The sequence below is a fragment of the Massilia hydrophila genome (genome assembly GCF_020208145.1).
In the GTDB taxonomy this organism is placed as follows: domain Bacteria; phylum Pseudomonadota; class Gammaproteobacteria; order Burkholderiales; family Burkholderiaceae_D; genus Telluria; species Telluria hydrophila.
On record NZ_JAHYBX010000004.1, the window covers coordinates 227,998 to 284,262 of the forward strand.

The window sequence follows — 56,265 nt, forward strand, 5'->3', positions numbered from 1 at the left end:
GTCGAAGTTCGACCCGCGCGACTACCTCAAGCCGGCGCGCGAAGCCGCGATGGAAGTGTGCAAGGCGCGCTACCTGTCCTTCGGCTGCGAAGGCATGGCAGCGAAGATCAAGCCGGTGCCGCTGGAAAAGATGGCCGAGCGCTACAAGGCCGGCGAGCTGGCCCAGATCGTGCAGTAAGCCTCGCATCCGCATGGCGCCGCCGCCCCGGCCGCGGTGGCGCCAAGCGAATTGACGTAAAATGTCGCATTCGGCCCAGGCCATCCCCGGCCTGGGCGCCTTCACCGGAGGCCTTCTCCGGCTCTGTTTCCTGATATCCCTTCTATGAACAGCCTCTACAAATCCACCATCCAGTCCCTGCCATTGCTCGGCCACGGCAAGGTGCGCGACAACTATGCCGTCGGCGACGACAAGATCCTGATCGTCACCACCGACCGCCTGTCTGCCTTCGACGTGGTCATGAACGAGCCGATTCCCGGCAAGGGCATGGTGCTGAACCAGATGAGCGACTTCTGGTTCGAGAAGCTCGGCCACATCGTGCCGAACCACCTCACCGGCGTGGCGCCGGAAAGCGTGGTGGCGCCAAGCGAAGTGGAACAGGTGCGCGGCCGCGCCGTCGTGGCCAAGCGCCTCAAGCCGATCCTGGTCGAAGCCGTGGTGCGCGGGTACATCTCTGGTTCGGGCTGGAAGGATTACCAGGAAACCGGCGCCATCTGCGGCATCAAGCTGCCCGCCGGCCTGCGCCAGGCCGACAAGCTGCCGCAACCGCTGTTCACCCCGGCCGCCAAGGCCGACCTCGGTGAACACGACGAGAACATCTCCTTCGAAGAGATGGAAAACCGCATCGGCAAGGAACTGGCCGCCAAGATGCGCGACATCAGCATCCAGCTCTACACCACCGCCGCCGAATACGCGGCGACGAAGGGCATCATCATCGCCGACACCAAGTTCGAGTTCGGCCTGGACGACCATGGCGTGCTGCACCTGATGGACGAAGTGCTGACCGCCGATTCCTCGCGCTTCTGGCCGGCCGACTCGTACGCGCCGGGCATGTCGCCGCCGTCGTTCGACAAGCAGTTCGTGCGCGACTACCTCGAAACCCTGACCGACTGGGGCAAGACCGCCCCGGCCCCGACGCTGCCGCAGGACGTCATCGAGAAAACCCAGGCCAAGTATTTCGAAGCCATCGAGCGCCTCACCGGCGAAAAGCTGAAGGCGTGACGATGACGGATCAAGCAAAACCGGTTGTCGGCGTGATCATGGGTTCCTCGTCCGACTGGGACGTGATGAAGAACGCCGTGGACGTACTGAAGCAGTTCGGCGTGCCCTTCGAGGCGCAGGTGATTTCGGCGCACCGTATGCCGGACGAGATGTTCAGCTACGCGGAAAGCGCGCGCGCGCGCGGCCTGCGCGCCATCATCGCCGGGGCCGGGGGCGCCGCCCACCTGCCGGGCATGGTGGCCGCCAAGACCATCGTGCCGGTGCTGGGCGTGCCGGTGCCCTCGAAATACCTGCGCGGCGAGGATTCGCTGCTGTCGATCGTGCAAATGCCGAAGGGCGTGCCGGTATCGACCTTCGCCATCGGCGAAGCGGGCGCCGCCAACGCGGCCCTGACCGCGGTGGCGATCCTGGCTGCCCTTGATGACGCGCTGGCCGCGAAGCTGGAGGCCTTCCGCCTCGAACAGACCGCGGCCGCCCAGGCCATGACCCTTCCGGTGTGACGCATGACTGAGGCATTTCTCCCGACCGCCACGCCTGCTGCCGTCCTCGGCGTGATGGGCGGCGGCCAGCTCGGCCGCATGTTCGCGCATGCGGCCCAGGCCATGGGCTACCAGGTGGCCGTGCTCGAACCCAGCCGGGTCAGCCCGGCAGGGCAGGTGGCTGAACACCTGATCGCCACACCCTACACCGATCCCGATGGCCTGGCCGAACTGGCGCGCCAGTGCGTGGCCATCACCACCGAATTCGAGAACGTCCCGGCCGACAGCATGGCCTGGCTCGGCGAGCGCAGTTTCGTCGCGCCGAGCGCGTCCTGCGTGTCGATCGCCCAGGACCGCATCGCGGAAAAGCGCTTCTTCGTCGACTGCGCGCCAGCTTCCTCCGTCATGCCGGCGCCGCACAAGACCATCGCCTCGTACGCCGACATCGACGCCATCGATGACGCGCTGCTGCCGGGTATCCTGAAAACCGTGCGCATGGGGTATGACGGCAAGGGCCAGGTGCGGGTGCGTACGCGCGAGGACGTGCGCGCGGCATTCGACAGCATGGGCGGCGTGGCCTGCCTGCTGGAGAAGATGCTGCCGCTGGCCTACGAGGTCTCGGTGCTGACCGCGCGCGGCGCCGATGGCCAGTCGGTGGTCTATCCGATCGCCGAGAACGTGCACCGCGACGGCATCCTGTTCACCACCACCGTGCCGGGACCGAACGTGTCGGCCGCCTGCGCGAAACAGGCCCAGGACGCGGCCACCGCCATCGTCGCCCAGCTGGGCTACGTGGGCGTGCTGTGCATCGAGTTCTTCGTGCTGGAAGATGGCACGCTGGTCGTCAACGAGATGGCGCCGCGTCCGCACAACAGCGGCCACTACACCATCGACGCCTGCGTCACCAGCCAGTTCGCGCAGCAGGTACGGGCGATGGCGCGCCTGCCGCTGGGCGAGGTGCGCCAGCATTCGCCCGCCGTGATGCTCAACATCCTGGGCGATGCCTGGTTCGAAGGCGATGGCGATACCCTGCGCGAGCCGGCCTGGGACCGCATCCTGGCCCTGCCGGGCGCGAACCTGCACCTGTACGGCAAGGACGATCCACGCCGCGGGCGCAAGATGGGCCACGTGACCTTCGTCGCGCCGACCCTGGACCAGGCCAGCGCCAGCCTGCGCGCGGCCTGCGCGATCCTGGGCATCCCGGAGTGACGATGGACCACCAGGACCTCGACCAGGCCGCCATCGCGGCTGCGGCGCGTGCGCTGGAAGCCGGCGCGCTGGTCGCCTTCCCGACCGAGACCGTGTACGGCCTCGGCGCCGACGCCGAGAACCCGGCCGCGGTGGCCGCCATCTACGCCGCCAAGGGCCGTCCGCAGGACCATCCGGTGATCGTGCACCTGGCGCCGGAAGCGCCGCTCGACTACTGGGCGGCCGACATTCCGCAGCAAGCCCGTGCGCTGGCCGACGCCTTCTGGCCCGGGCCGCTGACCCTGATCCTGAAGCGCGCCGCCAACATCCCGGACGCCGTCAGCGGGGGCCAGGACACGGTCGGCCTGCGCTGTCCCGCACACCCGGTGGCGCTGGCGCTGCTGCGCGCCTTCAAGGGCGGCCGCGGCGGCGTGGCCGCTCCTTCCGCCAACAAGTTCGGCGCGGTCAGCCCGACCCTGGCCCAGCACGTGCGCGACGAGTTCGGGCCGGACGGCACGGTGGCCATGGTGCTCGATGGCGGCGCTTCGCAGGTCGGCATCGAATCGACCATCGTCGACCTGTCGCGCCTGGCCACCCATGGCCCGGTGCTGCTGCGCCCCGGCCACGTCAGCGCCGAGGCGATCGCCGCGGTGATCGACCAGCTGCCGAGTGCGCCCGATGCTGCCGCGCCACGCGCTTCCGGCACGCTCGAATCGCACTACGCGCCGCATACGCCGGTGGCGATGCAGGACAGTGCCCAGCTGCGCCTGACGCTGGCCGGGCTGGCGGCGGCCGGCCGCAAGGTCGCGCTGATCCATTATTCGGCGATGCCGCCCGCACATGCGGCCCTGCGCCTGCCGGCCACCCCGGACGGCTTCGCGCATGCCCTGTACGCCGCGCTGCGCGCGATGGATGGCCAGGGCGCCGACCTGATCCTGGTCGAAGCGCCGCCGCAGGAAGGTGCCTGGCTGGGGGTCAACGACCGCCTGCGCCGCGCCGCCCACGGCTCGACCGGCATTGTCCACGGCCTGCTCAACAGCAGCGCGCCAGGCACGCCTGCCTGAACCGCCGATCGGCTGGAACCCCTGTATTCACAGGGGTTCTTCGATACCACACCGTTCACAAACCGTTTCGTGCTGCCTCGGCAGCAGGGCTATAATCGCCTCCCGTTCTGTTTGCTGCCTGTCACGAAAAACCGACGTATCGGCAAGCATTTCGCTATACAAGCATGTTGAACACTGGCATATTATTATCGGTACGAATAGCACGCTCGTTCGTTTCGTGGTAAACCAAAAAACTTAGGAGACACAATGCGTCAAACCAAACTCGCGCTCGCCCTGTTGACGGCGGCAGTGCTGGCGGCATGCGGTGGCACCAGCCCAGGTGGCGGCGACCAAACGCAAAAACTCAGCTTCACCCAGCAGGTCTCGTTTGGCGACAGTCTGTCGGACGTCGGTACCTATGCGGTGGGCGCGGTCAAGCAGGCCGGCGGCGGCAAGTTCACCATCAACGGCGATGGCACCGCCAAGAGCCCTGAACTGAACGGCAAGATCTGGGTCGAATTCCTGGCCGCCGAGCTGAAACTGCCGGCGCCCTGCGCGGCCCAGACCGGCCTCGAGGGCGACCCTGCGCGCGGCTTCTCGGTGCCCGTCACGAACAACCTGAACTGCTTCAACTATGCCCAGGGCGGCTCGCGCGTTACCAACCCGATCGGCCCGGGCAACAAGGCCACCGGCTCGCCGATCGGCGAAATGACGGTGCCGCTGGTGACCCAGGTCGCCAACCACCTGTCCCGTACCGGCAACAAGTTCAGCGGCACCGAGCTGGTCACCATCCTGTCGGGCGGCAACGACGTGCTGATGGCGCTGAGCACCCTGTCGACCCAGGCCACGGCCGCCGGCAATGCCGCCGGCGCGCAAACCTTCGCGACTTCGCTCACAGCCCAGCTGGCCGCCGGCGCCACCAATCCGCAGACCGCCGCGCAGGCAATCGGCGCGGCCATCATGGCCGAGAGCGCACGTCCGGGCAATACCTCGGAAACCATCGTCGCCGCCGCAGTCGGCACCGCCGCGCGCCAGCCGGGCAACGCCGCCGTGGCGCAGCCTGCGGTGTACGGCCCGATGGTCGCCAAGGCCCAGGCCGACGCTACTGCCGCCGGCGCCAAGGCCGGTGCCGACTATGCGGCAGCCAACGGTCCGAAGCTGGTCCAGGACCTGGGCACGGCCGGCGCGCAAATGGCCGCGCTGGTGAAAAACGAGATCCTGGGCAAGGGCGCCAAGTACGTCATCGTGGCCAACCTGCCCGACGTTGCCAGCACCCCGGCCGGCAAGTCGCGCAGCGCCGACATCCAGCAGCTGATCACTGCCATGGTGAACGCCTTCAACACGCAGTTGAAGGGCGGCCTGGGCACCGACGAGCGCATCCTGTACGTCGACCTGTACACCATCAGCAACGACCAGGTGAAGAATCCGGCGCCTTACGGCCTGACCAACACCACCAGCCCGGCCTGCGGCCCGAACGCACTGGGTACCACGTCCCTGATCTGCACCAACGCCAACACGGTGGCCGGTGACGTCAGCCACTACATGTTCGCCGACGACATCCATCCGACGCCGTTCGAGAACAACCTGATCGCACGCCTCGTCCTCAAGGAAATGGCGGTCAAGGGCTGGCTGTAACAGAGCAGCGAGGCCTGCCGCGAGGGCAGGCCTCTACAAAAACATCAGGAGAAAACATGAAAGTTCGTTTCAATAGCCTGTGCAAGGTGCTGGGCGTCGCCGCCGCGCTGGCCTGCGCTTCGACCGCATCGGCCCAGTCGGCCGGCCAGCTCACCGCCAAGATCGGCGCCAACCAGCTGACCCCGAAGGTCGAGAGCGGCGACATCAGCGCGCCGGCCCTGCCGGGTTCCAAGGCCGACGTCGGCAAGGACACCCAGCCGGTGCTGATCTTCGCCTACGGCCTGACCGACAACATCTCGCTCGAGGCCGCGCTCGGCACGCCGTACAAGCACAAGATCTACGGTGCCGGCGCGATTGCCGGCACCGGCGAGCTGGGTACCGTCCAGGCCCTGCCGCCGACCCTGTTCGTGCAGTACCGCTTCGGCGCGCCGAACGCGCTGTTCCGTCCCTTCGTGGGCATCGGCGCCACCTACGCCTACTTCATGAAGGAACGCGGCTCGGCCAAGATGACGGCCATCACCAATCCGGGCAGCGGCGTGCCGACCACCTTCAGCATCGACAACAAGTTCACCTACACCGGCCAGATCGGCCTGGCGATGAACTTCAACGAGAAGTGGTTCGCCGACGTCACCGTCAACAAGAGCAAGTTGCGCACCGACGTGCAGTTCTCGACCGGCCAGACCCAGCACATGAAGCTGGATCCGGTGGCCGTGGTGCTGGCAGTCGGCTACAAGTTCTAAGCGGGCCTCGCCCTGTCGGAAGGCCCGCCGTGTGCGGGCCTTTTTCTTGGGCGCCTGTCTCCTGGCCTGCGCGGCGAGATGCAGGATCGGGTCCCGCGCAGCGCGCGTGGCGCTGACACGGGATGCAAGCTGGCATTGCGCGCTCAGCGCTGCGCCAGGCGCGACGAGATCACGATGCGTTCGGCAAAGCGCCCATCCGGCGCGTAGCTCATCTGCATGTCGTCGCCGGTTTCGCCGAGGTTGAACTGCATGGTCACGTTGCCGTCGCCTGAGACGAAGCGGTAGGGCGCTACCTGGACCAGGCGCAGCGGTGGCTGGTCGTCGATGACCGTCTCGATGAAGCGGCGGGCGATCCATACACGCATGTACCAGCCGTTCGACATGTCATACGCGCCGGAAATCTTGCGCGCTTGCTGGGGCTTGATCGGTGCGGAAAAGGAGGGTGCCGTCACCTGCACGGAGGAGGCGATGGGGGCGGTATCGGCTGGCGGATAGGGCAGGTTCTGGGCACCGGCTCCGGCGGCGAGCAGCAGCGAGGCGGGGATCAGGAAGACAAGAGGACGCATGATGGCTCCTTCACGAAGCGACAATAGGCCTTCGGAACAGGCGTCGCGCCGGCGGCGCGGTGTCGACCGTTGGGATGCCGCGCTGCGCGCAGCAGGCGGATGCTTCAGTCTAGAGCGGTCTCTGCCCGATACAAGGGATTAGCCCCCGGCATCACGAAACAATCTCAGTTCTCGTAAATACAGGGCGCCTTGAAATGATTCATTTTTCGCCACTGGCGCCGCGTTCTGGATCGTCTTTTTCCATGCCAGCGATCGCGCATGCACTCAGGCCTGGCCGCCCTTGCGGGCCTGGTACCACAGGATGCCGATCAGTTCGTAGAGCGCGTACCAGGAGCGCCGCAGTCCCTCTGCGCTGGGCACCCAGGCATGCAGGCTGCGCGCCTGTCCGCTGAAGAACATGGTCGGTGCATCGACCACCTCGAGCCCGGCGCGCTCGAAGGCGGCGCGCGAACGCGCCATGTGCATGGCATCGGTCACCAGCAGGACCCGCCGCACCCCGTCCGCCCGTAGCAGGGCGGCGCTGTAGGCCGCGTTCTCGGCGGTATCGCGCGAACGCGCTTCGGTCCACCTGACCGGCACGCCGAAATCCTCGCGCAGCGCGCTCGCCATCGCATCGGCCAGCGTATACGGCCGGTCGGCGGGCGCCGGCGTGCCGGCGCTGCCGCCGCTCACCAGGATCGGCAAGCCGGTGCGGCGCTGCAAATGGGCCGCATAGCGCAGGCGCGCCAGGGCGATGTAGTCGGGAATGTCGCGTCCGCCGTATTCCGGCGCATCGCGCAGGCGCCCGGCGGCCAGCACCACGATCGCCCCGGCGCCGGCGCGCTCCGGCGCCAGCAAGGGCGCCGTCATGCGCTCCAGCGGCGTCAGGAACAGGTCCGCCACCGCCGTCATCGACAACAGGGCCAGCAGGACCACGCCGGTGCCGGCCAGGATGCGTCCGGTGCGCGGCCGGCGCCGCCACAGCGCCAGTCCCGCCAGGATCAGCAGGAACAGGCTGGCGGGCGGGAGGATCAGGCTGCGCGGGATGGCGTTAAGCAGGTCGAGCACGGGTGGATTCCTGGGTTGGTTGTTGGTAAGTCGCTAATTGGCAACAGGTGATTCTAGGCCATATTTGCTTTGTATGATTTGCATCAACTCTGAGGGCGCCGCGCTGTGTCGGGATTCACGGTCCGCGGTCGAACTCCTCGAGCAGCCTCCGCAGTTCGCGCAGGTCGGCCGGTGACAGCTTGCCGCGGCGCCCGAAATGCGCCACCAGCGGCGCGATGCGTCCACCGAACAGGCGCTGCACCAGCCTGTCGCTTTCCGCCGTGAGCCAGGTCTCGCGCGCCAGGACGGGGCGGTACAGGCAGTGCCGCCCGTCCTGCAGCACGGCGATGGCGCCTTTCCTGTGCAGGCGGTCGAGCAGGGTCCTGACCGTGGCGCTCTGCCAGTGACGGGTTTCGTACAGTGCGACCACGACCTGCTCGGCCAGCACCGCGGCGGGCGCGCGCCACAGCACTTCCATCACCTGCGACTCGGCGTCGCTGATACTGATTTCTTGCTCGTCCGGCATCGGCAGCCCATGTGCGGTTGTCATCGGCGGGCATGATGGCAAGCGGCGGTGGCAGCGTCAAGCGCCGCCCGATTCGACTTTTCACGCGCCGCGCGCTACCCTGTGCGCGCTTATCGTATGGAGTGCTGGACAGTATGCAGGGCAAGGTCAGGGAATCGAAGGGCGGTCTTCCGCCCTTGCCGGTGCCGGCGGCGACGCTGGAAGAGCAGGCGGCCAGGAAGCTGGCGCAGGAAGAGCGCGACGCGGCGGTGCGCGGGGTGGTCTCGATCGCGGCGATGCGCGAGGCGGTCAAGGCGCAGGCCCGCAGCCTGCCGCCGCTGCGCGGGATTGCTCGCCTGAAGCGGCTGGATGCGCGGGATTTCGCCGCGCGCGCCGCGCTCGGCCAGCCCTTCATCATGCGCGGCCTGGTCGAGCGCTGGCCGCTGTATGGCCTCGGTCCGGAGGCGCTGCGCGAGCGCCACGGCGACCTGCCGGTGCGCGCCCGGGTCGGCGACTACATCCGCCAGCCGTTCCGGGCCGACCGCCCGATGCGCGACATGCTGCTGCGCGACTACCTGGACCTGGAACCCGGCCGCATCCACGGCGCCGGCGACCCGCCGCCCTACGTCGGCAACATGGAGCTGCGCGAGCTGAACCGCCTGTGCCACTGGCCCGCCTACTTCCGCAAGATGGGGCCGCCCCGCTTCTGGCTGGGGCCGGTCGGCACGATGACGCCGCTGCACTGCGACTTCGACGACAACATCTTCGCCCAGGTCTGGGGCCGCAAGCGCATCTTCCTGGCGCCGCCGCACCACGACGCCTGCCTGTATGCGCGCGAAGCCAACCCGGTGCTGTTCGGTTCTCCCTTCGACCCCGAAGCGCCCGATTTCGACGCCTATCCGCTGGCGCGCCAGGCGTCCACGGTATCTTGCGTCGTCGAACCGGGCGACATGCTGTACGTGCCGGCCGGCTGGTTCCACCAGGTGCGCGCGCTGGCGTTTTCGCTGTCGTCCAACCGCTGGGCGCGCGGCATGCCGCTGGCGCTGGCGCCGGAGCAGGCTGCCAGGCTGCGCCGGGCCTAGTGCGCGCTGCGCGCGTACTGCGTGAAGTGCTCGGCGCTGAGCGCGTGCTGGTACAGGAATCCCTGGTAGATGAAGCAGCCGGCGTCCGACAGGAACTGGCGCTGGCCCGGCGTCTCGACCCCTTCCGCGATCACCTGCAGGCCAAGGCTGTCGCCCAGGGCGATGATCGAGCGCACGATCGAGGCGTCGTTCTGGTCGGTGAGCACGTCGCGCATGAAGGACTGGTCGATCTTGAGCTGGTCCAGCGGTAGCTTGCGCAGGTAGGCCAGCGACGAATAGCCGGTGCCGAAGTCGTCCAGCGAGAAGCTGATGCCGCGCTGCTTGAGCAGGGCCATGGTGCGCGCGGTCTGGGTGAAGTCGCTCACCACCAGGCTTTCGGTCAGCTCGAGCTTCAGGCTGGCCGGCTGCACGCCGGTCTCTTCGAAGATCCCCTGCAGCATCGGCACGAAATCCGCTTCCGTGAACTGGTTGGCGCTGACATTGACCGACAGCGTCAGCCCGGCCATGTCGGGATGGCGCTGCCAGTGCGCCAGTTCGGCGCAGGCGGTGCGCAGCACCCAGCGCCCGATCTCGATGATCAGGCCGCTCTCTTCGGCAGCCCCGATGAATTCCGCCGGATACAGCAGGCGCCCGTCCGGCAGGCGCCAGCGCAGCAGCGCTTCGGCGCCGATCACGCGGCTGCTGCGGTCCAGCTGCGGCTGGTAATGCAGGACGAATTCGCCGTGACGCAGCGCGCGCCGCATCGCCCCTTCCAGCTCGGCGCGCGCGGTCCACGCGGCCTGCACCGCAGGATCGTGGAAGCGGTAGGTGTTGCGTCCGCAGGCCTTGGCCTGGTACATGGCGGCGTCCGCCTGGCGCAGCGTCGATTCGACCGTATCCACCGTGCCGCACAGCGTGGTCACGCCGACGCTGACCGAGACCGTGTACATCACCTCGGCCAGCTGGAAGGGCGCGGCCATTGCCGCCACCACCTTGGCGGCCACCGTCTCGGCCTGGGCCGCCGCGCCTTCGCGCGTGTCCTCTACCGGCTGGATCAGGATCACGAATTCGTCGCCGCCCAGGCGCGCCACCATGTCCGCTTCGCGCACGCAGTGCTCGAGGCGGCGCGCCACCGCCTGCAGCAGCATGTCGCCGGCGGCATGGCCCTGCGAGTCGTTCAGGTACTTGAAGTTGTCGAGGTCGCAGAACATCAGGGCGCCGCACTTGCGGCTGCGCGCGCTGCCCAGCAGGGCGCGGCGCAGGTGGTCGAGCAGGCTGGCGCGGTTCGGCAGGTCGGTGAGGGCATCGAAGAAGGCGAGGCGGTAGATCTTGGCTTCGTTGTGCTTGCGCTCGCTGATGTCGGTGCCGATCACGAGGATCTTGCGCGGCATGCCCGTTTCGCGGTCGGCGGCCAGCAGGGTCCAGCGGGTGTCGGTCTCGACGCAGACACCGTCGCGGCGCAGGTGCGACAGTTCGCCGCTCCACTCGCCATTGGCCAGCGTGCTTTCCCAGGCGGCCTGGTAGGCTGGCGGATCGCCGCACAGGAGGTCGGAAAACTTCTTGCCGCGCACCTCGGCCGCGCTCCAGCCGTACAAGCGTTCGGCACCATTGTTCCAGTAGCTGATGCGGGAATCCATCTCGATCGCGATGATGGCGTCGCGTGCCTGCTGCAGGTAGGAAGCCTGTTCGCGCACCAGCAGGGTGGCGTCGTGCAGGGGGGTATAGTCGAACAGGAAGCCTTCCAGGATCCGGCCCTTGGCCTGCGGCAGCGCGGCGCCCTGTTCGAAGACCCATTTCAGGCTGCCGTCGGCGCAGCGGATGCGATAGGTCATCTGGAAGGATTTCCCCCTGGCAAGCGCCTGGGCGATGCGGCGCCGGACCCCAGCCCGGTCTTCCGGCAGGATCAGGTCGGCGAAAGGAATGCCATGCTGCGCCATGAACGCGGAGGCGGGATAGCCGGTAAGGCGCTCGATGCCGGCGCTGACGAATTCCAGTACCCACTGGTCGTCATTGCGGCAGCGGTAGGCGGCGCCAGGCAGGTTCTGGAGCAGCAGTTCGAGCGACAGCGTCTGCGCGTCGGCGACATGCGCGTCGGCGACATGCGCGTCGGCGACATGCGCGTACGTGCTGTCATACGGGTGCGTTCCGTCCGGAACGCTCAGCGGACCTCTCGACATGGTATGGAACCGAAGACCTTCGTGCGAAGTTATCACTTATCGTAACGCAAAAACGATGTGTATTGACGTCGCTCGATTGAAATCTGAAAAGATTGTGATATGGGCGGAAACACCGGCCTCAGCTCCAGGTTTCCCGTAGCAGATCGCGGAACAAATCCGACAGCAGCGGTTCGGCATCCGCCTGCGCTGCAGGTTGGAGCTGCAGTGTCTCCAGCCGCGCCAGCTCGGTCACGATGAAGCGCTGGATGGCCGGTACCTGGGGCGCCAGGCCCAGCTCCGGTGACACGCGTTTGGCGGCAAGCAGCGTGTCGATGGCGGCGCGCAGTCCGGTGTCCTGCTCGACCAGGGGCAGCAGTTGTCCGAACGCGATCGGGGCGGGGGTGCGGTATTCCAGCAGCCAGCGTACCGCGAGCAAGGGCCGCAGGACGTAGAAATATTTCTTGAGAGGAACTCGTTCCTGTTGCAGGTAGCCCCGGAAATTGGTCTTCGCCATGCTGCGATAGTGGTGCACGCCGCGTTCGACCGAATAGATGGGTGGGGAGCAGAGCGCGCGCGCGGGCGGCGAAGCTGCCGCTTGTCTCGTACACCAGCGGCGACTGCAGCCATTCGACGAAGCCGGGATTGGAACGCCGGAACAGGCGCAGCGCCTTGCGCAGGTCCCAGCCATTGATATCCATCTCGTCGACGATCGGGTATTCGATCACATCGCGCTGCTCTTCGAGGCCGACCGAAAGATACCATTCGGGCCGGTTCACGTAGATGAAGCGCGCATCGTAGTCGCTGTCGGGCGAAGCAAAGCCCCACGCGCGGCTGCCGGACTCCACCGCGAGCAAGACCTTGACCTGATGCCCGGACTCGGCCCGGCGCAGGCGGCGCCGGATCTCGTCCTGCTTGTCGGCCGCGATCATGTCGCTCTCCAGGCAGGAAGCCCGTACCGCGACCGGTACGGGCACCGCATCAGAACGCCGCGATGCCGGTCTGGGCACGGCCCAGGATCAGCGCGTGGATGTCGTGCGTGCCTTCGTAGGTGTTGACCACCTCGAGGTTGACCATGTGGCGCACGATGCCGAACTCGTCCGAAATACCGTTACCGCCCAGCATGTCGCGTGCGGTACGGGCGATGTCCAGCGACTTGCCGCAGGAATTGCGCTTCATGATCGAGGTGATCTCGACCGCGGCCGTGCCTTCGTCCTTCATCCGGCCCAGGCGCAGGCAGCCCTGCAGGCCGAGGGTGATCTCGGTCTGCATGTCGGCCAGCTTCTTCTGCACCAGCTGGTTGGCCGCGAGCGGCTTGCCGAACTGCTTGCGGTCCAGCACGTACTGGCGCGCGGTGTGCCAGCAATCCTCGGCCGCGCCCAGCGCGCCCCAGGCGATGCCGTAGCGCGCCGAGTTCAGGCAGGTGAACGGACCCTTCAGGCCGCGCACGTCCGGGAAGGCATTCTCTTCCGGGCAGAACACCTCGTCCATGACGATCTCGCCGGTGACCGAGGCGCGCAGGCCGAACTTGCCGTGGATCGCCGGGGCGGACAGGCCCTTCCAGCCCTTTTCCAGCACGAAGCCGCGGATCGCGCCTTCGTCGTCCTTGGCCCAGACCACGAACACGTCGGCGACCGGCGAATTGGTGATCCACATCTTGCTGCCGGTGAGCGAATAGCCGCCCTCGACCTTGCGCGCGCGGGTGACCATCGAGCCCGGGTCGGAACCGTGGTTCGGCTCGGTCAGGCCGAAGCAGCCGATCCATTCGCCGGTGGCCAGTTTCGGCAGGTATTTCTGCTTGGTCTCTTCATTGCCGAATTCATGGATCGGCACCATCACCAGCGAGGACTGCACGCTCATCATCGAGCGGTAGCCGGAATCGACGCGCTCGACTTCGCGCGCGATCAGGCCATAGGCGACGTAGTTCAGGCCCGGGCCGCCGTACTGTTCCGGAATGGTCGGGCCGAGCAGGCCGAGTTCGCCCATCTCGCGGAAGATCGACGTGTCCATGCGCTCGTGGCGGAAGGCTTCGAGGATGCGCGGCTTGAGCTTGTCCTGGCAGTAGCTGGCGGCGGCGTCGCGCACCATGCGTTCTTCGTCGGTGAGCTGCTGGTCCAGCAGCAGCGGGTCGTCCCAGTGGAAGGCGGCTTTACGGGGCGAAGCGGAATGGCTCATGGATCTTCCTGTCTCGATGGTTTTTCTCACAAGAGGCGCGCACCCGTCCCTGGGCGACGCCATAGCCTGACCATTATAGGAATGCGGCGGCGCGGCATCTTTTGAATCTGCGACAGGCATTTTCATTTTTGGCCGGATAACGGCAGGCGGCAAGTCCTAGCCCGCGCAGGCTTATCCGGTCTGGCCGAACCGTCCGCCATGGAACAGCAGCGCCGGTTGCGGATGCACCGCGCACTGCTCGACCTCGCCCACGAAGATGACGTGGTCGCCCTCCGGATAGCGGCTGCGGTTGTGGCATTCGAACCAGGCCGCAACGCCTTTCAGGATCGGCTGGCCGGTGCGCGACAGTGCGTAGTCGACGCCTTCGAAGGGATTGTCGTTGCGGCGCGAGAAGCGCAGCGCGAGCTCTTCCTGGCCGGCGCCCAGCACATTGATCACATAGTGGGAATTGCCGCTGAAGATGGGCAGGCTGTTGGCCCCGGCGCCCAGGCTCCACAGGACGAGCGGAGGCTCGAGCGAGACCGAGTTGAAGGAGCTGGCGGTCAGCCCGCGAAAGGAACCGTCGGCAAGGCGCGTGGTGATGACGGTGACACCGGTGGCGAACTGCGACAGCGCGTGGCGGAAATGCGCCGAATCGAAACCGCGCGTCGTGGCGCGGGGAGCACGTGTATTCATTGGACCGCCATTATGCCATTGTCGGGGCCTTGACCGGTTTCGCTCCTGCGCGCCTGCATGAAAGCCTGCTTTGCGTTACATTAAGAACTATCAAAACTGACGATAGCAAGGTGTGCGATGAGCGAGCAATCAGCAACCGAGATCGCGATCCTGGGTGGCGGGTGTTTCTGGTGCCTGGAGGCGGTCTACCTGGAGGCGCGCGGCGTGACGCGGGTCGAATCGGGCTACATGGGTGGACACGTGGCCGATCCAAGCTATGAACAGGTGTGTTCCGGCACCACCGGCCACGCCGAAGTGGTGCGGGTGGAGTTCGATCCGGCCGTGATCAGCTACCGCGACATCCTCGAGGTCTTCTTCACCATCCACGACCCGACCACGCTCGATCGCCAGGGCAACGACGTCGGTCCGCAGTACCGCTCGGTCATCTTCACCACCTCGCCGGAGCAGGAAGAGACCGCGCGCAAGGTGATCGCCGAGATGGCCTCGGTATGGGACGCGCCCATCGTTACCCAGCTGCTGCCGCAGGAAACCTGGTACAAGGCCGAGGACTACCACCAGAATTATTTCGCGCAGCATCCCCTGCAGGGCTACTGCGCCTTCGTGGTGGCGCCCAAGGTGGCCAAGTTCCGCAAGACCTTCAGCGAGCGCCTGAAGTAGCGTGTTGCGCAAGCGCGCGTCTCACGGGTACATGTAGCTGCGCGACCACGGCAGCTGCTCCACGTCTTCGTCGGCCTTCCCGCACACGATCTGGTACAGGCTGATCCGCCCGTGTGCGAACGCATAGGCGCAGCCGGCCAGGTACACGTGCCAGATGCGGAAGCGCTTCTCGTCGGTGAGCGTGCGGATGTGCGCGGCCTGGCTTTCGAAATTCTCGGTCCAGATCGCACAGGTCCTGGCGTAATGGCGGCGCAGGTTTTCCACGTCGCGCACTTCCAGCCCCCCTTCCTGCATGGCGCGCACCACGGTGGACAGGTGGGCCAGCTCGCCGTGCGGGAACACGTAGCGGTCGATGAACTCGCCGCCGCCGTAGGGCGTAGCGCGGTTGTCCACGTTGGTGGTCGTGATGCCGTGGTTCATCACGATGCCGCCCGGTGCCAGCAGCCGGTTAACGCGTGAAAAATACTCAGGCAGATGCTGCACGCCGACGTGCTCGAACATGCCGACGCTGGTAATGCGCTCGAACTGCCCTTCGAGGTCGCGGTAGTCCTGCAGGCGGATCTCGATCTGCTCCTGCAGGCCGGCGCGCGCGACCCGTTCGCGCGCCAGCGCGGCCTGGTTTTCCGACAGGGTGATGCCGACGCAGCGCGCGCCGAAGTGCCGGGCCGCGCGCAGCACCAGCGCGCCCCAGCCGCAACCGATGTCGAGCAGGGTCTGGCCTGGCCGCAGGTCGATCTTGCGCAGGATGTGGTCGATCTTCTTCTGCTGGGCCGTGGCCAGGTCCTCGGTGCCGTCCTCGAAGTAGGCGCAGGAATACACCATGCCCGGGTCGAGCCAGGCGGCATAGAAGTCGTTGGAGACGTCGTAGTGGTAGCGGATCGCCTCCGCGTCGCTCTCGCGCGTGTGCGGGGTGGCGCGGCGCAGCATCTCCCCCAGGCGGCTGGAGCCCTTGTCCAGGCTCGCCGCCAGGGTGTTGCCAATGCTGATGATGTCGGCGGCCCGGCCCTTGATGTCGATGTCGCCTTCGACGTAGGCGCGCCCCAGGTTGTACAAGGAAGGAGAGCGTAGGTAGCGCAGGGCCGAGCGCCCCGGGACGCGGATGGTGACCCGCGGCGGCTCCGCCGAGAATTCCAGCTTGCGGCCATCCCACAGCTCCACCCGCAAGGGCAGGGATGGCATCCCGCGCAATCCTGCGCTCCAGGCCGACAGCAGCATCTGCTCGAACACGTTCACCTCCGGCGTCAAGGGCCGGCTTGCCGCGCGCCTGGTGGGCTATGCGGCGCCGGCGTCAGGGTTGCAGGCGCAGGCGCGTCCAGCTGCCGTCTTCCTGCCGCTCGTAGACGATGCGGTCGTGGAAGCGGGAGCGGCGCCCCTGCCAGAACTCCAGGCGGTCGGGCACGAGACGGAAGCCGCCCCAGTTGTCCGGCCGCGCTGGATCTTCTCCGGCCTGCCGCGCGACGTCCTCGTAATGCTGTTCCAGTTCGGCGCGGCTGCCGATCGGAGCGCTTTGCTGCGAGGCGATGGCCGACAGCCGGCTCTTGAGCGGCCGGCTGCGGAAATAGCGGTCGCTTTCCTCGCTCGACGTGCGCTCCACACGTCCTTCGATGCGAACTTGCCGTTCAAGTTCGCTCCAGAAAAACAACAGGGCGGCATACGGCCTGTCGTCCAGCTCATGGCCCTTGCGGCTGTCGTAGTTGGTGTACCAGGTGAAGCCGCGCTCGTCGAACTGCTTGACCAGCACGATGCGCGAGCTGGGGCGGCCATTGGCGCCCACGGTGGCCACCGACATCGCATTCGGTTCGTTCACCTCGGCCTTCAGGGCCTGCTCGAACCATTGCGTGAACTGGAGCATCGGGTCGTCCATCGCATCGGTCTCGTTCAGGCTGGCCTGGCCGTAGTCCTTGCGCAGGTCGGCCACGGCCTGACCGATCGCGGGCGCAGCCACGGTGGCGGTGGTGGCGCCGATCCCGCGCCGGCGCTGCATGGCCGCGCCCATCTGTGCCATCTGTTCCGGGCCGAACAGGCGCAGGGCCATCGGCGCCAGCGTGCTTTCCTCGCGCTCCATGTGCGCCGCATAGCGCTGGATGAAGCGCTGCACGGCGCTGGCCGACAGCGTCGCCGCCGTGCCCTCGGCAATCGCCGTCAGCTGTTCGTGCAGGTCCTGCCACAGCGCGTCCATGTCCTTGTGATCCTGCAGGATCACCGGCGCCAGCGCCTGCAGCGTGGCCGCGTCCTCGCCCTGGGCCAGGGCGCGCAGCATGGGGATCAGGTCCTGTTCCTCGTCCTCGTGGTGCAGGTGGGCCGCTTGCTCGAAATACTTCAGGACCGCGGCCGCCGCCTGGCGTGCCTGCTCGTCGGCGCCGAATTCCGGCAGGTGGGCAAGCAGCTTGTCGAGCGTGGCCAGTTGCTTGCGGATGCGTCCGTGGCAATGCTTGAGGACGGCGATCGGCTGGCCGAAATCGGGGGCGGGGTCGGGAAGAAGTGAAGTCATTGGCGTTTGTGGACACGCGAGCGGAATTTGATTGACGAGAAGCTATTTTAGTGCAGTTGCGAAACGATCGTCCGCTAAAATGGCGGAATGAACCTGAACGATACCCCATCCTTTGCCAGCACCCTGGACGACGAAGTCGACTTCGCGCGCCGCTTCGGCGGGATCGCGCGCCTCTACGGCGAGCGTGCGCTCGAACGCTTCCGTGCGGCGCACGTTTGCGTCATCGGCGTCGGCGGCGTCGGCTCCTGGATCGTCGAGGCCCTGGCGCGCAGCGCCGTCGGCCAGCTCACCCTGATCGACCTCGACAACGTGGCCGAATCGAACATCAACCGCCAGCTGCAGGCGCTCAGCTCGACCATCGGCATGCCGAAGATCGCCGCGCTGAAGGAGCGCATCGCGCTGATCAACCCGTTCTGCCGCGTCAACCTGGTCGAGGATTTCATCGACCCGGAGAATCTCGAGAGCATGATCGCCGGTAAAGGTTTCGACTATGTGGTCGATGCCATCGACGGCGTCAAGTCGAAGGCGGCGCTGATCGCTTATTGCAGCGCCAGCAAGCTGCCGCTGGTGGTGATCGGCGGCGCCGGCGGCCAGACCGATCCGACGAAGATCGAGGTGCGCGACCTGGCCCGTACCGAACAGGAGCCGCTGCTGAAAAAGGTGCGCAAGATCCTGCGCGCCCAGTACGGCTTCGCCAAGGGCGAGAAAAACAAGTACCACATCGACGCCGTGTTCTCGATGGAACCGCTGCGCTATCCGGATGCGGGCGACGCCTGCGCCGTGGAGCCGGCCAGCGTCACGGGCCTGAACTGCGCGGGCTTCGGCTCGAGCATGGTGGTCACCGCCACCTTCGGCATGGTCGCGGCCGGCCACCTGCTGCGCAAGCTGGCCGATGCGGCCGACGCCGAGGCCAGGACGGTAGCGGCCGAGCCTGTTGCTCATCTGCAAACTGTGCAAGCGGAAGCGGCCTTGCTATCATAGGATCAGTTATTTGATCACCTTGATGGAAGAAACCACATGATCCGTCGTACCGCATTCGCCGCCCTGGTGCTGGCCGCAGCACCGCTGTCCTGCGCGCTGGCCAGCGCCACCGCGCAGGACAGCGCCGCCCAGCAGCAGGACGCATCCAAGCCCACCAGCCAGCCCGCGCCCGAGCAGCAGAACGTGCCCCAGGCCACCCAGCCGCAGGCCGCTCCCCAGGCCGCGCCCGGCGTGCAGGTCGCGCCCGCGCCCCAGGTCGAGATCATCGACCGCGTGGTCGGCAAGGGCCGCGAAGCCACGCCCGGCAATACCGTGTTCGTGCACTACACCGGCTGGTTGCACAAGCCGCTCGCGCCGAAGCAGCGCGGCAAGAAATTCGATTCCTCGCTCGACCGCGGCGAACCGCTCGAGTTCCAGCTGGGCGCCGGCCGTGTCATCAAGGGCTGGGAGCAGGGCGTGGCGGGCATGAAGGTGGGCGGCAAGCGCACCCTGGTCATCCCGAGCGCGCTCGGCTACGGCCCGCGTGGCGCCGGCGGCATGATCCCGCCCGACGCCGACCTGATCTTCGACGTGGAACTGGTCAACGTTAAGTAAGGTCAAGTAAGGTCAAGTAAGGTCAGGTAAGTCCAATCCAGCATCACTCGGGAGCCCGGCATGCGTATCGCCAACGACGTGACTGAACTCATCGGCAACACACCGCTCGTGCGGATCCGCAGGCTGGGCCGGGGTGCCGGCGCCGAGATCCTCGGCAAGCTCGAATTCCACAATCCGGCGCACAGTGTCAAGGACCGCATCGGCCTGGCCATGATCGAGGCCGCCGAGCGGGCCGGGCTGATCCAGCCCGATACCGTCATCGTCGAACCTACCAGCGGCAATACCGGCATCGCGCTGGCGATGGTGTGCGCCGCGCGCGGCTACCGCTGCAAGCTGGTGATGCCCGACACCATGAGCAACGAGCGGCGCATGCTGCTGCGCGCCTACGGCGCGGAACTCGTGCTCACGCCGGGCAGCGAAGGCATGCTGGGCGCGATCCGTCGTGCCGAGGAGCTGGTGGCAGCCGATCCGCGCTGCTTCATGCCGCAGCAGTTCAACAATCCGGCCAACCCGGAAGTCCACCGCAACACCACCGCCGAGGAAATCTGGCGCGATACCGAGGGCCGGGTCGACATCCTGGTGGCCGGGGTCGGCACCGGCGGCACCATCACCGGCGTGAGCGAAGTCATCAAGGCGCGCAAGCCGGGCTTCCAGGCCATCGCGGTGGAACCGGAAGCCTCGCCCATGCTCTCCAAGGGAAGCAAGGGACCGCATCCGATCCAGGGCATCGGGGCCGGCTTCGTGCCGGCGGTACTCAACACCGGCATCTACGACGAAGTCATCGCCGTCAAGAACGAGGATGCCTTCGAGACCGCGCGCGCGGCGGCCCGCGAGGAAGGACTGCTGGTCGGGATATCGTCCGGCGCCGCCCTGTGGGCGGCGGTGCAGGTGGCGCAGCGGCCGGAGAACGCCGGCAGGATGATCGTGACCATCATTCCTTCGTTCGGCGAGCGCTACCTCAGCACGGCCCTGTACGCCAAGCTCGGCGGCTAAACCTGTAAGAAATTGCCAGTAATCAATATTGGCGCCACCGATGCTCCTATGCTCTCACGGGTGGCGACCAAGCGCGGCTAGCCGGGACCTGCCCGGCGGCGCGTAGCGAACGAGGACCGGCCCCGGCGCCGGCATGGCCGCCCCACCTTTCCCGTGGAGCGCCCCATGATCGACATTCCTCGCAAGGCCGGCCGGCAAGGCGGCTTTACCCTGATCGAGCTGGTTTCCGTCATCGTCATCCTCGGCATCCTGGCCGCCACGGTCCTGCCGCGCTATGCCAGACTGGCCGGCGATGCCCGCGCCGAACACCTGCGCGCGGCCAGGAGCGCGCTGGCCTCGACGGCGTCCCTGGTGCGGGCCAGGGCCATGATCGACAACACTATGTCGACGGGCACGCTGCTGCTCGAAGGCCGTGGCGTGTACGTCCAGCATGGCTATCCGGCCGCGGGCAACATCGTGGAAGCGCGCGCCTTCGCCGCCGCCGCCGGCCTCGGCACGGGCCTGGGCCAGAACGACGACTACCGCATCAGCTTTGAACATGGCGGCCTGACGGTCGCGCCCAACAAGGTCAGCGCTGCCAATCGGGCGGCCTGCGCCATCACCTACATCGGGGCCGCCGGCCCGAGCCAGCCACCGGTGCATGTGGAGCACACCCGCGACGGCAGCTTCGCGTGCGATTGAGGCGCGGCGCCGGTGCGGCGCGGCGCTAATGCGCGTGGGCGTGGTCATGCGCATGGCCATGACCGTGGCCATGCCCGAGCGCGCAGTCGTGGTGGGTGCTGCCTTCCTCGACCTGCAGCGTGCAATGGTGGATTCCAAAGTCGTGGCGCAGCGCCGCCACCATCTCGTCCAGCGCGTGGTCGCCCGGATAGCCGTCCGGCATGACCACGTGGGCCGTCAGCGCGTTCTCGTTCGTGCTCATGGCCCAGATGTGCAGGTCGTGCACGTCCTTCACGCCCGGCCTGCCCGCCAGGTAGCCGCGTACCGCGTCCACGTCCACGCCGGGCGGCACCGCCGCCATCGACAACTGCACCGACTCGCGCAGCAGCGACCAGGTGCCGAACACGATCACCGCCACGATCGCCAGGCTCACCGCCGGGTCGATCCAGGTCAAGCCGGTGCCCATGATGACCAGGCCGGAGACCACCACCCCCAGCGACAGCGCGGCGTCGGCCGCCATGTGCAGGTAGGCGCCGCGCAGGTTCAGGTCGCCCTTGCTGCCGGCCATGAACAGCCAGGCCGAGAAGCCGTTCACCAGCACGCCCACCCCCGCCACCACCGATACCGTCAATCCTTGTACCGGGGCCGGTTCGGCGAAGCGCTGCACCGCTTCCCAGGCGATGGCGCCGCAGGCCGCCATCAGCAGCAGGCCGTTGCCCAGCGCCGCCAGGATCGAGGAGCCGCGCAGGCCATAGGTGTAGCGGTGCGTCGGCGCGCTCTTGCTCAGCACCGCCGCGCCCCAAGCCAGCACCAGGCCCAGCACGTCGGACAGGTTGTGGCCGGCGTCCGCCATCAGGGCGGTGGAATGGGCGATGAAGCCGTAGGTGAACTCGATCGCCACGAACAGGGCGTTCAGGCCGATCGCCAGCGCGAAGGCGCGTTCGTGCCCGGCCGGGTCGGGCATGGGGTGATGGTGGCCGGCACCATGGTGTCCGTGGCCGTGGTGGTGATCGTGGTTCATGCGTCGATTCCGTGGGCTGGTTCGGCGATGTGCTCGAACATGTTGGCAAGCAGGCTGCTGATGTGGGCATCGGCGGCCGAATAGAACACCTGCTTGCCCTGGCGCTCGGCCTTGACGATGCGGGCAGCGCGCAGCAGGCGCAGGTGGTGGCTGACGAGGGAACTGGACAGGTCGAGCGAGGCGGCGATGTCGCCCACCGCAGTCGGCTGCGCCAGGCAGGCCAGCACGATGCGCAGGCGCGTGGGGTCGCCGAGCAGGTGGAACAGGTCGGCCAGTTCGTCGATCACGCCGGGAGCGTGGCTGGAGTCGGGTAGGCTAGTCATATCAAACAAATGAAGATTTGTTCATATGTTATGCCATTCCATCGCGCGCCGCAAGCGTGGCCTGCCTGCGGCAGCGGGAGACAGGCTGCGGCGGCCGCGCAGCCTGCAAGGCCCGGCTACTTCGCCTTGCGCGACGACCAGTGCACGTGCACGATCACCCAGGCATCGCCTTTCTTCTCCAGGACAGCCGTCCCGGTGCCGAAAACGTGGACTGGCGTGCCCCGGGAAGTGCCGGTCGTCTCGCTCTCTTCCCATACGATGGCCGTGTTGCCGTCGATGCGCTCGGTCTGCGTCAGGACCTTCCGGGTCGAGTTCCTGGCAAACTCCATGTCGCCGCCGAGGTGGTGGCTGGCATACTCGTCGCGCGAGCGTTCAACATAGCCGGCTTCGTAGATCGCCACCTCCGGAGACAGGAGCGCCAGCGCTTTCGCCTTGTCGCCGCTGGTGAGTGCCGCATGGAAGGCCTCCAGCGTTTCCTTGGGCGAGGCGGCGAAGCCGCTGGCGTGGACGCCGAAGAGCGCGGTGGCGAGGAGGGATGCTGCCGCTGGTTTCTTGAACATGGATGCTCCTGGGATGCTTGTCGTTGTTGTCCGGTCCGCCATCGGTGGCGGGGGAGGAAGGCGGCCGCAGTGATCTGGCGCCTTACTGCGCCTTCTGCAGCTGCACGATGGTCACCGCACCATCCACGCGGTCGGCTGCGAACCGGATCTTGTCGCCGACCTGGACTTGCTCGAGCATCGCCGCATCCTTCACGCGCAGGACCATGGTCATCGCGGCCATGTTGAGGTTCCTGATTTCGCCGTGGCGCACGGTGATCTTGCCAGCGTCCTTGTCGATCTTCCTGACTTCGCCATCGGTCAGCTCTGCGGCCGCAGCCGTCTCGTGGCCGGCCGCGGCGCCCTGGCCTGCATGGGCGTCCTGTGCAAATGCGGCAGGGCTTGCGGCGGCCATCAGGATCGCCAGGCCAAGTGTCAACAATGCGTTCATGGTGTTTCCTTTCCTTGAGTCGGTTCAGTGGTAGTGCTTGCCAATGCTGGCCCGGCCAAATGCCTGCGCGGGCCTTTCATGCCTGTCAGTGATGGCCTTGGTGCCCCTTGGGCTTGCGCACCGTGACTTCGACCTCCGTCTGCCTTGCTGCCGGCATGGACTGGCCGCCCGCCGCCTGGTGGCGCGTCGCCGCAGGCGGCGCGCCCTTCCATTCATAGGCAAGCGTCCCGGCCGGGTGCCGGTACCAGCCCGGATCCGTGTAGTCCCCCGCTTTCTGGTCCTTGCGCACCTTCAGCACCGTGAACATACCACCCATTTCCACGCCGCCGAACGGGCCCTGGCCCGTCATCATCGGCAGCGTGTTTTCCGGCAGCGGCATTTCCATGTCGCCCATCGAACCGCCTTTTTCGCCCATGACCATGTAGTCCGGCACCAGCCTGGTGATCTTTTCGGCCACGCCGCGGTGGTCGACGCCGATCAGGGTCGGCACGTCATGGCCCATGGCGTTCATGGTGTGGTGTGACTTATGGCAGTGGAAGGCCCAGTCGCCCGGTTCATCGGCGATGAACTCGATGGCGCGCATCTGGCCCACGGCGACGTCGGTCGTCACTTCGGGCCAGCGCGACTCCGGGCGGGTCCAGCCGCCGTCGGTGCCCGTGACCTCGAACTCGTGCCCGTGCAGGTGGATCGGGTGATTCGTCATCGTCAGGTTGCCGACCCGGATGCGTACCCGGTCGTTCTGGCGCACGTTCATGGTGTCGATGCCCGGGAATGCGCGGCTGTTGAAGGTCCAGAGATTAAAGTCCAGCATCTCGTTGACGCGCGGTGTGTAGCTGCCGGGCTCGATGTCGTAGGCGTTCAGCAGGAACACGAAATCGCGGTCGACGCGGTGGTGGGCCGGATTCTTCGGGTGCGTGACCCAGAAGCCCATCATGCCCATCGCCATCTGGACCATCTCGTCCGCGTGCGGGTGGTACATGAAGGTACCCGGACGGCGGGCGACGAACTCATACACGAAGGTCTTGCCCGGCTGGATCCCCGGCTGGGTCAGGCCGGTGACGCCGTCCATGCCGTTGGGCAGGCGCTGGCCATGCCAGTGGATGCTGGTGTGCTCCGGCAGCCTGTTGGTGACGAAGATGCGCACGCGGTCGCCCTCGACCACCTCGATGGTCGGCCCCGGGCTCTGGCCGTTATACCCCCACAGGTTCGCCTTCATGCCGGGCGCAATCTCGCGCACCACCGGTTCGGCGATCAGGTGGAACTCCTTGACGCCATTGTTCATGCGCCAGGGCAGGGACCAGCCATTGAGCGTGACGACCGGATGGTAGGGACGGCCATTCGGCGGCGCCGGCGGCGGCTGGGTTGCCGCGCTGGTCATGGTGGGCGCTTCGGGCAGGGTGGCCGCGCCGGCACGGCTCACCAGGCCGGCGCCGACCAGTGCGGCCGCGCCAGTGAAGAAATCTCGACGAGAAGACATTGCTGGTTTCCTTGTTTAATGTGCTGGCGCCGCAGCGTCAGTGCTTGCGCCGCCGGCCATGCCGGACGCGACGCCTACGGCGCCGCCGCCACCCGTGCCGTTGATGGCGGCCTGCAGATCGGTGTCGGCAAGCCAGTAGTCGCGCTGCGCCTCGATCGCCGCATTCACCCCGTTGATCTGCGCGCGCGCGTCCGCCAGCAGTTCGAACACGCTCATCAGCATGCCGTTGTAGCGCAGCAGGGTCTCTTCCGAGATCTTCTTGCGCAGCGGGACGATCTCGTCGCGGTAATGCTTCGCCACGTCGTAACTGGTGCGGTAGGCGGAATAGGCTTCGCGCACCTGGGACCTGGCCGAAATGGCGGTATCGGCGGTGCGGTGGACCGACTGCATGTAGAGCGCCTCGGCTTTCGCGACGCGGGCGCCACCCCAGTCGAACAAGGGCAGGGCCAGCTCGACTTCGTAGCCGTTCTCGCGTGGCTGGCCGGTCTTGCTCGCGTTGACGTAGCCGGCTTCGAGCACGTTGACGAAGCCGGTGGCCTGCGATAGCCCGAGCGCGCGCGCCGTCGCCTGGGTGCGCAGCTTCGCCAGCTGGACGTCCAGCCGCTGCTGCATCGCCAGCGCTTCGATATTGCCGGGTTCGCGCGGCGTGTCCGGGAGATCGGGAAGCCGGTCCGGCAGCCGGAACGCGGTCTGCGCGCCCCATACGCCCATCAGCCTGGCCAAGCGTTCGCGTGCTGCCGTCGCGTTGTGGCGCGCACGCGCGAGCTGCGCGGTGGCCTCGGCGGAGAACACCTGCTCGCGCGCCTGGTCGAGGGCGCTCAGGTTGCCCACCCTGGCCATGCGCGCGGCCAGTTCGGCGCTGGCCTGCGCGGCCTCGCGCACCTGCTCGGCGTAGCGGGCCGACTGCGCGGCCGCGACCGCGTTGAACCAGGCCTTGCGGGTGTCCGATGCCGTGCGCACCGCTTCGGTGGCGGCAACGAGCTTCGCGCCGTCGAAGCGGCGTCCTTCGATGTCCCGGCGCAGCGGGATCGTCACCAGTCCGACCAGGTCGAACATGACGCTGCGTTCGATCTCCGTTTCCCCGCTACCGCCCATGCGGCCAAAGCTGAAGGACGGATTCGCCATGCGGCCGGCCTGCACCAGGTCGGCTTCGGCGACGCCCAGTTCGGCCAGCGAAGCGCGCAGGCCGCGGTTGTTGAGCAGGGCGACGCGCACGGCATGATCGGCGGTGAGCGTTTGCTTCAGCAGCGCGTCCAGTTCCGCCTGCGCCTCGGCGTGCGTACTGGTGCCGCGCGGCAGGCGGATGTCCTGGCCAATGCGTTCGGTGGTCATCGACGACACGGCGTCGAGGCCTCCGTCACTGGAGAAGGTGGCGCAACCGCCGAGCGTGAGGGCCAGGGCGCCGGTCACGACAGCGCGCAGGACTGGATGTTGTTGTGTTGTTCTCATCGGCTTCGGCTCAGTGGTGCTGGTGTTGATGCCTGGACGGGGTGGCCGGCGCGGGTGCCGGTGCGGGGGCGGGGGCGTGCGTGGGAGCGGCGTGGCCGCCATGACCGGCCTGGCCCGCCTGGCCTGCAAGGGCGTCATTGGCCGCGCGCCAGGTCTTGTCGGGCGTCTGCTTGCTGCTCGCGGGCGGGACGTGGCCGGTCAGCACCGATGCATACACGGTCGCAGGTACGGCAATGGATGGGTCGGCCGGATCGGGCGTCGTGGGGAGCTGCTGGGCCTGGGCGCCAGGCGCAGCAGCGGACAGGGCGGCAAGAGCCGCCCACAGCGTGCGTTTCATCGTTCAATCCTCGAAATCGGTCATGCGGTGCCGTGGCACCAAAGTCCAGGGCGCATCGGTGCCGCGGCTGGGTGCCGGCACGAACGCCTGGTCGATTGAGCGGATCAGGGCCGTGGAGGCCGTTGGGGGCTGTCGGGAATGAAACCGGCGACCAGGTCGGAGGGCGAGACAAGGACCGCCTCCGATCCAGCGAGGCTGGGAACGGCGAGCGGCGAAGAGGGAGGCGCAAGGGCGCCGATACAGAATGCCGAGCATGCGCTGCACGAGGAGTGCGACATTTTTCCCGTCCCGGCACCGGCAGAACCGCCGTCCGCTGCCGGGTCGGCGGTATCCGTGGCGAGCATGCCGTGATGCGCATGCGGATCAGCGTCGGCGGCGCCAGCGTGCGGCGCGTGGTCGGTCATCTGGACTGCGCCGGCATGGTGCGGAACCGGTGCGCAAGACATGTTGACGGACGCAGCCGCCGCGTGCAGCGGAAGTGCGGCCATCAGGACCCATACCAGCAATGTCGTGAGCAGACGGTTCATAGGTGCGGCGAGTATAGCATGACAGTTTTCGCGTAGTGACAGCCCGGTTTCGAGCGCTGCCGAGCTGCCATGGCGAACTGCCGCGGGCGCTCCGGCTCCTAGGGCGAGGCCGGCGGCAACTGCCCGTCGTCGTCGCGCAGTTCGGGCTGGCCCAGCGCCAGCGGCCGCAGTTGCGCCAGGATGCGGCGCCGGTCGCCGACGGCCATCACCACCATGTGCGCAGGATCGAGTGCCTTGCGCGCCGCGTCCTGCACCTGGGCCGCGCTCACGGCGGACAGCTGGGCCGGCAGGCGCGCGTAGTAGTCGGGCGGCAGGCCGTAGATGAACAGCTCGGCCAGGCTGGCGCCGATCTCGGCATTGGTCTCGAACTGCCCGGGCAGGGACAGCACCTGGGCATCGCGCGCCGCCTTCAGTTCGGCCGGCGGCAGCGGCGCAGTGCGCAGCGACTCCAGTTCCTGGAAGATGATGCGTACCGAATCGCCGGTGGCATCGGCCCGCACGCTGGTGCCGATCGTGAACGGGCCAGGGCTGCGCTCGTAGTGGAAATGCGAGTACACGCCATAGGTATAGCCCTTGGCTTCGCGCAGCCTGAGGTTGAGGCGGCTGGAGAACATGCCGCCCAGCGCCCCGTTCAGCACCTGCAGCACCGGGAAGTCGGCGCTGTCGCGCGCGGCCCCGATCGTGCCGACCTGCAGCGCCGTCTGGACCGCGTCCGGCTGGTCCACCACGACCAGGCGTGCGCGGGTGCCGGCTGGCGCGGGCGTGCTCGCGGCCGGCACCTCGGCGCGCGCCCAGGCGCCGAAGTGCGCTGCGGCGAGCGTCTTCAGCTCGGCGTGTGCGATGTCACCCGTCACCACCAGGGCGGCATTTCCCGGCACAAAGTGGCGCCGCCAGAATTCGACCAGGTCGTCGCGCGTCACGGCGCGGATCGCCTGCTCGGTGCCGAGCTGCCCATAGCCCTTGGGATGGCGGCTGCCGTACAGCGCGCCGAGCGCCGCCACCGCCGCCACCGCTTCCGGATCGTCGCGCTGCTGGACCAGGTCGCCGACCCGGCTGGCGCGCTGGCGCTCGATTTCGGCGATGGGAAAGGCGGGGCGCTGCACGATGTCGGCCATGATCTCCAGCGCCGCGGGGAAGCTCGCGCGCAGCGCCAGCAGCGAGACGGCCGAGGCGTCGGCGCCGCTGGCGGTGTCGAGGAAGGCGCCGAGCTGCGCGATCTCGTCGGCGATCCGGGGCGCGCTGCGGGTGACCGTGCCTTCTTCCAGCATGTGCGCCGTGAAGCCGGCCAGGCCCGGCAGGCCGGCCGGATTCGCGGCACTGCCGCTGCGCACCACCAGCTGGGCCGACACCAGCGGCACGCCCGGGCGCTGGTGGTGGATCACGGTCAGGCCGTTCTCCAGCCGGAAGGATTCGCCCTGCGGCAGCGCGAACTGGGGAGGAGGTCCGGCTTTCGGCCTGTGCGCGCGCCAGGCTTCGGGGGCATTGATGCCCGCGCCCGTGCCGCCACCCGCGAGCGGGGCGGCGGGGCGTGCCTTCGGCGGGCGCGGGTCGTGGATCACCGGCTTGCCGGGCACGCCGGTGACCACGGCGCGCGCGTCCTGGCGCAGCCAGCTGCGCACGGCGCGCTGCACGTCGGCCGGGCTCACGCGGCGCAGGCGCTCCAGGTCCTTGCCGAGGTAGCCGGGGTCGCCCGTGTACTGGTTGTAGTGGTTGAGCTGGTCCGCCAGGCCGTCGCCGCCCAGCTTTTCGATCGTGCTCAGGAGCGCGGTCTCCAGGCTGTTGCGGGCGCGCTCGACTTCGCGCAGCGTCGGCCCGTGCTCGCGCAGCGCGGCCAGCTCGGCATCGATCGCCGCTTCCAGCTCGCGCGCGTCGTGCCCGGGGCGCGCCGTGACGTCGATCACGAAGGTCGAGACCAGGCCCAGGGCGTTCTGGCTGGCGTCCACGTCCTGCGCGATCTGGTTTTCGTAGACCAGCTTCTTGTACAAGCGGCTGGACTTGCCGCCGCCGAGGATTTCCGCCGCCACCGCCAGTTCGGCGTCGCCCGGCCCGTAGGCGGGCGGCGTGTGCCAGCCCATGAACACGCGCGGCAGCTCGATCCGGTCGCGCACCACCACCCGGCGCTCGCTGGTGATCGGCGGGGTCGCCACGCTGGGGCGCGCCACCGGCGGGCTGCGCCGGAAGCTGCCGAAGTAGCGCTCGACCAGGGCGCGGGTCTTTGCCTTGTCGATGTCGCCCGCGATCACCAGGCTGGCGTTGTTCGGACCGTAGTAGCGGGCGAAGAACTGGCGCACGTCTTCCAGCTTCGCGTTCTGGATGTCGGCATGCGAGCCGATGATCGAGGCGTGGTACGGATGGCCCTTGGGGAACAGCGCATGCGCCAGCGCCTCGCGCACCAGGCCGTAGGGCTCGTCCTCGACCGTCTGGCGACGCTCGTTGCGCACCACGTCCTGCTGGATGCTCAGCGCTTCCTGGTCCAGCACGTCGAGCAGGTAGCCCATGCGGTCGGCATGCACCCACAGCGCCAGCTCCAGCTGGTTCGAGGGCACGGTGTCGTAGTAGGCGGTCTGGTCGTAGCCGGTGCCGCCGTTGCTGTCGGTGGCCCCGGCCCCTTCCAGCAGGCGGTCGGCCATGCCGCGCGGGATGTGGCGGGTCTGGGCGAACATCATGTGCTCGAACAGGTGGGCGAAGCCGGTCAGGCCCGGCGCTTCGCTGGCCGGGCCCACGTGGTACCAGAGGTTGACCGCCACCACCGGCAGGCGCCGGTCTTCGACCAGGATCAGTTGCAGGCCGTTCGGCAGGACGGTCTTGTCGAAAGCGATGTGGGGCAGCGGGGCGGGCGCCGGCTGGGCGCCGGCCATGGGAGAAAAAGTTGTCAGCATCAGGGTAGCAAGGAGCAGCCAGGAGAGTTTCATGTCGGGCTCCGGTCAATGGCAGCTGGCGCGTCCATGGTCCGGGGTGGCGCCCGGGCGCACGCGGGCCGGGTCGGCCGGCAGGAAGCGCCATTCGTAGGCGCCGTCCAGCAGGCGCAGCGCCAGTACGCCATCATAGCTGGCTTCGCGCACTTCGCTGTTGGCGGTCAGTTGCAGGAAGGGCGTGGCATAGGCGCCGCCGGTGCCGACCACGAACTGGCGCACGCCGCGCGCGCGGTCCAGGCCGCCGTCAGCGTCCTGCGGCGCGAAGCGCTCGTAGTCGTGGTCGTGGCCGGACAGCACGATGTCGGCGCCGGCCGCGTGCAGCAGCGCGAAGGCGTCGCGCATGCGGCCCGGCCCCAGGTGCCCGCCCGAACTGTACAGCGGATGGTGCCAGAACGCCAGGGTGCAGCGCGCCGGCTGGCGCGCAAGCTCCGCGCGCAGCCAGTCAAGCTGGGCGGCATGCGCGGCACCGCTCAGGTTGCTGTCGAGCGAGATCACCAGCCAGCTGCCGAGCCGCAGGCTGTAGTGGCCCTTGCCGGCGCGTTCGCCGAAGTACTCGAAATACGGCCTGGCGCCGGGCGTGGCATACTCGTGGTTGCCGGGCGTGGGCCAGGTGCGGTCGCGGAAACGTCCCCAGGTCGGCGCATAGCAGCGGGCGAATTCCGCCGCCGTACCGTGCGGATAGGTATGGTCACCCAGCGACAGCACGGCGGCATCGGGGTCGGCGCGCAGCAGGCCCTCGACCAGGCTGGCGGTGGCGGCCGCGCCCGACCAGCGCGGGTCGGGATGCTTGCAGCGCGCGATGTCGCCGGCCGCGTAGACCGTGTAGGCGGCCGCCGCGGCTGTTGTAGCCGGCACAGGCGGCGCGGCGGAACCCGGTCCGGCCGCCAGCAGCGCCAGGCCGCCCAGCAGGCGCGCCGCGAGCCGGCCCATGGCGGCCGGCGCTATTCGATGAAGCGCAGCAGGCCGCGCAGCGCGTGCGCCACGGTCTGCTCGCGCACGGAGCGGCGGTCGCCCTGGAATACCAGGCGCTCGGTATAGGTCGTGTCGCCGCGCGACCAGCCGAAGCACACCGTGCCCACCGGCTTGCCCGGCACCGCGCCGGTCGGACCGGCGATGCCGGTGGTGGACAGCGCGACATCGGCCATGCTGTTCGACAGCGCCCCTTCGGCCATCTTGCCGGCCACTTCCTCGCTCACCGAGCCGAACTGCGCGATCAGCGCGGCCGGCACATCGAGCAGCTCGGTCTTGGAGGCATTGGAATAGGTGACAAAGCCGCAGTCGAACCAGCCCGTGGAACCGGGGATCTCGGTGATCGCCTGGGACACGCCGCCCCCGGTGCAGGACTCGGCGGTGGCCAGCACCAGGCGCCTGGCCTCGAGCGCCTGGCCGACTTTGGTAGCAAGATCGAGAATATCGTTCGTCACGTGAGGCTCCTTTGAATGCGGTGAGGACCGGTTGCCGGACAGTGGCGCACGCAGGCCGCGCGCAGCTTCATTCTAGCGCGCTCCATGCCCGTCCGATACAGAAAGCTTGCACGAAATATCAGCTTTCACCCGCCACGCATGGGCGCCCCGGGAAGGGCGTGACCATTTTGAAAAGTGAACACTTCTGTGCGCCATGGGAGGGGTTGCTCCGTTATGCTTGAATCACTGTTTTCCGCTGGTTTTTCGCAGCGCACTGACGCAGCGCACTGACGCAGTGCCCCTGACGCAGTGCCCCTGACGCAGTGCCTCTGATATTGGTAGGACCCTCGATGCCGCTCGTACGATTTGCGCGTGACCGGATGGGGCCGGCGCAAGTTTGCGGCATGGCCGGCCGGCCCGCGTCCGCCCGCCGCGCGGCGGAGACCACGTGATGGGCGCGCGCTCGATCCGCAGCAAGCTGGTGTCGGCCGTGATGACGGCCACCCTGCCGGCCCTCCTGCTGTCGATCGCCATCATCATCGTGTACGACCTGCGCAGCTACCACCGCAGCCTGCTGAACGACCTGGCGACCCAGGCCGAGCTGGTCGGCCATATGAGCTCGGCCGCGCTGACCTTCGACGACCCGCGCCTGGCCAATGAGAACCTGGCCCTGCTGCGCACCCGTCCCGAGGTGCGCGCGGCCGCCATCTACGACGCCAACGGCGAGCTGTTCGCCTCCTACCGCGCCAGCGGCGAAGCGCGCGCCATGCCGGCCGCCCTGTCCGGCGCGCCCGCCTCCGACCGCCAGGAACTGGTGCTCCACCATCGCATCGTCGAAAATGGCGAGACCCTCGGCACCGTCTACCTGCGCGCCGAGAACCGGCTGCTCGGGCGTACCCTCGACTACCTCGGCATCGCGCTCTCGGTGACCCTGCTGGCGCTGGGCGTGGCCTACCTCCTGATGCGGCGCATGGGACGGGTCGTGACGGCGCCGATCGTGGCCATCACCGAGATCGCGCGCGACGTGGTCGCCACCCGCGACTATTCGCGCCGCGCGCCGCGCATCAGCGACGACGAGGCAGGGGAGCTGGTCGATTCCTTCAACGCCATGCTGACCGAGATCGAAGGCCGCACGCGCGAACTGGAAACCTCGAGCAGCGCGATCGCGCGCGAGGCGGCCGAACGTACCCGCGCGCAGCAGGAAATCATGCGCCTGAACGAACAGCTCGAGCAGCGCGTCGACGAGCGCACCCTGCAGCTGGCACTGGCCAACGCCGAACTGGCCAATGCGATCGAGGAAGCGCGCAGCGCCAACCAGGCCAAGTCGGCCTTTCTGTCCTCGATGAGCCACGAGCTGCGCACGCCGCTCAACGCGATCCTCGGCTTCGCCCAGATCCTCACCTCCGACACGCTGCCCTCGACCCTCGAGCAGAAGAAGGAGTTCGCCAATCACATCCTGAAATCGGGCCGGCACCTGCTCACCCTGATCAACGAGATCCTCGACCTGGCCAAGGTGGAATCGGGCACGGTGACGCTGTCGATGGAGCCGGTAGTGCTGGATGAGATCCTGCTGGAGACCCGCACCATGGTGGCGCCGATCGCGGCTGCGCGCGGGGGGCGCGTGCTGTTCCCCGAGACCCCGGGCGCGGTGGTGCTGGCCGACCGCACGCGCCTGAAGCAGGTGCTGCTCAACCTGCTGTCGAACGCGGTCAAGTACAACCGCGAGGCGGGCGCGGTGGTGGTCGACTGTGCGCAGGTCGGTCCGAGCCGGCTGCGCCTGTCGGTGCGCGATACCGGCGCCGGCCTCGATGCGCAGCAGGTGGCCAGCCTGTTCCAGCCCTTCAACCGCCTCGGCCAGGAGGGCGGCAACCAGGAAGGCACCGGGATCGGCCTGGTGGTGACCAAGCGCCTGATGGAACTGATGGGCGGCGAGATTGGCGTGTCCAGCAGCCCGGGCGTGGGCAGCGTGTTCTGGATCGAGCTGGCCAGCACCGCGCCGCTGGCGGCGCCGACGATGACGGAGCCGGGCGCGCAGGCCGCCTCCTCTGGCGCGGACGGGGCGTCCGCGCCCGCAGGCGAGGGCGCCGGCCCGGCGCCGCGGCTGCTGCTGTACGTGGAGGACAATCCGGCCAACCTGCGCCTGGTGGAAGAGATCGTGCGTTTCCGCCGCGACCTGCAGCTGCTGTCGGCGCCCGATGGCCACCTGGGCCTGGCCCTGGCGCGCGCGCGCCAGCCGGCGCTGATCCTGCTCGACCTGAACCTGCCGGGCATGGGCGGCCTGGAAGTGCTGCGCCAGCTGCGCGCCGACCCGGCCACGTCCGGCATTCCCGTCATCGCCCTCACCGCCAACGCCATGCCGCGCGACATCGAGCGCGGCATGGCGGCCGGCTTTGACCGCTACCTGACCAAGCCGATCGACATCGGGCAGTTCACCGAGGCCATCAACAGCACGCTGGCGCCGCGCCGTTTCGCGCCGGCGCAGAAAACGGACATCGATACGGACGCGGAGGCCACCGCGCCCGCCGCAAGGAAGGACGCATGATTTCACTGAACGACATCCGCCGCGCGCGCATCCTGGTCGTGGACGACGAACCGGTCAACGTCCAGCTGCTCGAATACCTGCTCAAGACCACCGGCTACGAGAACGTGTCCAGTACCAACGACCCGCGCCAGGTGGTCTCGCTGCACCTGAAGCACCGCTTCGACCTGATCATCCTCGACCTGCACATGCCGGGCATGGATGGCTTCGACGTGATGGAGGCACTGAAGCCGCTCGAGAGCGAGTCCTGGCTGCCCGTGCTGGTGGTGACGGCCGAGCCGGACAAGAAGCTGGCGGCGCTGGAGGCGGGGGCGCGCGACTTCATCGGCAAGCCCTTCGATACGGTCGAGGTGATGACGCGCATCCGCAACCTGCTGGAAGTGCGCCTGCTGCACCGCGAGTCGCAGGACTACGGCGTGCAGCTCGAGCGCGAGGTGCGCGAGCGCACCGCCGAGCTGGCGCGCTTTCGCGGCGCGATGGACGCGACGCCAGACGCGATCTTCCTGATCGACACCGCCTCGATGGCGATGGTCGACGTCTCGGACGGCGCCTGCCGCATGCTGGGCTTCTCGCGCGACGCGCTGCTACGCATCGACCCGGTGGCGCTGGGCCTGGCCACGCGCGCGCTGCTCGAGCGCCACCTGGCGGCCGACGCGCGCGCGCATGGCGGCGCGCCCACCGGGGCGCCGGACGCGAAGGACGAGACGCACAGCTTCGACGCGCTACCCGGCGACATTGTCGAGACCGAACTGCTGCGCGCCGGCGGGCAGGGCGCGGTGCCGGTGGAGATCAGCTGGAAGCTGCAGGACCTGGGCAAGAGCCGCATGCTGATCGCAGTGGCGCGCGACATCAGCGAGCGCCTGCACGCGCAGGAACGGATGCGCCACATGGCCAGCTACGACGCGCTCACCGGCCTGCCGAACCGTACCCTGTTCTTCCAGAACCTGCGCGAAGCCATCGAGCTGGCGCGCGACAAGAGCTGGCGCGTGGCGGTCATGTGCATCACCCTGGACCGCTTCAAGATCGTCAACGATTCGCTCGGCACCGCGCGCGGCGACGAACTGCTGGGCCAGTTCAGCACGCGCCTGGTGCGGGTAGTGCGATTGCGCGACACAGTCGGGCGCCTGGGCGGCGACGAGTTCGCCCTGTTCCTGACCATGACCCGCGACCAGCAGGAAGCGGTGAGCGTGGCCAACGAGATCCGCGAGACGCTGCGCACGCCGTTCGACCTGCACGGCCAGCAGGCCGGGCTCACCGCCAGCATCGGCATCGCGATGTACCCGGAAGACGCGACCGATCCGGGCACCCTGGTCAAGTACGCAGATACCGCGATGGTGCGCGCCAAGGAAGCAGGGCGCGACGGCTACCGCTTCTTTACCGCCGGCATGAACGTGCAGGTGCTGGCCCGTCTCGACCTGGAACTGGCGCTGCGCGGGGCGCTCGAGGACGGCCAGTTCGTGCTGTATTACCAGCCCAAGCTGGAGCTCAACACCGGCCGCGTCTCGGGCGTGGAGGCGCTGCTGCGCTGGAACCGCCCCGGCTTCGGCCTTGTCTATCCGGCCGAGTTCGTGCCGATCATGGAAGAGACCGGGCTGGTGGTGCGGGTCGGCGAATGGATCGTGGACGAGGCCTGCCGCCAGATCGCGGCGTGGAGCGCGCAGGGAGTGCGCGACCTGCGGGTGGCGGTGAACGTGTCGAGCCGCCAGTTCGTCGAGGGCGACCTGGAAAGCGTGATCCGCGCCGCGCTGGCGCGCCACGAGGTCGAGCCGGGCCTGCTGGAACTGGAGCTGACCGAAAGCGCGCTGATGTCGAACGCCGAGCACACCATCGCGGTGCTGGGGCGGCTGAAGGAGCTGGGCATCCGCATCGCGATCGACGACTTCGGCACCGGCTATTCGAGCCTGGCCTACCTGAAGCGCTTCCCGATCGACAAGCTGAAGATCGACATCGCCTTCGTGCGCGACATCGTGACCAACCCGGACGACGCCGCGATCGCGCTGGCCATCATCAGCATGGCGCACAGCCTGCACATGCAGGTGATCGCGGAAGGGGTCGAGTCGCGCGCCCAGATGGCCTACCTGCGGCGCCACCGCTGCGACGAGATCCAGGGTTTCCATTTCTCGCGCGCGCTGCCAGGCGAGGAACTGGCCCGGCTGGTGCGCGAAAACCGCGCCCGGCCCGACCAGCCGCCGGCGCACGACGACACGCTGCAGACCCTGCTCATCGTGGACGACGACGTCAACGTGCTGACCGCGCTGCACCGCCTGTTCAGGCGCGACAACTACCGGGTGCTGACGGCTTCATCGCCGGCCGAAGGCTTCGAACTGCTGGCCCTGTACCGGGTGCAGGTGATCCTGTGCGACCAGCGCATGCCGGTCATGAGCGGCACCGAGTTCCTCAGCAAGGTCAAGGAGATGTATCCGGAGACCATCCGCATCATCCTGTCCGGCGACACGGGGGTGGAGACGGTGCTCGACTCGATCAACCGCGGGGCGATCTACCGCTTCTATACGAAGCCGTGGGACGACCTGCAGCTGCGCGAAAACGTGCGGCTGGCGTTCCGGCATTACTGGCTGACCTATGGACCGTACGACGACCGCAGGACGCCGCGCGATGGGACCAGCGCTGCTCAGCTGAAGTGATCCCACCCGCTCACCTGTAGATCGAGCGGCGTCCCCTGCGCATCGACCAGGCGCAGCCCCGGTTCGGCCTCGATCCGCCCGACCCGGGTCACCGCCGTGCCGCTTGCGTGCCCCGCTTCCAGCACCGCTTCCCGATGGGCCGCCGGCGCCGTGAAGCACAGTTCGTAATCATCCCCGCCCGCCAGCGTGAACCGGCGCCGCAGTTCGGGCGGCTGGCGCGCCAGTACCGGGCCGGCCGGCAACGCATCCACCTCCAGCGTCGCGCCGACCCGGGACGCGGCCAGGATATGCCCGAGGTCACCCACCAGTCCGTCCGAGATATCGAGCGCCGCGTGGGCCACCGGCTGCGCCGCCAGCGCCAGCCCGAGCGCCACGCGCGGCGTCGGCATATGCATGCGCTGCGCCGCCTGCGCGTGGTCGGCGCCGGCCAGCGCCACTTCGTTCCAGTAGCCGCCCAGGGCCAGGCGCGCGTCGCCCAGGGTGCCGGAGATCCAGACGTCGTCGCCCGCCCTGGCCGCCTCGCGCCGCAGCGCATGGCCCGGTGCCAGTTCGCCGAACACGGTGATGCAGATGTTCAGCGGCCCCTTGGTGGTGTCGCCGCCGACCAGCTCGCAGCCGTGGGCATCGGCCAGCGCGAACAGCCCGCGCGAAAAGCCGTCCAGCCAGGCCGGGTCGGCGGCGGGCAGGCTCAGGGCCAGCGTGAAGGCGAGGGGGCGCGCGCCCATCGCCGCCAGGTCAGACAGGTTCACCGCCAGGCTTTTATGGCCCAGCATGAAGGGATCGGCGCCGGCGAAGAAGTGGCGGTCCTCGACCAGCATGTCGCTCGAGATCGCCATCTGGTGGCCGGGCGTGGGGGTGAGCAGGGCGCAGTCGTCGCCGATGCCGAGGTCGGCCCGGCCTGGACGGGCGCGCTGGAAATAGCGTTTGATGAGATCGAATTCGGAGAGCATGGGGCGATTGTAAACGCCCCGTTTCATTATTCGATCAGCAAATACCAAAGCCAGAACTATTGGAAAGTCTTATGAATGGCCGTGACTTGTTGAAAATACGTAGCCTTTGTCAACTGCCGGTCTGATAAAATTGGAGGTTCCCCTCTAGTTTCAGGAAGGCTGCCAGGCATGGACTCGTCATCGGACAAGAAAGAAGAATTGCGTCAACAACTGCGTGCTGCAGCACTCGAATACCACCAGATTCCCCGTCCCGGCAAGATCAGCGTGACCCCGACCAAGGGTCTGCTGAACCAGCGCGACCTGGCGCTGGCGTATTCGCCGGGCGTGGCCGCGCCTTGCGAGGAAATCGTCAAGGATCCCGCCAATTCGTACAAGTACACCGCGCGCGGCAACCTGGTCGCCGTGATCTCGAACGGCACCGCCGTGCTCGGCCTGGGCAATATCGGCCCGCTGGCCTCGAAGCCGGTGATGGAAGGCAAGGGCGTGCTGTTCAAGAAGTTCGCCGCGATCGACGTGTTCGACATCGAGGTCAACGAGAACGATCCGGACAAGCTGGTCGACATCATCGCCTCGCTCGAGCCTACTTTTGGGGGCATCAACCTCGAGGACATCAAGGCGCCCGAGTGCTTCTACATCGAGCGCAAACTGCGCGAGCGCATGAAGATCCCGGTCTTCCACGACGACCAGCATGGCACCGCCATCATCGTCGGCGCCGCCATCCTGAACGGCTTGAAGGTGGTCGGCAAGGATATCAAGAACTGCAAGCTGGTCGTCTCCGGCGCCGGCGCCGCGGCGCTGGCCTGCCTCGACCTGATCGTCGACCTCGGCTTCCCGCTCGAGAACATCTTTGTCACCGACCTGGCCGGCGTGGTCTACAAGGGCCGCCTTGAACTGATGGACGAGGACAAGGAACGCTTCGCCCAGGATACCGAGCACCGTTCGCTGCGCGAGGTGATTCCCGGCGCCGACATCTTCCTGGGCCTGTCGGCCGGCGGCGTCCTGAAGCAGGACATGGTGGCGCAGATGGCGCCCAATCCGCTGATCCTGGCGCTGGCCAACCCGAATCCGGAGATCCTGCCCGAGGATGTGAAGGCAGTGCGCAGCGACGCGATCATCGCCACCGGCCGTTCGGACTACCCGAACCAGGTCAACAACGTCCTGTGCTTCCCCTACATGTTCCGCGGCGCGCTGGACTGCGGCGCCACCACTATCACGCGCGAGATGGAAATCGCGGTGGTGCACGCGATCGCCGACCTGGCCCACGCCGAGCAGTCGGACATCGTCGCTTCGGCCTACGGCATCGCCAACCTGTCGTTCGGCCCGGAATACCTGATCCCGATGCCGTTCGACCCGCGCCTGCTGACCCACATCGCCCCGGCGGTGGCCAAGGCGGCCCAGGACGGCGGCGTCGCCACCCGTCCGATCGCGGACCTGGCCGCCTACGCCGAGAGCCTGCAGCAGTTCGTGTACCGCAGCGGCACCTTCATGAAGCCATTGTTCTCGGTGGCCAAGGCCGCTCCGCTGGAAGCCAAGCGCATCGTCTACGCCGAGGGCGAGGACGAGCGCGTGCTGCGCGCGGTGCAGGTGGTGGTCGACGAGAAGCTGGCGCGCCCGATCCTGGTCGGCCGCCCGGCGGTGCTGGAAAAGCGCATCGAGAAGTTCGGCCTGCGCCTCAAGCTCGGCCAGCACGTCGACGTGATCAACCCGGATTTCGACGAGCGCTACCGCGACTACTGGCAGACCTACTACGAGATGGCCAAGCGCAAGGGCGTGACCGTGGACCTGGCCAAGATCGAGATGCGCCGCCGCCACACCCTGATCGGCGCCATGATGGTCCACAAGGGCGATGCCGATGGCCTGATCTGCGGCACCTACGGCACCACCTGGATGCACCTGCACTACATCGACCAGGTGCTGGGCAAGCGCGCCGGCAGCAAGGTGTACGCGGCGATGAACTTCCTGATCACCCCGGACCGCCAGCTGGCCATCGTCGACACCCACGTCAACGAGAACCCGAATGCCGAGGAACTGGCCGAGATCACCGTCATGGCGGCCGAGGAGATGGAACGCTTCGGCATGCATCCGCGCGCGGCTCTGCTGTCGCACTCGAACTTCGGCACCGCCAACAGCGCCTCGGCCCAGAAGATGCGCGCGGTCCTGCCGCTGGTGCAGCAGGCCAAGCCGAACCTGGAAATCGACGGCGAAATGCATGGCGACACCGCGATCGAAGCCAAGGTACGCGCCAAGATCATGCCGAACTCCAGCCTGAGCGGCGACGCTAACCTGCTGGTGATGCCGAACATCGACGCCGCCAACATCTCCTACAACCTGGTCAAGAGCGCGGCCGGCAACGGCATCGCGATCGGCCCGGTGCTGCTGGGCTGTGCGCGTCCGGTGCACATCCTGACGCCATCGTCGACGGTGCGGCGCATCGTCAACATGACCGCGCTATGCGTGGTGGATGCGGTATCGCAGCGTTAAGCACGTCACAGCTGATGTCGTAAAACCTGCGCCTGATGCGGCCATTTGAGCTGCATCAGGCGTGTTTGTCTCTAAATTTCAATGTTTGTCATGGCGCAAATACAACGGTAACAAACCGTAAGCAAGCGACGTTTGGGGGTGTTTTCAGGGCATAATGTACGAATAAGTGTTGCTCTTTTTACATTTTTTTCCGTTGTGCAAGAGTCATCGGCACGTCCTCTCTGATACAATCCCGGCTGCCCTGCGTCTGGCTGCCCGCGAGACCATCTTCTAGAACCAAGAACATGCTTACAACAAAAAGAGCCCTGATCACCGGCATTACCGGCCAGGACGGCGCCTATCTGGCCCAGATCCTGCTGGAAAAAGGCTACCATGTGACAGGCACCTTCCGCCGCTCCAGCTCGGTCAACTTCTGGCGCATCGAAGAACTCGGCATCGACAAGCACCCGAACCTGGCGCTGGTCGAGTACGACCTGACCGACCTGTCCTCGAGCATCCGCCTGGTCGAGAGCAGCCGCCCGGACGAGGTGTACAACCTGGCCGCGCAAAGCTTCGTCGGCGTCTCTTTCGAGCAGCCGGTCACCACCGCCTCGATCACCGGCCTGGGCGCCGTCCACCTGCTCGAGGCGATCCGCATCATCAATCCGAAGATCCGCTTCTACCAGGCGTCGACCTCGGAGATGTTCGGCAAGGTGCAGGCCATCCCGCAGGTCGAGGACACCCCGTTCTATCCGCGCAGCCCGTACGGCGTGGCCAAGCTGTATGCGCACTGGATGACGGTGAACTACCGCGAGTCGTATGGCATCTTCGGCTCCTCGGGCATCCTGTTCAACCACGAGTCGCCGCTGCGCGGCCGCGAGTTCGTCACCCGCAAGATCACCGACTCGGTGGCCAAGATCGTCCAGAACAAGCTCGACGTGCTCGAACTGGGCAACCTCGACGCCAAGCGCGACTGGGGCTATGCCAAGGAGTATGTCGAAGGCATGTGGCGCATCCTGCAGGCCGACGAGCCGGACACCTTCGTGCTGGCCACCAACCGTACCGAGACGGTGCGCGACTTCGTCAGCATGGCCTTCAAGGGTGCCGGCGTCGCGATCGAATTCTCGGGCGAAGGCGAGAACGAAGTCGGCCACTGCGCCCGTACCGGCAAGGCCCTGGTACGCGTCTCGCCCAAGTTCTACCGTCCGGCCGAAGTCGACCTCCTGATCGGCGACCCGGCCAAGGCCAGGCGCGTGCTCGGCTGGGAGCCGAAGACCACGCTCGAGGAACTGTGCCAGATGATGGTCGACGCCGACCTGCGCCGCAACGACATCGGGTTCTCGTTCTAGATCATGGCAGGCATGGCCACGGACGGCATCCTGGCGGGCGAGGGCGGACGCGAAGGCGAAGGGCGCCGCGCGCTCGTCACCGGCCTGCGCGGCTTTACCGGCCACTACATGGCGCAGGAACTGCAGGCCGCCGGCTACCGCGTGTACGGCATGGCCATGCCGGGCGAGGAGCTGGGGCCGGACGTGTACGCGGTCGACCTGTGCGACCGCGACGCCGTGGCGCGTGTGGTCGACGAGATCCAGCCCGACGTGGTCGCCCACCTGGCCGGCATCGCCTTCGTGGCCCATTCCAACGCCGAGCTGATCTACCGCGTGAACGTGGTCGGCACGCGCAACCTGCTGGAAGCGCTGGACCAGGGCGGGCACCGCCCCACCAGCGTGCTGCTGGCTTCCTCGGCCAATATCTACGGCAATGCCAGCGTGCCCGTGATCGACGAGGCGGTCGCGCCCAGTCCCGCCAACGACTACGCCGTCAGCAAGCTGGCCATGGAGTACATGGCGCGCCTGTGGATGGACCGGCTGCCGATCACCATTGCGCGCCCCTTCAACTATACCGGCGTGGGCCAGGCCGAGAACTTCCTGCTGCCGAAGATCGTCTCGCACTTCCGCCGCCAGGAAGCACGCATCGAACTGGGCAACCTGGCGATCGCGCGCGATTTCTCCGACGTGCGCATGGTGGTGCGCGCCTACCGGCGCCTGCTGGCCCTGGCCCCCACCGGCGAAGCCTTCAATGTCTGCTCGGGCCATTCGCACTCGCTGGCCTCGGTGATCGACATGATGGGCGAGATTGCCGGCTACCGCATCGAGGTGCAGGTCAATCCGGCCTTCGTGCGCAGCAACGACGTGCTGACCCTGACGGGCAGCAGGCGCAAGCTGATCGACGCCATCGGTCCACTCGACCCGACGCCGCTGTCCGAGACGCTGCGCTGGATGTACCTGGCGTGAGGGCCGACGGTCTCACCGTTGGACTCGGAACGACCATGATCGAACCGGGCCTGACTGGCGGCCGCCTCGATGGAATCGGGGTCTACACCCGCGCGCTGCTGCGCCACCTGCCGCGCGCCGGCTGCAGCGTGCAGCCGTATTCCTGGCCGCGCATCGGCGCCGCCAGGGGAGCGGACATCAGCATCGGCAAGCCGCTGCCGCAATCCTTCGAGCGCGCCTCGCTGGTCGACCTGGCGATGCCCGCGGCGCACCGGGTCCACATGCCGGCCGACCTGTTCCACGTGACCGACTACCGCATCGTGCGCATGGATTGCCCGGTGGTGGCGACCCTGCATGACGCGTTGCCGATCAAGTATCCCGAATGGTGCAATCCGCGCCTGCGCAGCGTCAAGAACTGGCTGCAGCGCAAGGCCACGGCCAAGGCGGACCACGTGATCGCCCTGTCCCATTTCGCCATCGACGAGCTGGTCGAATGCTTCGGCGTGAAGCGCGAGCGCGTGTCGGTGGTCTATTGCGGAGTGGACGAGGAATGGCTGGAACCAGCGGACGAGGCGGCAGTCGCGGCGACCCTTGTGGGGTATAAACTACATCCCGGCTATTTCCTCACTGTGGGCACGCTGCAGCCACGCAAGAACGTGGAGCGCCTGCTCGATGCCTGGCTGATGCTGCCCAAGCAGCTGCGCGACGAGCGCGCGCTGGTGATCGTGGGCGCGCGCGGCTGGCGCTGCGAAGCCCTGGTGGCACGGATCGAGGAGGTGCGCGCGGCCGGCGAGAACCTGGTTTGGCTCGACCGGGTAACCGAGGCCACGTCCCTGCGCCACCTCTACCTGGGGGCCGGCGTGTTCGCCTTTCCCTCGCTGTATGAAGGCTTTGGCATCCCGGTGGTCGAGGCCTTCGCTTCGCGCGTGCCGGTGGTGGCCTCGAACGCCAGCTCGCTGCCGGAAGTGACCCGCGGCGCGGCGCTCGAGGTCGATCCGCACGACACCGGGGCGCTGGCCGACGCGCTGCGCATCCTGGCGGGCGACGCCCGCGAACGCGCGCGCTGCATTGCCGCCGGGCGCGCGCGCGCCGAACAACTGACCTGGCACGCCACCGCACGGCAGACCGCCGACGTGTACCGTGCAGTACTTTCGCAGTAAGCTTCCAACATGCGTGTCCTTCACTTCTACAAGACCTACTACCCGGACTCGGTCGGCGGCATCGAACAGGTGATCCGCCAGCTGTGTGTCGGCACGACGCGCCTGGGCGTGAGCAACACCGTGCTGTCGCTGTCGCGCCACAAGAACCTGGCCCCGATCAGCTTCGACGGCCACACCATCGAGCGGGTGCCGCAGAACTTCGAGATCGCCTCCAACGCCTGTTCCTGGCAGGCGCTGGGCGCGCTGGCGCGCCTGGCGCGCGAGGCCGATGTGGTGCACTACCACTTCCCCTGGCCCTTCATGGACCTGGCCCATTTCATGGCGCGCGTGGACAAGCCGACCGTGGTCAGCTACCACTCCGACATCGTGCGCCAGAAGCACTGGCTGCGCCTGTACCAGCCGCTCAAGCACCGCTTCCTCGGCAGCGTGGACGCGATCGTGGCCGCCTCGCCGAACTACCTGGCTTCGTCTCCCGTGCTGGCGCGCTACCGCGACAAGACCCGCGTCATCACCTATGGCCTCGACAAGTCCACTTATCCCGGCGTCGAGCCTTGCCGCCTGGCGCACTGGCGCGCCAAGGTGGGACCGAAGTTCTTCCTGTTCGTGGGCGTGCTGCGCTACTACAAGGGCCTGCACATCCTGCTGGAGGCGGCGCGCGGGCTGGACTACCCGATCGTGATCGTCGGCACCGGGCCGGAAGAGCAGGCACTGAAGGAGCAGGCCGCGCGCCTGGGCCTGAAGCACGTGCTGTTCACCGGGCCGGTGGACGAGCAGGACAAGGCGGCGCTGCTGGCCCTGTCCCATGCGCTGGTGTTTCCCTCGCACTTGCGCTCGGAAGCCTTTGGCATCTCGCTGCTGGAAGCGGCGATGCACGGCAAGCCGATGATCTCCTGCGAGATCGGCACCGGCACCACCTATGTCAACCGCGACGGCGAAACCGGCCTGGTGACGGCGCCTTCCGACCCGGGCGCGCTGCGCGGCGCCATGCGCCGGCTGTGGGAAGACCAGGAACTGGCGCGCCGCATGGGCGCGCGCGCCGAGCAGCGCTACAACGAGCTGTTTACCTCCGAGCAGATGGCGCTCGACTATACGGACCTGTACCGCGAGCTGGTCGCACGCCGCGCCACGGCCGATGCCGGCGAACATGTCAGGCTGGCCGGGGTGCCGCCGGCGCGCTGACGCAGGAAAGGATCAGTCCTCGGCCCAGCGCTGCTGCACCGTGCGCACGGCCGGCATCTGTTCGATGAACAGGTCGACCAGCGCCGGATCGAAATGGCGGCCCTTCTGCTCGCGCAGGAAGGCCAGCGCATCTTCCTCGCTCCAGGCCTTCTTGTAGGGCCGCTTCGAGGTCAGCGCGTCGTACACGTCGGCGATCGCCACGATGCGCCCGGCCAGCGGGATATCCTCGCCGCGCAGCCCGCGCGGGTAGCCGCTGCCGTCGTATTTTTCATGGTGGGTCAGCGCGATCTGCGCGGCCAGCGCCAGCATCCCGGCCTCGTGCTGGCCGATGATCTCGGCGCCGATCGTCACGTGGCTCTGCATCACCTTCCATTCGTCCGCGTCGAGCGGCCCCGGTTTTTGCAGGATGCGGTCGGGGATGCCGATCTTGCCCACGTCGTGCATCGGGGCGGCGTGCAGCAGGTCGTCCGCCTCCAGCTCGGTGAGGCCGGCCGCGATGCCCAGGATGCGCGACATGTGGCTCATGCGGATCACGTGCAGGCCGGTCTCGTTGTCCTTGTATTCGGCCGCCAGGCCGAGGCGCTGGACGATCTCCAGGCGCGTCGCGCGCAGCTCCTCCATGCGCACCAGCGACAGGTGGGTGCGCACCCGCGCACGCACGATCGGCGGGCTGACCGGCTTGGTGATGTAGTCCACGGCGCCGGCCTCGAAGCCTTCCAGCTCGTCGGCGGTGTCGTTCAGTGCGGTCACGAAGATCACCGGGATCGCGGCGGTGCCTGGCTCGGCTTTCAGCGCCGCGCACACTTCGTAGCCGGACATCCCCGGCATCATCACGTCCAGCAGCACCAGGTCGGGGCCTTCCTGGCGCGCCAGCTCGAGCGCACGGGCGCCATCCTTGGCGAACAGCAGGCGGTAGTGGTCCTGCAGGATCTGGCGCAGCAGCTGCAGGTTGCTGGCCTCGTCATCGACCGCGAGGATCAGCGGACGGTTGTTCGGTTGGGTCATGCTTGTGCGTCCTGTGTTGCTTGTCCTTGTTCATCCAGCGTGGCCATCACGGTTTCCAGCTGCTCCAGCGCCAGATCGAATTCGAAGTCGCCGATCGCGCGCTGGACCTGGGCCACGCACGCGGCCGCCGGATGCCCGGCCAGCGCGGCCGCCAGGCCGGCCAGCGCGGCGTCGTCGAGGGCGCCGCGGCGCAGGGCCTGCAACAGCACGCCGCCAGCACGGCGCGCGCGCGCCAGGTCGTGGGCGGCCGGCACCGCGGGCGCGGCAGCAGGCAGCGCATCGCCGTCGCGGATCGCGGCCAGCGCGAGCTCCAGGGCCGCGGTGCAGGCTTCGAGCGCGGCGGCGGCGGCGCGTTCGTCGGTCGGCACGGCATTGGTGGCCTGTTCCAGCTGCGACAGCGCGTCCGACAGCTGTTCCAGGCCGACGTTCGCGGCCACCCCGCGCACCTTGTGCGCCAGCATGCGCAGCTCGTGGTGGGCGCCGCCGGCCGCGTGCAGGCGCAGGGTCAGGGCCAGTCCGTCGTACTGGCGGCCGAAATGGGCGAGCGCTTCGGCGTACACGTCGGCCTTGTCGGCCCAGCGGTGCAGGCCGGCGCGCCGGTTCAGCACCTCGCGCGCCGGCGCCGGGATGCCGGCCAGGTCCGGATTGGCCTGTTGCTGGTCCAGCCCCAGCACGCGCGCGATCTCGTGCGACAGCGAGAACCAGTCGACCGGCTTGGTGGCAAAGCCGTCCATGCCGACCTCCGCGCTGGCGCGGCGGTGCTCGGCCAGCACGCTGGCAGTCATCGCGATCACCGGCGTGCGGCGGCAGCCGGTGGCCGCTTCGTGGGCGCGGATCGCGCGGGTCGCGGACAGGCCGTCCAGCAGCGGCATCTGGAAGTCCATCAGGACCAGGTCGAACTCGTTCTGCAAGGCCTGGTCCACCACGGCGCCGCCGTCCGCCACACCGGTGAGGGTGTGCCCGCGGCGCGCCAGCAGCAGCTGCAGCAGCTCCAGGTTCTGCGGCACGTCGTCGGCCGCCAGGACGCGCAGCGGCGGCAGCACGGCGGCGCTGCGTACGCGCGGGGCCTGCTGGGCGAAGCGTGCCAGCACCAGCGGCAGGCGCACGTGGAAGGTGGTGCCCTTGCCGAACTCGGACTCGGCCCAGATCCGGCCGCCCATCAGTTCGACGAGCTGCTTGCTGATGGTGGTGCCCAGGCCGGTGCCGCCGAAGCGCCGCGTCATCGAGGCGTCGGCCTGGGTGAACGGATCGAAGATCGCCTGCAGGCGCTCCGGCGCGATGCCGATGCCGGTGTCGCTGACGGCAATGCACAGCTGGTCGCCTTCGGCACCCACCTCGAGGGTGACCGTGCCCTGCTCGGTGAACTTGATCGCGTTATCGAGCAGGTTGGTCAGCACCTGGCGCACCCGCAGTTCGTCGCCGCGCAAGCCGGTCGGCAGCGCCGGGTTGTAGCGGATGTCGAGGTGCAGGCCCTTGGCGCGCGCGTTCGCGGCCAGGGTCGAGGACAGTTCGTCGATCAGGGACAGCAGGTTGTAGTCGTTCTGCTCGAGCTCCACCGCGCCTTTTTCCAGCTTGGCGGTATCCAGGATTTCGTTCAGCAGGCGCAGCAGCGAACGGCCGGCGTTGCGGATGGTGTCCAGGTGGCGCCGCTGCTCCTTGTTCAGCTCACCGTCGAGCAGCACGTCGGTGAAGCCCAGGATCGAGTTCATCGGCGTGCGGATCTCGTGGCTCATGTTGGCGACGAAGGTGGCGCGCGCGGCGGCAGCCTGCTCGGCCTTGTCCTTCGCCTCGCGCAGCGCATCCTCCATCTCGCGGCGCTCGGTGATGTCGAGGATCACCCCGTCCAGCCAGGCCACCTGGCCCGCCTCGTCGCGTACGCCGCTGCCGTTTTCCCACAACCAGCGGATGCTGCCGTCCGCATGCAGCAGGCGGTATTCCACCAGGTAGGGGCGGTCTTCGCGCAGCGACGCTTCCAGTTCGGCGTTGACGCGCAGCCGGTCGGCCGCATGGATCATGGTGCCGTACAGGCGGCGCGGCTGGCTGCCGACGAAGTCGGCCGCCGGATAGCCGGTGACGCGCTCGACCGCGTCGCTGATGAACACCATCGGCCAGTCGCCTTCGAGCGTGCAGCGGAAGGAGATGCCGGGAATGTTGGCGATCAGGGAACGGAACTGGGCTTCGCTCGCGTGCAGCGCCTGCATGATGGCGCGCCGCTCGCTGATGTCGGTAATGAAGCAGACGAACAGGTCCTGCTGGTTGAGGCGCGCGTGGCCGATCGCGCGCCGGATCGGCACCAGGCTGCCGTCCTTGCGCTTGCCCATGATCTCGCTGCTGCCGGAGACGGCCGCGGTGTAGCCGTCGCGCGCGATGCCCAGCAGCCCTTCGCGCGAGGCGCCGTCGTTGTCGTCGATCAGCACGCTGGCGCTGCGGCCGACGATTTCCGCGCGCCGCCAGCCGAAGATGCGCTCGGCCGATGCATTGAACTCGGTGACCGTGCCGTCGCGCGCGATGGTGATCACGCCGTCCACCGTGGTGGTGAGCAGCGCGCGCATCCAGGCTTCGCTGCGGCGCAGCTCCAGGAACATCTGGCGGTAGCGCAGCAGGCCATTGGCGGCCACCACCAGGCCAGTGAAGACCATTGTGGTCAGCGCCACCGCGAGCGCCAGGAAGGAACTGCTGTCGGTATCCAGGCTGGCCGCGCCGGCGGGGGTGACCTGGCCGACGAAACGGGCGGCCGCCATGCCGGTGTAGTGCATGCCGGCGATGGCGCAGCCCATCACGACGGCCGCCAGCAGCAGCCGGCGCGATTCGCTCAGCGACTTCAAGCGCGACAGGCGGTAGCGCACCCCGAGCGCCAGCGTGGCCAGCACCACGGCCACCACGATCGAGAGCGCGAACATGGCGGGGTCGTAGCGCAGCTGCAGCTGCATCTGCATCCCGGCCATGCCGGCGTAATGCATGGCGCCGATGCCGGCGCCGACCAGCACCCCGCCTACCAGGAGACCGGCCGGACCGAGGCGCTGGCGCGAGATCAGCGACAGCGCCACCGCCGAGGCGCCGATGCTGGGCACGGCCGACAGCAGGGTGACCAGGGGATCGTAGTCGACCGGCGTGCATAGCGTGAAGGCGAGCATGCCGATGAAGTGCATGGCCCAGACGCCGGCGCCGAGCGCCAGGCTGCCGCTAGCCAGTACGATCGCGCGGTGGCCGCGGCTGGCCGCGGCCTGGCCCGCGATCTGCAGGCCCATCCAGGAAGAAAAGATGGTGATCAGGACCGACAGCAGCACGAAACGCGGCTCGTACACGCCGTAGGTCAGCAGCGACGGGTCGTCCGGGATCGAGAATAGTTGCAGCATGGGCGGCTTGGCGGTAGGCGGGCAGGGAAGCGGGCAGGGAAGCGGGCAAGGAAACGGGCAACATCGGCGCCCGGGAGGTCTCAGCAGTATCGCATTTTCATGATGGAAAGTCTTGTTGATCAGCAGAATCGTCAAAACCCGGTGCGCATACTGTCGCGCATCCGCCACCGTTTCCGACATGCATTGCCTGACGATTCACGCTCCTGCTATGCTGCATTGACGATTAAGAAACCGGCGTTCCTGCACAGGCCCTCATCTTGCTCATTCCTTCTGTCGCGATAGCAGTCGCCGCCTTTGGCGGCATGGCCGGCACCGCCCTGGGCGCGGTAGCGGACAGCAAGCCGCGTCTCTACATCACGACCGAAACCTCGGCGCCGTCGAGCATGTTGGACGGCAAGTGGGTAATCGGTATCGCAACCGACAAGGTGCGTGAAGCCATGCAGCGCGCCGGCGTCGACTACACGATCGAATTACTGCCCTGGAAACGGGCCTTCCTCGCCGCCCAGCAGCGTCCCGACGCCTGCGTTTACTCGACCTCGCGCACGCCGGAACGCGAGAGCCAGTTCAAGTGGGTGGGACCGACCGATGTCGGACAATGGGTCCTGATGGCGCGCGCCGACAGGGAGTTCAAACTGAACAGCCTGGAAGACGCCAGGGGCTTGCGCATCGGCACCTACAACGGGGATGCACGCGACGCCTACCTGCGCGCGCGCGGCTTCCACGTCGATGCCGCCAACGAAGACCTGGCCAATGCGGGAAAACTTCTGCTCGACCGTATCGACCTGTGGGCGGCCAGCCTGCGCAGCGGCAGCACCATTCTCAAGCGCTATGGCTACGACAAGAAGATCGTGCAAGTGCTGGTCTTCAACCGCGTCGAACTCTACCTGGCCTGCAACCGGGCCGTGCCCGATGTGCTGGTCCAGCGCCTGAACACTGCCTTCGACGCGATCGCGCGCGACGGCACCGGGCGCCGTATCGAGCGCAGCTACGAAACCTGGGGCAAACCGCTGCGCCAACCGTGAGCGCAGGACGCAGCGCCGGGTGTAAGTTTTTCCGACGACTAAAAGGATAGGCAAGATGGCAAGTTAAGCAGCACGCGGGGCGTGCTTGCAGGAGCGCGCTTGCGGTAGCGCGTCCGCATGGCCAGTAACTTGCACGAATTGCATGTAAGAAATATCGACAGCAGGCAATGCTGTCCGGACAAGGCCATATAACAAAAAACCCGCACTCTTTGGCAGAGAAGCGGGTTCAGGCTACAGCTTGCGATACTCGGGTGGTGCCTCCGGCCGGAATCGAACCGGCACGCCTTTCGGCGCTTGATTTTGAGTCAAGTGCGTCTACCAATTCCGCCACAGAGGCCCAATCGCAGGCGCGCATCTTAACACAAGGCTCGCGCGGCTGACCAGTAGCGGAAAGTGCGCCAGCAGCCGCAGCCGCCTCAGCACCCGATCCGCTGCTGCAGCAGGCGCAGGCTGCCCACCGGGCCAACCACCTGCAGGGTATGCGGCTTGACCGCGACTTCGATCGCGCCTTCGCGTCCGCTGAGCCAGGGTTGTGGACGAAAATAGCTGATGCGCTCGGGATCGGCTGCGGTGCGGTGGTAGCCGAGCGAGACCAGGGCGTCGTCGAGCGCGTCCAGCATGTGCTCGGCATTGACGCGGGTGCGCATCTCGAAACGGCCCGGGCTCATCATCGCCACTGGCATCAGGCCCCCAGCCAGTGCCGGCAGCACGATGAAATGCAGTGGCGTTTCCGGGGCGATGGCGTGCAGCGCCAGCATCAGCAGGGGCAGGCCCAGTGCGAGGGTCAGGGCCCAGGGAAACAATTGGCGCCAGGTGGCGGCGCGGCGCAGGAAGGAAGGCCGTTCACGGACTCTGACGATTTCCGAAAAAATAACGCTTTGCATGGTGTCTCCTCGCAGCCTTGCATGATCGGCCATTCAAAGTCGGCCAGTTTTCATTTTGATAACCGGCCTACTGGAATGCTTGAGTCCAATCAAACTTCGCTGCTTGCGAACTTAGATTGTCACATTGGGCCGGCGTGCCGCGCACAGGAGAAAAAATATGCATGAATCGTGCCAGCAGAACGCCCGCGTTGCGGCGGCATGCATGGAGGCGCCCGGCAGGAAGCTCAGCGGTTACGGCGGAACAGGCGGAAGCGCTCGTCGCGGTCGGCGGCGCGGCGGCCTTCCCACAGGGCGGAACTGCCGCGCACGCCGTAGCGGCGGGCCAGGTCGCGGTCGTCGCGGCTCTTGAGACTGTCCTGTATCAGCAGGTAGCGGCACTCGCCCCCTCCCAGGGACGCGAAGGGAAGGCGGCCGAAATAGGCCAGCGAAGCGCGCTGGGCCGGTCCGACGTTGGTCTCGATGCAGTCGGCGTCGTGCGGCAGGCGGGCGGCCAGATGCTGGGCCACGCCGGCATAGCTCTTGCTGTAGTTGAGGTCGGGCAGGAACAGGGTCATCAGGAGCACCCACAGCAGGATCAGCCCGCTCGAGGACAGCACCACCGCGCGCCACAGCACCGAAGGCTGGCGCGACAGGCGCCAGTGGACCAGCATGATCCAGCCGATGCTGGTGGCGGCCGCCACCAGGAAGGCAAGCACGCCGACTTCGGGCTTGAAGCCGGGCACCAGCTTGAGCGCATTCTTGGCCAGCTGGGCTGGCCAGCCGGTGAGCTTGGCGATCCAGAACAGCCAGACCAGGGCGCCCAGGATGGTCAGCACCATCACCGAGAACCAGTCGATCGCGTTGATGGCGCCGCGCTTCATGGTGGGCAGGCCGAAGGCGGCCATCAGCGCCAGCGGTGCCAGCATCTTGAGGAAGTCGGCATTTTCCAGCGCCGGGTCGCACAGCAGCAGCAAGGTGAGGGCGATGAAGAACATCACCGGCATCACGATGTGCAGCAGGTGCTGCTGGCGGCGCCAAGCCCAGATCGCCCAGGCGGCGAAAGGCCAGGCCGGCCAGAAGAACCAGACACCGGTGCGGAAGAAGTTCTTCAGCGACGCCAGGGTCGGCAGGCCGACCTGGCCCGCGTTCCAGTCCAGCCAGGGACCGACCGGGGACAGGCCGTGCGGTCGCAGCAGTCCGGCCGGCAGCAGCCAGACCAGGGTGATAAGAAATCCGACACCGGTAGCGACCGCCAAGTGGCGCAGGGTGTCGGCCGTGGCCAGCTTCAGGTAGCGGGTGCAGGCATACAGCGCCAGCACCAGCACGGCCGGCGCCAGGACGCCGCGGGTGAGTGCCAGCCCGCCCAGCGACAGGCCGACCAGCACGGCATTGCGGACCGACGCGGTTTCCACATAGCGCACCGCGCGGTACAGGGAATAGGCCAGCAGGGCGCCTTGCAGGGTCGCGGCCAGGGTCAGGTGGCTCTGCACCAGCAGGCCCAGGCAGCCGAGGTAGATCAGGACCGCGGTATCGCCCAGCGTGCGGCCATAGTCATCGGGCTCGGGCTGGCCGCCGAAGGCCAGGCGCAGCGGCTGGGCCTCGGCGCGCCGGCCCAGGTGGAAGGCGGTGTACCACAGCGACATGGCGCCGGTCACGAAAATACCGATGGTCGACACGCGCGCGGCCAGCACGTCGCCCAGGATCCAGCCGAACAGCTTGATGCAGATGGCGCCCAGCCAGAAGGCGAGCGGGCCCTCCTCGCTGGCGGCCAGGCCGGCGATGTTCGGATACAGCCAGTCGTCCAGGCGGCCGTGCGCCATGGTCCACATGATGCCGAAGCTGCCGGCGTCTTCCTTCCACGGGTCGCGGCCGATCAGGCCCGGCAGGATGTACAGCATGCCCAGCGCGAGCAGGGCCCATCGAGGCAGTGCCAGGGTGGCGGCGGCGGGAAGGCGGACGGGTTTCATCATTCAGCGGAGCGGAAGAACAGGCGCGTAGTATAGCCGCGAAAAAAAAAGAAGCCGGAGAACCGGCTTCTTTTCTGGCAACTCCGGCTGATGTCAGCCGGAAGCTTGCATGGTGCCCGGCAATTAGCCGTTGGCGACGGCGGTCTTCGAACCGACCGAACCGAACTTCTGGCGGAACTTCTCGACGCGGCCAGCGGTGTCGACGATCTTGTGCTTGCCGGTGTAGAACGGGTGCGATTCAGCCGAGACTTCGATCTTGACCAGCGGGTATTCCTTACCTTCGTAGGTAGCGGTTTCGCGGGTGTTGATGGTCGAACGGGTGATGAACTTGAAGTCGCAGGACACGTCGTGGAACAGGACTTCGCGGTAATCCGGATGGGTATCGGTCTTCATGATGATGCTTTCTCTATGGTTGGTAGCCAATCGGCACTTCGTCGGTCGTCTTGCTTCTTGACCCGATTGCCGGTCACTTGCCAGGGTTGGACTGAACCGGAGATTATAAAGGGCTTTGGGGTGGGTGGCAACCGGTGTGGCGCAGCGTCGGCAGCAATGAAAAAGGCGGCCCGCAGGCCGCCCGTTCGCGCGATTGCAGCGCCGGCGATCAGCCGCCGCGGCGCATCATGTCGAAGAACTCGACATTGTTTTTCGTCGCACGCATCTTGTCGAGGATGAACTCCATCGCCTCGATCTCGTCCATCGAGTACAAGAGCTTCCTCAGGATCCAGATCTTCTGCAGCTGATCCGGCTTGATGAGCAGCTCTTCGCGGCGGGTGCCCGACTTGTTCAGGTTGATGGCCGGGTAGACGCGCTTCTCGGCCAGGCGGCGCTCGAGGTGCACTTCCATGTTGCCGGTGCCCTTGAATTCCTCGTAGATCACGTCGTCCATGCGCGAGCCGGTCTCGATCAGGGCGGTGGCGACGATGGTCAGCGAGCCGCCTTCTTCCACGTTACGGGCCGCGCCGAAGAAGCGCTTCGGACGCTGCAGGGCGTTGGCGTCGACACCGCCGGTCAGCACCTTGCCCGAGGCCGGGATCACGGTGTTGTAGGCGCGCGCCAGGCGGGTGATCGAGTCGAGCAGGATCACGACGTCCTTCTTCATCTCGACCAGGCGCTTGGCCTTTTCCAGCACCATCTCGGCGACCTGCACGTGGCGGGTGGCCGGTTCATCAAAAGTAGAGGCGACCACTTCGCCGCGCACCGAACGCTGCATTTCCGTCACTTCTTCCGGACGCTCGTCGATCAAGAGGACGATGAGGGTCACGTCCGGGTGGTTGGCGGTGATCGCGTGGGCGATGTGCTGCAGCATGACCGACTTGCCCGACTTCGGCGAAGCCACCAGCAGGCCGCGCTGGCCCTTGCCGATCGGCGAGATCAGGTCGACGATGCGGCCGGTGATGTTCTCGGCGCCGTTCATGTCGCGCTCGAGGCGCAGCGGCTCGTTCGGGTGCAGCGGGGTCAGGTTTTCGAACAGGATGCGGTGCTTCGAGGCTTCCGGCGACTCGCCGTTGACCTTGTCCACCTTCACCAGCGCGAAGTAGCGCTCGCCGTCCTTCGGCGTACGCACTTCGCCTTCGATCGAGTCACCCGTATGCAAGTTGAACCGGCGGATCTGCGACGGCGAGATGTAGATGTCGTCGGTCGAGGCCATGTAGCTGGCGTCCGGCGAGCGCAGGAAGCCGAAGCCGTCCGGCAGGACTTCGAGGGCGCCGTCGCCGAAGATCTGTTCGCCCTGCTTGGCGCGCTTCTTCAGGATCGCGAACATCAGTTCCTGCTTGCGCAGGCGGGCTGCGTTGTCGATGTCGAGGCCGATGGCCATCTCCAGCAGCGCGGAGACGTGCATTGCCTTCAGTTCAGATAAATGCATGTTTGTGTGGGTGTCCCGTGACGGGAAAGTAAAGGTAGGGGAGGGAACTACGAGGTTGATTTATGTAAGCTGGGAAACACCGGAGCCGAGGTTTCCCGACAATGACGGCAACGCGGGCGCGCTGCCGCCGCTTATGGTATCAGTATCAGATGTTGCTGTCGATAAACTGAACAAGCTGGCCCTTGGCCATGGCGCCGACCTTTTGCGCCGCTGCCACACCGTCCTTGAACAGGATCAGCGTCGGAATGCCGCGAATGCCGAACTGGGCAGGCACGGCCTGGTTGGCATCGACGTCGACCTTGGCCACCACCAGCTTGCCTTCGTACTGCTTGGCGACTTCTTCCAGGATCGGTGCAATCATCTTGCACGGACCGCACCACTCGGCCCAGAAGTCGACCAGGACCGGGCGCTCGGACTTGAGCACTTCGGCATCGAAGTTTGCATCGGTGATGTGTTTAATGTTTTCGCTCATATGTTCCTCAAAAGAGGTAAGGATCAAGGTACGCCTGGCGGCCACGGCTGGTCTGCGTGAACCCGGCCGGCTTCCGTGCTTGCTCATTGAATAATCAGCTGCTACACAATGGTGGAGGCACTGTGTGCAAATTCAATATGGAAGGACGACAAGGGGGTGTCAGGCGGGGATGTGCCGAATAATACCCCATTTTTTCAAAAAGTGTGGGCCGGTTTGTACAAAATCTCAACATCGCATCGCCAGCTGCAATTGTTCGATCCCGAGCGGCTTGCGAAAGGCCCCCGCCACCTGCAGCCCGAGCACGCGCGCCAGCTCGGTGGCGGCATGGCGGACCCCGTCTTCCAGGCCGGACACCACGACCACCCGGCCGCGGAATCCCTGCCTGGCCGCGGCCTGCAGGAACTCGATGCCATCCATGTCCGGCATGGCCAGGTCGCAGACCAGGAGCTCGGGCGCATGGCGTGGCAGGATCGCCAGCGCGCGCCGGGCGTCGGACTCGGCATGGATCTCGAACGGCCCGCTGCCCGCGTCCAGCGCGCCGAACATGTCGCGCAACACCGCGAGCATGAAATGGTCGTCGTCGAGCAGCAGCACGCGGCGCGGCGCGGAGGGAAAAGGTGGATTCATGCAGGCGGGCAGGACGTTGGAACGATAGCCATTATGGCGAAGTTTTCCCTGCCGGTGGAGATATTGAACGGGCGCCCGCTCAAACACTGCCGGTAAAGCGTGCCAAGTGGCCTGGATGCCACATCGTGGCCACCGAAGCGACCTGTCCGCCCGAGGTGGTGCGGCGGCGCAGCACCAGGCAGGCCTGGCCGGCGCCGATCGCCAGCATGGCGGCCACCTCGGGCGGAGCCGGCTGGGCCTCGATGGCGTAGGTTGCTCCCTGCAGCGGCGCCGCCGCCATCAGGTGCTCGTTCGGCGTGATGGCGCCGAAGTCCTGCTCCAGGTAGTGCGGCGCGCAGGCCGGATTGACCCAGCGGTCTTCCACCTGGACCGGGGCCTCGTTCTCGAAGTGCACGATCACCGAGTGGTACAGGGGCGCGTCCGGCGCCAGCTCGAAGGCGGCGGCCAGTTCTTCGCTGGCGGTTTCTTCGCGCAGCAGGCGCAGCTGGCTGCGGTGGGCGCGTCCGCGCGCGCGGATCTCGTCGGCGATGTTGCGGATCTCGACCAGGGTCGCCTGGTACTTCTGCGGCGCCACATAGGTGCCAGCACCCTGGCGCCGCACCAGCA

The 56,265-nt window shown here is 67.4% G+C and carries 51 protein-coding genes, 1 tRNA gene and 1 pseudogene (2 of these 53 cut by a window edge); 21 read left to right on the forward strand and 32 right to left on the reverse strand.

Going from position 1 to position 56,265, the window contains the following annotated elements; genetic code table 11:
• The 7 genes from fba to LE190_RS12980 all read left to right on the forward strand — a co-directional run.
• Positions 1–178 carry the end of a class II fructose-bisphosphate aldolase gene (gene fba / locus LE190_RS12950; RefSeq protein ID WP_225239088.1) on the forward strand. It extends 887 nt beyond the left edge of the window, so the window shows 178 of its 1,065 coding nt (coding positions 888–1,065); its start codon lies off the left edge, out of view; the stop codon is at positions 176–178.
• A gap of 144 nt (positions 179–322) precedes the next feature.
• A complete protein-coding gene (locus LE190_RS12955; protein WP_225239089.1) occupies positions 323–1,219 on the forward strand; it encodes a phosphoribosylaminoimidazolesuccinocarboxamide synthase in 897 nt (298 codons plus the stop codon).
• A 2-nt stretch (positions 1,220–1,221) separates the two neighbouring features.
• Positions 1,222–1,719, forward strand: coding sequence for a 5-(carboxyamino)imidazole ribonucleotide mutase (purE, locus tag LE190_RS12960; protein WP_225239090.1), 498 nt, complete (start codon positions 1,222–1,224; stop codon positions 1,717–1,719).
• Between the two features lie 3 nt (positions 1,720–1,722).
• On the forward strand, positions 1,723–2,907 hold the full coding sequence (locus LE190_RS12965; RefSeq protein WP_225239091.1) for a 5-(carboxyamino)imidazole ribonucleotide synthase: 1,185 nt from the start codon (positions 1,723–1,725) through the stop codon (positions 2,905–2,907).
• A 2-nt stretch (positions 2,908–2,909) separates the two neighbouring features.
• Positions 2,910–3,950 (forward strand): L-threonylcarbamoyladenylate synthase, encoded by a 1,041-nt coding sequence (locus LE190_RS12970; protein ID WP_225239092.1) that lies wholly within the window; start codon positions 2,910–2,912, stop codon positions 3,948–3,950.
• Between the two features lie 246 nt (positions 3,951–4,196).
• Positions 4,197–5,564, forward strand: coding sequence for an SGNH/GDSL hydrolase family protein (locus LE190_RS12975; protein WP_225239093.1), 1,368 nt, complete (start codon positions 4,197–4,199; stop codon positions 5,562–5,564).
• A 56-nt stretch (positions 5,565–5,620) separates the two neighbouring features.
• Entirely contained in the window at positions 5,621–6,304 is a 684-nt protein-coding gene (locus LE190_RS12980; RefSeq protein ID WP_225239094.1) for an OmpW/AlkL family protein, read from the forward strand.
• Between the two features lie 143 nt (positions 6,305–6,447).
• On the opposite strand, the gene LE190_RS12985 is transcribed toward LE190_RS12980, so the two are convergent.
• From LE190_RS12985 to LE190_RS12995, 3 genes are all read right to left on the reverse strand, one after another.
• A complete protein-coding gene (locus tag LE190_RS12985) occupies positions 6,448–6,870 on the reverse strand; it encodes a hypothetical protein (protein ID WP_225239095.1) in 423 nt (140 codons plus the stop codon).
• A 264-nt stretch (positions 6,871–7,134) separates the two neighbouring features.
• Positions 7,135–7,917 carry a YdcF family protein gene (locus LE190_RS12990; RefSeq protein ID WP_225239096.1) on the reverse strand — a complete coding sequence of 261 codons (783 nt, stop codon included), beginning with the start codon at positions 7,915–7,917 and terminating at the stop codon, positions 7,135–7,137.
• A 115-nt stretch (positions 7,918–8,032) separates the two neighbouring features.
• Entirely contained in the window at positions 8,033–8,446 is a 414-nt protein-coding gene (locus tag LE190_RS12995; RefSeq protein WP_225239097.1) for a BlaI/MecI/CopY family transcriptional regulator, read from the reverse strand.
• 110 nt (positions 8,447–8,556) lie between these two features.
• Here LE190_RS12995 and LE190_RS13000 point away from each other — a divergent pair, with 110 nt between their 5' ends.
• Positions 8,557–9,483: a cupin-like domain-containing protein gene (locus LE190_RS13000; RefSeq protein ID WP_225239098.1), complete on the forward strand. Its 927-nt coding sequence runs from the start codon at positions 8,557–8,559 to the stop codon at positions 9,481–9,483.
• Here LE190_RS13000 and LE190_RS13005 read toward each other — a convergent pair.
• The 5 genes and pseudogenes from LE190_RS13005 to LE190_RS13020 form a co-directional block, all read right to left on the reverse strand.
• Positions 9,480–11,639, reverse strand: coding sequence for a putative bifunctional diguanylate cyclase/phosphodiesterase (locus LE190_RS13005; RefSeq protein ID WP_225239099.1), 2,160 nt, complete (start codon positions 11,637–11,639; stop codon positions 9,480–9,482). The genes LE190_RS13000 and LE190_RS13005 overlap by 4 nt on opposite strands.
• A 118-nt stretch (positions 11,640–11,757) precedes the next feature.
• Positions 11,758–12,150 (reverse strand): nucleotidyltransferase domain-containing protein, encoded by a 393-nt coding sequence (locus LE190_RS22145; protein WP_439847488.1) that lies wholly within the window; start codon positions 12,148–12,150, stop codon positions 11,758–11,760.
• A 76-nt stretch (positions 12,151–12,226) separates the two neighbouring features.
• Positions 12,227–12,547: pseudogene (locus tag LE190_RS22150) on the reverse strand (nucleotidyltransferase domain-containing protein); the annotation flags it as partial.
• A 49-nt stretch (positions 12,548–12,596) separates the two neighbouring features.
• A complete protein-coding gene (locus LE190_RS13015; protein WP_225239100.1) occupies positions 12,597–13,790 on the reverse strand; it encodes an acyl-CoA dehydrogenase in 1,194 nt (397 codons plus the stop codon).
• A gap of 171 nt (positions 13,791–13,961) precedes the next feature.
• The gene (locus tag LE190_RS13020) at positions 13,962–14,465 is read right to left on the reverse strand and encodes a flavin reductase family protein (protein WP_225239101.1); all 504 of its coding nucleotides are present in this window, start codon (positions 14,463–14,465) and stop codon (positions 13,962–13,964) included.
• 117 nt (positions 14,466–14,582) lie between these two features.
• Between LE190_RS13020 and msrA the strand changes: the two genes are divergently transcribed.
• Positions 14,583–15,122, forward strand: a complete 540-nt coding sequence (gene msrA / locus LE190_RS13025; RefSeq protein WP_225239102.1) for a peptide-methionine (S)-S-oxide reductase MsrA — start codon at positions 14,583–14,585, stop codon at positions 15,120–15,122.
• A 21-nt stretch (positions 15,123–15,143) separates the two neighbouring features.
• Here msrA and LE190_RS13030 read toward each other — a convergent pair whose 3' ends face one another.
• Both LE190_RS13030 and pdxH read right to left on the reverse strand, forming a co-directional pair.
• Entirely contained in the window at positions 15,144–16,349 is a 1,206-nt protein-coding gene (locus LE190_RS13030; protein ID WP_225239103.1) for a class I SAM-dependent methyltransferase, read from the reverse strand.
• Positions 16,350–16,410: 61 nt separating this feature from the next.
• Positions 16,411–17,613 carry a pyridoxamine 5'-phosphate oxidase gene (pdxH, locus tag LE190_RS13035; protein WP_225239104.1) on the reverse strand — a complete coding sequence of 401 codons (1,203 nt, stop codon included), beginning with the start codon at positions 17,611–17,613 and terminating at the stop codon, positions 16,411–16,413.
• Between the two features lie 87 nt (positions 17,614–17,700).
• Between pdxH and tcdA the strand changes: the two genes are divergently transcribed.
• The 4 genes from tcdA to LE190_RS21920 all read left to right on the forward strand — a co-directional run bounded on the left by tcdA (position 17,701) and on the right by LE190_RS21920 (position 20,862).
• Positions 17,701–18,594 (forward strand): tRNA cyclic N6-threonylcarbamoyladenosine(37) synthase TcdA, encoded by an 894-nt coding sequence (gene tcdA, locus LE190_RS13040; protein WP_225239105.1) that lies wholly within the window; start codon positions 17,701–17,703, stop codon positions 18,592–18,594.
• 36 nt (positions 18,595–18,630) lie between these two features.
• A complete protein-coding gene (locus LE190_RS13045) occupies positions 18,631–19,188 on the forward strand; it encodes an FKBP-type peptidyl-prolyl cis-trans isomerase (RefSeq protein WP_225239106.1) in 558 nt (185 codons plus the stop codon).
• Positions 19,189–19,248: 60 nt separating this feature from the next.
• A complete protein-coding gene (gene cysK, locus LE190_RS13050; RefSeq protein ID WP_225239107.1) occupies positions 19,249–20,181 on the forward strand; it encodes a cysteine synthase A in 933 nt (310 codons plus the stop codon).
• 165 nt (positions 20,182–20,346) lie between these two features.
• A complete protein-coding gene (locus LE190_RS21920) occupies positions 20,347–20,862 on the forward strand; it encodes a pilus assembly FimT family protein (protein WP_307734703.1) in 516 nt (171 codons plus the stop codon).
• A 25-nt stretch (positions 20,863–20,887) separates the two neighbouring features.
• Here LE190_RS21920 and LE190_RS13060 read toward each other — a convergent pair whose 3' ends face one another.
• The 11 genes from LE190_RS13060 to LE190_RS13110 form a co-directional block, all read right to left on the reverse strand.
• Positions 20,888–21,862: a cation diffusion facilitator family transporter gene (locus LE190_RS13060; RefSeq protein ID WP_225239108.1), complete on the reverse strand. Its 975-nt coding sequence runs from the start codon at positions 21,860–21,862 to the stop codon at positions 20,888–20,890.
• On the reverse strand, positions 21,859–22,185 hold the full coding sequence (locus LE190_RS13065) for an ArsR/SmtB family transcription factor (protein WP_225239109.1): 327 nt from the start codon (positions 22,183–22,185) through the stop codon (positions 21,859–21,861). Before LE190_RS13065 ends, LE190_RS13060 begins: the two co-directional genes overlap by 4 nt.
• A 116-nt stretch (positions 22,186–22,301) precedes the next feature.
• Entirely contained in the window at positions 22,302–22,745 is a 444-nt protein-coding gene (locus tag LE190_RS13070; protein ID WP_225239110.1) for a YybH family protein, read from the reverse strand.
• A gap of 82 nt (positions 22,746–22,827) precedes the next feature.
• Positions 22,828–23,172: a copper-binding protein gene (locus tag LE190_RS13075; RefSeq protein WP_225239111.1), complete on the reverse strand. Its 345-nt coding sequence runs from the start codon at positions 23,170–23,172 to the stop codon at positions 22,828–22,830.
• A gap of 85 nt (positions 23,173–23,257) precedes the next feature.
• Positions 23,258–24,649 (reverse strand): multicopper oxidase family protein, encoded by a 1,392-nt coding sequence (locus LE190_RS13080; RefSeq protein WP_225239112.1) that lies wholly within the window; start codon positions 24,647–24,649, stop codon positions 23,258–23,260.
• A 15-nt stretch (positions 24,650–24,664) separates the two neighbouring features.
• Positions 24,665–26,098, reverse strand: coding sequence for a TolC family protein (locus tag LE190_RS13085; RefSeq protein ID WP_225239113.1), 1,434 nt, complete (start codon positions 26,096–26,098; stop codon positions 24,665–24,667).
• Positions 26,099–26,108: 10 nt separating this feature from the next.
• Entirely contained in the window at positions 26,109–26,435 is a 327-nt protein-coding gene (locus LE190_RS13090; protein WP_225239114.1) for a hypothetical protein, read from the reverse strand.
• A 104-nt stretch (positions 26,436–26,539) separates the two neighbouring features.
• Entirely contained in the window at positions 26,540–26,962 is a 423-nt protein-coding gene (locus LE190_RS13095) for a hypothetical protein (RefSeq protein ID WP_225239115.1), read from the reverse strand.
• Between the two features lie 98 nt (positions 26,963–27,060).
• Positions 27,061–29,874 (reverse strand): M16 family metallopeptidase, encoded by a 2,814-nt coding sequence (locus LE190_RS13100; RefSeq protein WP_225239116.1) that lies wholly within the window; start codon positions 29,872–29,874, stop codon positions 27,061–27,063.
• A gap of 12 nt (positions 29,875–29,886) precedes the next feature.
• Positions 29,887–30,807, reverse strand: coding sequence for a metallophosphoesterase family protein (locus LE190_RS13105; RefSeq protein WP_225239117.1), 921 nt, complete (start codon positions 30,805–30,807; stop codon positions 29,887–29,889).
• 11 nt (positions 30,808–30,818) lie between these two features.
• Positions 30,819–31,301, reverse strand: coding sequence for a CinA family protein (locus LE190_RS13110; protein ID WP_225239118.1), 483 nt, complete (start codon positions 31,299–31,301; stop codon positions 30,819–30,821).
• A 430-nt stretch (positions 31,302–31,731) separates the two neighbouring features.
• On the opposite strand from LE190_RS13110, the gene LE190_RS13115 reads away from it, so the two are divergent.
• A complete protein-coding gene (locus LE190_RS13115) occupies positions 31,732–33,822 on the forward strand; it encodes a sensor histidine kinase, YfiR-like protein-associated (RefSeq protein ID WP_225239159.1) in 2,091 nt (696 codons plus the stop codon).
• Positions 33,819–36,461: an EAL domain-containing protein gene (locus tag LE190_RS13120; RefSeq protein WP_225239119.1), complete on the forward strand. Its 2,643-nt coding sequence runs from the start codon at positions 33,819–33,821 to the stop codon at positions 36,459–36,461. The genes LE190_RS13115 and LE190_RS13120 overlap by 4 nt, the downstream gene beginning before the upstream one ends.
• On the opposite strand, the gene thiL is transcribed toward LE190_RS13120, so the two are convergent.
• Positions 36,449–37,411, reverse strand: a complete 963-nt coding sequence (thiL, locus tag LE190_RS13125) for a thiamine-phosphate kinase (RefSeq protein WP_225239120.1) — start codon at positions 37,409–37,411, stop codon at positions 36,449–36,451. The genes LE190_RS13120 and thiL overlap by 13 nt on opposite strands.
• Before the next feature lie 168 nt (positions 37,412–37,579).
• Between thiL and LE190_RS13130 the strand changes: the two genes are divergently transcribed.
• The 5 genes from LE190_RS13130 (at position 37,580) to LE190_RS13150 (ending at position 44,483) form a co-directional block, all read left to right on the forward strand.
• Positions 37,580–39,892 carry an NADP-dependent malic enzyme gene (locus LE190_RS13130; RefSeq protein ID WP_307734704.1) on the forward strand — a complete coding sequence of 771 codons (2,313 nt, stop codon included), beginning with the start codon at positions 37,580–37,582 and terminating at the stop codon, positions 39,890–39,892.
• 284 nt (positions 39,893–40,176) lie between these two features.
• Positions 40,177–41,220: a GDP-mannose 4,6-dehydratase gene (gene gmd, locus LE190_RS13135; protein WP_225239121.1), complete on the forward strand. Its 1,044-nt coding sequence runs from the start codon at positions 40,177–40,179 to the stop codon at positions 41,218–41,220.
• A 12-nt stretch (positions 41,221–41,232) separates the two neighbouring features.
• Complete coding sequence (locus LE190_RS13140) at positions 41,233–42,165, forward strand: GDP-mannose 4,6-dehydratase (protein ID WP_225239161.1); 933 nt, start codon at positions 41,233–41,235, stop codon at positions 42,163–42,165.
• A 35-nt stretch (positions 42,166–42,200) separates the two neighbouring features.
• The gene (locus LE190_RS13145) at positions 42,201–43,304 is read left to right on the forward strand and encodes a glycosyltransferase family 4 protein (RefSeq protein WP_225239122.1); all 1,104 of its coding nucleotides are present in this window, start codon (positions 42,201–42,203) and stop codon (positions 43,302–43,304) included.
• A gap of 9 nt (positions 43,305–43,313) precedes the next feature.
• Positions 43,314–44,483: a glycosyltransferase family 4 protein gene (locus LE190_RS13150; RefSeq protein ID WP_225239123.1), complete on the forward strand. Its 1,170-nt coding sequence runs from the start codon at positions 43,314–43,316 to the stop codon at positions 44,481–44,483.
• Between the two features lie 12 nt (positions 44,484–44,495).
• On the opposite strand, the gene LE190_RS13155 is transcribed toward LE190_RS13150, so the two are convergent.
• Together LE190_RS13155 and LE190_RS13160 are read right to left on the reverse strand one after the other, a co-directional pair.
• Positions 44,496–45,488, reverse strand: coding sequence for an HD-GYP domain-containing protein (locus LE190_RS13155; protein ID WP_225239124.1), 993 nt, complete (start codon positions 45,486–45,488; stop codon positions 44,496–44,498).
• Positions 45,485–48,844: an MHYT domain-containing protein gene (locus LE190_RS13160; protein WP_225239125.1), complete on the reverse strand. Its 3,360-nt coding sequence runs from the start codon at positions 48,842–48,844 to the stop codon at positions 45,485–45,487. Before LE190_RS13160 ends, LE190_RS13155 begins: the two co-directional genes overlap by 4 nt.
• A 257-nt stretch (positions 48,845–49,101) precedes the next feature.
• On the opposite strand from LE190_RS13160, the gene LE190_RS13165 reads away from it, so the two are divergent.
• Complete coding sequence (locus tag LE190_RS13165; protein WP_225239126.1) at positions 49,102–49,866, forward strand: substrate-binding periplasmic protein; 765 nt, start codon at positions 49,102–49,104, stop codon at positions 49,864–49,866.
• A gap of 252 nt (positions 49,867–50,118) precedes the next feature.
• Here LE190_RS13165 and LE190_RS13170 read toward each other — a convergent pair.
• From LE190_RS13170 to hutC, 8 genes are all read right to left on the reverse strand, one after another.
• Positions 50,119–50,203 (reverse strand) — tRNA-Leu (locus LE190_RS13170).
• A 79-nt stretch (positions 50,204–50,282) separates the two neighbouring features.
• Positions 50,283–50,750 (reverse strand): DUF4055 domain-containing protein, encoded by a 468-nt coding sequence (locus LE190_RS13175; protein ID WP_225239127.1) that lies wholly within the window; start codon positions 50,748–50,750, stop codon positions 50,283–50,285.
• A gap of 224 nt (positions 50,751–50,974) precedes the next feature.
• Entirely contained in the window at positions 50,975–52,696 is a 1,722-nt protein-coding gene (locus tag LE190_RS13180; protein WP_225239162.1) for an ArnT family glycosyltransferase, read from the reverse strand.
• A 123-nt stretch (positions 52,697–52,819) separates the two neighbouring features.
• Positions 52,820–53,089 carry a type B 50S ribosomal protein L31 gene (locus LE190_RS13185; protein ID WP_036213036.1) on the reverse strand — a complete coding sequence of 90 codons (270 nt, stop codon included), beginning with the start codon at positions 53,087–53,089 and terminating at the stop codon, positions 52,820–52,822.
• Positions 53,090–53,297: 208 nt separating this feature from the next.
• Positions 53,298–54,560, reverse strand: coding sequence for a transcription termination factor Rho (rho, locus tag LE190_RS13190; protein WP_005665081.1), 1,263 nt, complete (start codon positions 54,558–54,560; stop codon positions 53,298–53,300).
• 145 nt (positions 54,561–54,705) lie between these two features.
• The gene (gene trxA, locus LE190_RS13195; protein ID WP_224946692.1) at positions 54,706–55,032 is read right to left on the reverse strand and encodes a thioredoxin TrxA; all 327 of its coding nucleotides are present in this window, start codon (positions 55,030–55,032) and stop codon (positions 54,706–54,708) included.
• A 225-nt stretch (positions 55,033–55,257) separates the two neighbouring features.
• Positions 55,258–55,659, reverse strand: coding sequence for a response regulator (locus LE190_RS13200; protein ID WP_225239128.1), 402 nt, complete (start codon positions 55,657–55,659; stop codon positions 55,258–55,260).
• 79 nt (positions 55,660–55,738) lie between these two features.
• Positions 55,739–56,265: the 3' portion of a histidine utilization transcriptional repressor HutC gene (hutC, locus tag LE190_RS13205; RefSeq protein ID WP_225239129.1), read on the reverse strand. The gene runs 190 nt beyond the window's last position; the window shows 527 of its 717 coding nt (coding positions 191–717); its start codon lies beyond the right edge, outside the window; it ends in the stop codon at positions 55,739–55,741.

What these genes read in the sequence shown, in the direction of transcription:
- trxA (WP_224946692.1), bottom strand. Translation starts at nt 55,032, where the DNA reads ATGAGCGAAAACATTAAACACATCACCGATGCAAACTTCGATGCCGAA.
- LE190_RS13095 (WP_225239115.1), bottom strand. Translation starts at nt 26,962, where the DNA reads ATGAACCGTCTGCTCACGACATTGCTGGTATGGGTCCTGATGGCCGCA.
- LE190_RS13085 (WP_225239113.1), bottom strand. Translation starts at nt 26,098, where the DNA reads ATGAGAACAACACAACAACATCCAGTCCTGCGCGCTGTCGTGACCGGC.
- LE190_RS13180 (WP_225239162.1), bottom strand. Translation starts at nt 52,696, where the DNA reads ATGAAACCCGTCCGCCTTCCCGCCGCCGCCACCCTGGCACTGCCTCGA.
- LE190_RS21920 (WP_307734703.1), top strand. Translation starts at nt 20,347, where the DNA reads ATGATCGACATTCCTCGCAAGGCCGGCCGGCAAGGCGGCTTTACCCTG.
- tcdA (WP_225239105.1), top strand. Translation starts at nt 17,701, where the DNA reads ATGAACCTGAACGATACCCCATCCTTTGCCAGCACCCTGGACGACGAA.
- LE190_RS13145 (WP_225239122.1), top strand. Translation starts at nt 42,201, where the DNA reads ATGATCGAACCGGGCCTGACTGGCGGCCGCCTCGATGGAATCGGGGTC.
- LE190_RS13090 (WP_225239114.1), bottom strand. Translation starts at nt 26,435, where the DNA reads ATGAAACGCACGCTGTGGGCGGCTCTTGCCGCCCTGTCCGCTGCTGCG.
- LE190_RS13005 (WP_225239099.1), bottom strand. Translation starts at nt 11,639, where the DNA reads ATGTCGAGAGGTCCGCTGAGCGTTCCGGACGGAACGCACCCGTATGAC.
- LE190_RS13105 (WP_225239117.1), bottom strand. Translation starts at nt 30,807, where the DNA reads ATGGGCCGGCTCGCGGCGCGCCTGCTGGGCGGCCTGGCGCTGCTGGCG.
- msrA (WP_225239102.1), top strand. Translation starts at nt 14,583, where the DNA reads ATGAGCGAGCAATCAGCAACCGAGATCGCGATCCTGGGTGGCGGGTGT.
- gmd (WP_225239121.1), top strand. Translation starts at nt 40,177, where the DNA reads ATGCTTACAACAAAAAGAGCCCTGATCACCGGCATTACCGGCCAGGAC.
- thiL (WP_225239120.1), bottom strand. Translation starts at nt 37,411, where the DNA reads ATGCTCTCCGAATTCGATCTCATCAAACGCTATTTCCAGCGCGCCCGT.
- LE190_RS13100 (WP_225239116.1), bottom strand. Translation starts at nt 29,874, where the DNA reads ATGAAACTCTCCTGGCTGCTCCTTGCTACCCTGATGCTGACAACTTTT.
- LE190_RS13015 (WP_225239100.1), bottom strand. Translation starts at nt 13,790, where the DNA reads ATGAGCCATTCCGCTTCGCCCCGTAAAGCCGCCTTCCACTGGGACGAC.
- LE190_RS13020 (WP_225239101.1), bottom strand. Translation starts at nt 14,465, where the DNA reads ATGAATACACGTGCTCCCCGCGCCACGACGCGCGGTTTCGATTCGGCG.
- rho (WP_005665081.1), bottom strand. Translation starts at nt 54,560, where the DNA reads ATGCATTTATCTGAACTGAAGGCAATGCACGTCTCCGCGCTGCTGGAG.
- LE190_RS13130 (WP_307734704.1), top strand. Translation starts at nt 37,580, where the DNA reads ATGGACTCGTCATCGGACAAGAAAGAAGAATTGCGTCAACAACTGCGT.
- LE190_RS13070 (WP_225239110.1), bottom strand. Translation starts at nt 22,745, where the DNA reads ATGTTCAAGAAACCAGCGGCAGCATCCCTCCTCGCCACCGCGCTCTTC.
- purE (WP_225239090.1), top strand. Translation starts at nt 1,222, where the DNA reads ATGACGGATCAAGCAAAACCGGTTGTCGGCGTGATCATGGGTTCCTCG.
- LE190_RS12970 (WP_225239092.1), top strand. Translation starts at nt 2,910, where the DNA reads ATGGACCACCAGGACCTCGACCAGGCCGCCATCGCGGCTGCGGCGCGT.
- LE190_RS12995 (WP_225239097.1), bottom strand. Translation starts at nt 8,446, where the DNA reads ATGACAACCGCACATGGGCTGCCGATGCCGGACGAGCAAGAAATCAGT.
- LE190_RS13075 (WP_225239111.1), bottom strand. Translation starts at nt 23,172, where the DNA reads ATGAACGCATTGTTGACACTTGGCCTGGCGATCCTGATGGCCGCCGCA.
- LE190_RS13160 (WP_225239125.1), bottom strand. Translation starts at nt 48,844, where the DNA reads ATGCTGCAACTATTCTCGATCCCGGACGACCCGTCGCTGCTGACCTAC.
- LE190_RS13115 (WP_225239159.1), top strand. Translation starts at nt 31,732, where the DNA reads ATGGGCGCGCGCTCGATCCGCAGCAAGCTGGTGTCGGCCGTGATGACG.
- LE190_RS13175 (WP_225239127.1), bottom strand. Translation starts at nt 50,750, where the DNA reads ATGCAAAGCGTTATTTTTTCGGAAATCGTCAGAGTCCGTGAACGGCCT.
- LE190_RS12985 (WP_225239095.1), bottom strand. Translation starts at nt 6,870, where the DNA reads ATGCGTCCTCTTGTCTTCCTGATCCCCGCCTCGCTGCTGCTCGCCGCC.
- pdxH (WP_225239104.1), bottom strand. Translation starts at nt 17,613, where the DNA reads ATGACTTCACTTCTTCCCGACCCCGCCCCCGATTTCGGCCAGCCGATC.
- LE190_RS13155 (WP_225239124.1), bottom strand. Translation starts at nt 45,488, where the DNA reads ATGACCCAACCGAACAACCGTCCGCTGATCCTCGCGGTCGATGACGAG.
- LE190_RS13140 (WP_225239161.1), top strand. Translation starts at nt 41,233, where the DNA reads ATGGCCACGGACGGCATCCTGGCGGGCGAGGGCGGACGCGAAGGCGAA.
- LE190_RS13060 (WP_225239108.1), bottom strand. Translation starts at nt 21,862, where the DNA reads ATGAACCACGATCACCACCACGGCCACGGACACCATGGTGCCGGCCAC.
- cysK (WP_225239107.1), top strand. Translation starts at nt 19,249, where the DNA reads ATGCGTATCGCCAACGACGTGACTGAACTCATCGGCAACACACCGCTC.
- LE190_RS12980 (WP_225239094.1), top strand. Translation starts at nt 5,621, where the DNA reads ATGAAAGTTCGTTTCAATAGCCTGTGCAAGGTGCTGGGCGTCGCCGCC.
- LE190_RS12965 (WP_225239091.1), top strand. Translation starts at nt 1,723, where the DNA reads ATGACTGAGGCATTTCTCCCGACCGCCACGCCTGCTGCCGTCCTCGGC.
- LE190_RS13150 (WP_225239123.1), top strand. Translation starts at nt 43,314, where the DNA reads ATGCGTGTCCTTCACTTCTACAAGACCTACTACCCGGACTCGGTCGGC.
- LE190_RS13065 (WP_225239109.1), bottom strand. Translation starts at nt 22,185, where the DNA reads ATGACTAGCCTACCCGACTCCAGCCACGCTCCCGGCGTGATCGACGAA.
- LE190_RS13080 (WP_225239112.1), bottom strand. Translation starts at nt 24,649, where the DNA reads ATGTCTTCTCGTCGAGATTTCTTCACTGGCGCGGCCGCACTGGTCGGC.
- LE190_RS12975 (WP_225239093.1), top strand. Translation starts at nt 4,197, where the DNA reads ATGCGTCAAACCAAACTCGCGCTCGCCCTGTTGACGGCGGCAGTGCTG.
- LE190_RS13000 (WP_225239098.1), top strand. Translation starts at nt 8,557, where the DNA reads ATGCAGGGCAAGGTCAGGGAATCGAAGGGCGGTCTTCCGCCCTTGCCG.
- LE190_RS13200 (WP_225239128.1), bottom strand. Translation starts at nt 55,659, where the DNA reads ATGAATCCACCTTTTCCCTCCGCGCCGCGCCGCGTGCTGCTGCTCGAC.
- LE190_RS13185 (WP_036213036.1), bottom strand. Translation starts at nt 53,089, where the DNA reads ATGAAGACCGATACCCATCCGGATTACCGCGAAGTCCTGTTCCACGAC.
- LE190_RS13120 (WP_225239119.1), top strand. Translation starts at nt 33,819, where the DNA reads ATGATTTCACTGAACGACATCCGCCGCGCGCGCATCCTGGTCGTGGAC.
- LE190_RS13045 (WP_225239106.1), top strand. Translation starts at nt 18,631, where the DNA reads ATGATCCGTCGTACCGCATTCGCCGCCCTGGTGCTGGCCGCAGCACCG.
- LE190_RS12955 (WP_225239089.1), top strand. Translation starts at nt 323, where the DNA reads ATGAACAGCCTCTACAAATCCACCATCCAGTCCCTGCCATTGCTCGGC.